Origin of the sequence: Roseivirga sp. E12 (assembly GCF_017592825.1) — a bacterium.
Lineage (GTDB): Bacteria > Bacteroidota > Bacteroidia > Cytophagales > Cyclobacteriaceae > Roseivirga.
In genome coordinates this window covers 230,687-288,357 of record NZ_JAGFMD010000004.1, presented here as the reverse complement: position 1 = coordinate 288,357, position 57,671 = coordinate 230,687, and the positions used below count along the sequence as shown (strand labels likewise).

Below are 57,671 nucleotides of genomic sequence, written 5' to 3'. Positions count from 1 at the left end.
TGATGATATAGAAGGAACAACAATGGTTTACTCAATCACTTTGGGATCTATTGCACTTCTCTGGTTATTAAACATTATCGTCACTATTAAAGCGTTCCCCAAAAAGCAATATGCCATTAGAGAACGAGATATCATTTACACAAAGGGGCTTCTTTGGTGGGAAAGAACCAGCATTCCTTTTAATAGAATCCAGCATGCGGAACTTAAGCAAGGTCCTGTAGATCGTATGTTCAAACTACATAGCCTAAAAATCTTTACCGCTGGTGGTCAAAGTAGCGACCTTGTAATTCCAGGGCTCAATGAAGAGACGGCTTCTCGTCTGAAAGAATTCGTTCTCGGTAAAACAGCGATGGATGGAAGTGACAATTGACCAGTATACAAGCCCCCAAAGGCAGTCACGAGTCGCAATAGGCATCATTCTGATTAAGTTTCTCAGAATGACGATCCGATCATTCTGGCCAATTCTTTTGAGTTTTTTCATTGGCGGAAGAAACAATGATAGTTTCGGCACCATCATCGGTTATATCGCATTGGGATTTGCCGCATTCAACCTTATAGGCTCAGTACTTACTTATTTCAGGTTCTATTTTCATATAGAAGATGGCGCATTTATTATAGACAAAGGCATTCTCAAGCGAACAAAAACCAATATCCCTTTCGAGCGAATTCAAACAATAAACTTCAAGCAGAACATTCTTCATCAAATATTCGGAGTTGTTAGTCTTGAAATCGACACAGCGGGGGCAAAAAAATCAGAGCTTACCATTGATGCACTGAAAAAAGAAGATGCAGAAGCGCTCAGAAGTTTTATTCTAAAAGAAAAGGCGCAAATCGAAAGTCCCGAGACCAGTTCAGAATCAGTGGATATTGAGGAAAATGAGGAGGTAATCCTTCATTTAAGTGTTCCTGATCTGTTCAAAGTAGGCATCAGTCAGAATCACCTCAAGTCTATGGGTATCCTCTTTGCCTTTGTTTTCTCAACCCTCAATGAGGTTACAGAAGATGTGCCTGAGTTGATCGCAGAGGAACTATCCGGCTACGATCAAATTATGAACACCGGGTGGGTCATGTTTCTAGCCTCTGTCATCATAGTTGGTATTATCTCATTTATGTATTCCTTGACCACTACGGTTTTGGGCAACTATGATTTGAAACTATCGATTAAGCAAGGTGGTTTAAAGTTGGTCAAGGGACTTCTGAACCGTGAAGAAATCTCTGTTAACAAGAAGAAAGTTCAAGTAGTATCATGGTCGGATAACCCCATTCGCATGATGTTCAAGATGTTTACACTTCAAATTGAACAAGCTAGCAGTGCCGAGGCGGATCAGTTAAAGTCGAAAATAAAAGTCCCTGGTAGTTATCAGACTCAAGTGGATAGTGTTGTAAAAGCAGTTTTTCCAGAAGAATTTTATCGACCAGAAACAAAGCATAGAGTAAGCAAGCTGTTAAAGTATAGACTCTTTTTCTTTATAGGACTGATACCCACAGTGATTGGTGGTGGTATCAGTTATTACTATATCGAGTGGCAGGCCCTGTACTTTCTTATTTGGGGGCTGTTTATATGGTTGTCAATAAGTGCATATTACAGAAAGCGTACTTATGAGGTAAACGATGAATTTTTAAAGAATAACAGAGGAACCTTCGGACATATTTATGAACTGACCCAGTTGTACAAAGTACAGTCAGTCCAAATAAAACAGAGCTGGTATCAAAGAAGGAAAAGAATTGCCACAATGGTTCTTTCAAATGCAGCTGGCTCGGTAAAAGTCCCTTTCATATCTATTGAAGAGGCAGAGGCTTTAGAAAGCTTTATCCTCTATCGTGTCGAAAACGATCGTAGAGAGTGGATGTAATAATTTTCTTAGAGATTTTCTAAGCAAGGTTGTTCAGTTCAGGAATTATTCAGATATTTGCAGTCCGTTTAGAAAAAGCGGTAAATTCAGACGTTATGGCAAGAGTTTGTGATATCACAGGAAAGAAAGTACAGGTAGGAAACAACGTTTCTCACGCTAATAATAGAACAAGAAGAAAATTCTATCCGAATCTTCAGAAGAAGAGATTCTATATTCCTGAAGAGGATGCATGGATCACTTTGAAGGTTTCTACATCAGCTTTGAGAACCATCAATAAAAATGGCATCTCCGCTGTTCTAAAAAAAGCAAGACAAAGCGGTAACATTTTAGTATAATAGCGTCCTCGTACGTTACTATACTACAATGAAACAACCCATAAAAACATTTTCAATCCTGATAGCATTTTTGTTATCAGGATTTTTTGTTGCCCAAGGTCAAGAGGCACCTACAGATTTTCTCTCATCAGCATTTCACAAAAACAGACGTGAGGCACTTAGAGCAAAAATGCCAGACAATAGCGTGGCTGTATTCTTTGCCAACCCGGTAAGAAACCGCGCCAATGATGTAGACTTTATCTACCATCAAGATCCTGATCTATATTACTTGACTGGCTATCGCGAGCCACATGCCGTTTTGCTCATTTTCAAGCAACAGCAGACGAATCAAAGTGGCGAAGCCTATGATGAAATATTCTTTGTTCAAGAACGCAATCCACTGCAAGAGATGTGGAATGGTCGCAGATTGGGAAATGAAGGTGTTAAGGACAAACTCCAGATCAGTGCTTACAACGGTAAAGAGTTTGCCAAATTCGATATAGACTTCTCCACCTTCGACAAAGTCATGTTCTATGACTTCCAAAATGACGTAAGAGATAACCCTAATGACCCGGCTGACCTATTCAGTCTAATCACTCAGTTCAAGACAAAAGCCGGCTACCATACTAACACGGCTAATTTGGGTACCGAACCTCAGAAAAATAACCTTGACGTTAGAACACTGAACACACTGATGAGTGAATTGAGAGGTATTAAGACACCCGAGGAACTTGACCTGATCAGAAAAGCCGTCTTTATCTCAACGGTGGGACAAGTAGAAGTCATGAAAGCTATGAGGCCGGGTCTTTCGGAAACCGAAATTCAAGGAATTCATGAGTTTGTCTTCAAGAAGTACGGATCAGAATACGAAGGCTATCCGTCAATAGTCGGTGCAGGCAACAATGGTTGTATTCTACATTACATAGAAAACCATAAGCCGGAAGTTGAAAGTAAAGAGATGATCCTTATGGATTTGGGCGCTGAATATCATGGTTATACTGCTGATGTCACCAGAACTATCCCTATCGATGGAGAATTTTCTCCAGAGGAAAAGGCTATCTATGACTTAGTCTATAAGGCTCAGGAAGAAGCTATTCAAATGTCAAAGCCTGGTGTAACCTTTGGGCAACTGAGTGCTACTGCTAGAAGCATTATCAACAAAGGCCTGGCAGAGCTAGGGATTATAGCAAGCGAAAGCGAGCAACACCTGTACTATCCGCATGGACTGTCACATCATATCGGCTTAGACGTTCACGATAAAGGCACCTATGGCCCACTAGAAGAAAACATGGTAATCACTGTAGAACCAGGCATCTATATTCCTGAGGGTTCTAAGTGCGACAAAAAATGGTGGGGCATTGCCGTAAGAATTGAGGATGACATTCTGATTACAAAAGATGGTTTTGAATTACTGTCCTCATTTGCTCCTCGTACAACAGAAGAGATTGAGAAATTAATGAAAGAACCTAGTCCTCTAGATCAGTTTACATTACCTGAGCTAAAGGGGAACAAGTAGGAATTCATACAGATATTGAATGAAAAGGGGTGACCTATGGTTCACCCCTTTTTTATTATCCATTCGTACCAAATAGGCCTCAACTCATCCCAAAGCGGCTTTTGATTTAATTACCGTTAGGACACAAAGTTATCTTCGGTTGACCAACTGAAGTAATTATGAAACGACTTAGTACTTTCTCCTATCTATTCGCAGCTATTCTTTTATCATTTAACCTTGTTCTAGTCAACTGCTCAGGAACAGATGACCCGGATGGTCCTACAGAAGACTTTGATATTGCCGGTACCTACTGCCTGAATTTTTCCTTGGTAGGAAGTGAGATAGTAATATCAGCCACAAATACCCTAGGGACTTTTGACATTGCAATCAATGATTATGATGGTGGCCTATGGTCCGGTAGCGGTAGTGGCACGCTAAACAATAACACACTGAACGTATCAGGCACCATGGCTACCGAAGCTGGCACGGCCAACTTCGAACTCGATCTTACTGTCAACGAGTCACAAGAATCGGTTGAAGGAATTTTCCATGTACTGGGTCCACAGGGAAGCGAATTGTTCAATTCCAGTCTCAAGGGTGCCAAAGGCGCTTGTGCATTCGAACTAAGCCCGGATGACATTAGTGATATCATTGGCCAACCGTATTTAACCGCGCTTCATGTAGAATTAGACAAGATTGAAAAGATATCGAGGTATAGATCCGCTGCAGGTCACAACTTTGTTGACTACAGTGGTGAAAGTTGTGTAAACCTTAAACACTACTTTCATACATACGATGAGGGAGAACCTCCAGCGCAGTCGGAGCTACCATCAACCCTCACCTATTTTGTGCCCGCCAACGGCACTATCGTAACCATTGGACAAGCAAGGCCTTCGGATGATCCTGACGACTACGAAATTGACATTCAACTAGACGCCAATCCGAACGTTATTGTTCGTGTGTTTCACTTAACTCCGAGTACAGGTATAGAAGTAGGAGCATCAGTTTCAGCAGGAGATGTCCTAGGCGCCTCCCCTAGTGCTCAATTAGATTCTGGAGACTTTGCTGTCTATGTTAAAACGAATCAAGGCTATCGACTTCTCTCCATGTTTGAGATTATGAGTAATGAAGTATTGGACCAATATATCGCAAGGGGCGTGAGCCAAAACTGGAGACAAGATTTATACTACGATGAAGCTGATGACTACCCCGCTCAAATCACATGCGAGAACGGTACTTGGGGTAATTTGCGGCATCCTGAGTCCAGATTTGAACTAGACTTCTTTGTACTTGATAATTAGTCAATTAATTTTAATCAGTAGGTTTCAAATTCTCAACTAGCTTCGTATATTTGCAGTCCGAAATTTAGAAGCACAGAAAAATGGCTAAGAGTAAAGGGAATAGAGTTCAGGTTATAATGGAGTGCACCGAGCACAAAGAGAGTGGTATGCCTGGAACTTCTCGTTATATCACCACCAAGAATAGAAAGAATACGACTGAAAGGTTGGAATTGAAGAAATACAACCCGATTCTTAAGAAATATACAGTTCACAAAGAAATTAAATAATCATGGCTAAGAAGGTAGTTGCAACCCTAAAGAAAGAAGGCGGAGTAAAGTACGCTAAAGTGATTAAGGCGGTTAGGTCTCCAAAAACTGGAGCTTACACTTTCAAAGAAGAGATGGTTACGGAAGATATGGTTAAATCTGTATTAGCCGATAAGTAAGAATTAGCTTTTATATCATAAATTAAAGTCCCCATTTGTGGGACTTTTTTGTTACATCATATTTATTTCATCCCCATGGCACTATTTGGTCTATTCTCTAAAGAAAAGAAAGAATCTCTAGATAAAGGTCTGGAAAAGACCAAGGAAAACATCTTCTCTAAAATAGGAAGAGCCGTTGCTGGTAAATCCAAGGTAGACGATGAAGTGCTTGATGAATTGGAAGAGATTCTGATTACTTCTGACGTTGGAGTGGATACTACCGTCAAAGTGATAGAACGTATTGAAGAAAGAGTGGCCAAAGACAAGTTCATGAACACTTCTGAACTGGATCAGATCCTCAGAGATGAAATAGCCGCTCTCCTATCTGAGAATAACACAGAAGACCTTGCCGATTTCGAACTACCTGCTGGACATAAACCACATGTGATTCTAGTAGTTGGCGTCAATGGTGTGGGCAAAACCACCACTATCGGAAAACTTGCTGCTCAATTCAAATCTAAAGGGAAGTCCGTAGTACTTGGAGCAGCTGATACATTTAGAGCAGCGGCAGTCGACCAATTGAAACTTTGGGGAGAACGCGTAGGTGTCCCGGTTGTAGCGCATGGTATGAACACTGACCCTAGTGCCGTGGCATTTGATACAGTTAAGCAAGGGGTAGAAACGGGTGCTGATCTAGTAATTGTTGATACAGCAGGAAGACTACATACAAAAGTCAATCTGATGAACGAGCTTTCTAAGATCAAGCGCGTAATGCAAAAATTCATTCCTGATGCGCCTCATGAGATCATGCTAGTCCTTGATGGTTCAACAGGCCAAAATGCCTTTATTCAAGCCCAAGAGTTTACCAAAGCGACAGAAGTATCAGCCTTAGCGATCACGAAGCTGGATGGAACTGCAAAAGGCGGTGTGGTGATTGGTATCTCGGACCAATTCAAAATCCCAGTTAAATACATTGGTGTAGGTGAGCAGGTAAACGACTTACAAGTATTCAATAAGGCTGAATTTGTAGACTCGTTATTTAAGAAATAGAGCCAGCAAAAGCTTATACTATCATTTTTTACAAGCGGTATACTTTCTCTAAACCCTGAACGTTTGCGTACATTCTACTGCACTTATACGGTCATTCGTAAGCCCTAACCGTTTTTTACTGCCTGTATATCAGCTATTTACAAGCTTGGCATTTATATTGTTATGTACTTACATGGATAGAAAACATTTGTACATTAACGAACAGGCTTATGAGCGCTATAGCAATCCAAATTCCACAAGTCAGTGGTGAGCAAGAAATAGAAGTAGAAGTTAAAGTAAACGGCAAAAAAATGTCGTACAACTATCGAGTAGAAGTATTCTACTGGGCAGATTGTGAAAACCCAAGTGAGGATCGTGTAGATTGTATCAGACAGATATTAGACAAGTACGACTCTAATTGGGAGCTTTATACCATAGGAATGCCAACTGAGGAATTGGTGCCTATCACCTTCCGTAGGAAGAGAGTATAGTATGCTCATCAAGTAGTTCACCTCCTTTTATTTATTAAATTTGCCCTTCGTGAAATATCAGGCATGAAGGCGAAGGGACTAAAGAAAGATAAAGTCAATATTGTTACACTAGGTTGCTCAAAGAACCTAGTGGACTCGGAAGTGATGTTGACCCAGTTAAAGGGGAATGGCATCAATACAACACATGAAGCGGTAAATGACGATGCTAATATTGTCGTTATCAACACTTGTGGCTTTATCGATAATGCCAAACAAGAATCAGTCGATACCATACTTCGCTATGTCGATGCCAAAGAAGAAGGCCTTGTCGACAAGGTTTATGTGACTGGCTGCCTTTCGCACCGTTACAAGGAAGATCTTGAAAAAGAAATCCCGCAGGTTGATGCCTTTTTCGGTACAATGGAGCTTCCAGCCTTGCTCAAAAAATTCAAAGCTGATTACAAACATGAGCTTGTTGGTGAGAGGATAACGACCACATCCAATCACTACGCTTACCTCAAAATTGCTGAGGGTTGTGATAGACCCTGTTCATTCTGTGCCATTCCACTTATGAGGGGCGGACATAGATCGCGTCCAATGGAAGAATTGGTATTGGAGGCAAAGAATCTTGCCAGAAACGGCACCAAAGAATTGCTTTTGATTGCCCAAGATTCTACCTATTACGGACTGGACTTATACAAGAAAAGAAACCTTGCTGATCTATTAAGAAACCTTTCTGATGTTGAGGGTATCGACTGGATCAGACTGCATTACGCCTTCCCAACAGGTTTTCCAATGGATGTTCTGGATGTAATGGCCGAAAGAGATAACATTTGCAATTACTTGGACATTCCATTACAGCACGGATCGACCAACATGCTTAAGTTAATGCGCAGGGGTACTACTCGTGAAAAGACAGAAGCGCTTCTAGATCAGATGAGACAACGCGTTCCTGATATTGGTATCCGAACCACTCTAATAGCAGGTCATCCGGGTGAAACAGAAAAAGACTTTGAAGACATGGTCGATTTCGTTGAAAAGTCTCGTTTCGATCGTTTGGGTATTTTCACTTATTCGCATGAAGAGAACACACATTCTTTCTCTTATAATGACGATGTTCCAGAAGAAATAAAACATGAGCGTGCGAATCACGTAATGCAAATACAAGAAGATATTTCTCGTGAGATCAACGAGCAAAAAATTGGCAAAACCTTCAAAGTTCTGATTGATAAAAAAGAAAGTGGAAACTTTGTTGGAAGAACCGAACATGATTCTCCAGAAGTAGACAATGAAGTATTGATAGATGCAAAGAAGCACTATTTGCGCATTGGTGATTTCGCTAACATTAAAATCACAGATGCCACTGAATTTGATCTTTATGGGGAACCAGTTGGCTAATCAAGTTGTCAACTAGAGGTAAATCCTCTTAAGCCTTTAATTAGTTTATGGAGACATTGGAAAAAACAGACTGTTTACTCACCAAAATTGAATTTGAAAAGACGAACAGCTTCTCAAAATTTTTCCTAGACTATATCAGTGGACACAACAACCTTCTTCAATTTCACAACGGCCTGCCCACACCTGAAAACCTAATTGGACAGATTGACAAACGGAATTTCCCCTCAAAAAGCAGGGAGGTCCTGTATGCTTCACTGAAAAGCCAATACGAAGGAACAGAGATCTCTGAAGGCACATTAAAAAACCTTGAAAACCTTCAGAGCGATAATACTTATACGATAACAACTGGCCATCAGCTCAATGTTTTCACTGGACCACTTTATGTGATTTACAAAATTGTTTCTGTGATCAGAGCATGTGAGGAACTAAAAAAGCTTAGACCTGACTGCAATTTCGTCCCGGTTTATTGGATGGCTAGTGAAGATCACGACTTTGATGAGATTAATCACTTCCGATTCAATGGTCAAAAGTTCTCATGGGACACTGATCAAGTTGGCGCTGTTGGAAAGTTTGAGACAAAATCCATCAGTCCAATTTTCGATAAAATTATAGGGATGCCTGATTTTTTCAGACAGGCCTATCTAAAAGAAGAGAACCTTGCCAGTGCAGTTAGGTTTTATATGAACCACCTATTTGGAGATCAAGGGCTTATTATCATAGACGCTGATGATAGGGCGCTGAAAACCTTGTTCACACCCGTCATTACATCAGACATTTTTGATCATACTCCAGAGAAATTAGCTAGCAAGACTACTAGTGAAATTGAATCGAAGGGTTATAAGACGCAGGTTTTCCCTCGAGAAATCAATTTCTTTTACCTGAAGGAGAACCTTCGATCTAGAATAGTGAGGACTTCCGAAGGCTATGAAGTACTGGATTCGGATATTTCCTTTTCTGAAGAAAGTATACGACAAGAAATCGACAACCACCCTGAAAGGTTCAGTCCAAATGTGGTGCTCAGACCACTTTATCAGGAGTTTCTCTTGCCAAACTTGGCCTATGTCGGAGGTCCTTCAGAACTCGTATACTGGTTACAACTTAAGGGAATATTTGATCACTTCGAAGTCAGTTTCCCTCTGCTTATGCCGAGAAACTTTGCAGGGATAATGACTCATGGACAAGTATCAAAGCTCACCAAGTCAGGTTTAACCATTGAAGATCTCTTCAAAGAAGAAAATGCTCTGGTTAAAGAGAAAGTGGTAGAAAACACAGCTTTCAAGATGGATCTTGATGAGCAAAGGGAGCGCATAAGAAACCTATTCCTTGAAGCTAAAGAACAAGCTACGGCTGTAGATGCTACACTTGAGAAATTGGTCTTAGCAGAACTCAGAAAGTCTGAAAAGAGTCTTGAAAAAATTGAACACAAGATTTTGAAAGCAGAGAGAAGCAATCAGGAGGTATTAGTCAACAGAATCTACGCGCTGAAAGAAGCTTTATTCCCTGGGGGTAGTCCACAAGAAAGAAAAGACAACTTCCTGAATTTTTACATGAACAATCCAAATTTCATAGATTCATGTATGGAAGCGTTCGACCCATTCGATTACCGCTTCCATATGATTCAAGTGAATGAATAAAGAAGTTCTCAGATCGCTGTTTCTAGAAAAACGTCAAACGCTGACCAATCAAGAGTTTAAGCGTAGAAACGACCTTCTACTTGTCAACAATTTAAACTTCTTAGAGTCGCATCAGAGGGCTGTTCATTGCCACATATTCCTGCCTATATTAAAATTCAAAGAGCCTAATACCTGGCCACTATTTGAACATCTTCAAAAGAGCTCGAATCATGAGGCATATGTATCAAAGACTCTCTTTAAGCAGAAACAGCTTGAGCATTTCCATGTGACCAAGAACACTGAACTAAAAGAATCAAAGTACGGAATACCAGAGCCACTCAATGGAGAGGCAATTCATCCAGAAAAATTAGACATCGTTTTTGTACCCTTAATCTGCTGTGACAAACAAGGGAATAGAGTTGGTTATGGTGCTGGTCTCTATGACCGCTTTCTCCAAGAAGTCAGGCAAGATTGCTTAAAAATCGGACTGGGAATCACTAGTAAACTAGACAACATTGATTATACCACAGAACTGGATATACCACTAGACTATTACATATCCCATTTGGGGATAGACGACTTTCGCTAAGTATTCCGAATATACTATTGACCCTTTTTAAGCAGCTTAATCGAAGCACTCCTCAAGCCATTGGAAGCGTTCAGAATATAAAGTCCGTCTGGGTGTTTTGATAAATCAAGACGAACTTGCTCCTCATTAACATAGGACTCAATCTGTTCTGCATGAATCGCATTTCCAGCTAGATCGATCACCTTTATTTCAAAGCTGCCTTGGAAGTAGGTTGGAAAAGCTAGATTAAAGATGCCTGTTGAAGGATTAGCATCAACAATAATTCTTTGTTGGTCACCCAGTAATTCATCATCAATTGAAGTGACAAGGTTTTGAATTGTATAGGTTTCTCTTGCGATGGCATTTCCTCCAAAACGGTTTCCAATAATATCTTGAATATCCTGCGACCGGGCAAAGTCGATACCCAAAGTACCGTCAGAAACAATATCGTTAATGGTCACCTCAAATACACCAACCCCCAAAGAAGACAGAGACTCTATAATGGCATCAGGTGACCCATCTGCCAATACAAGGTCAGTCAGGTCGACATTTTGTACGGCCTCTGAGAAAATGATTTGGAATACCACACGGTTCTGATCAGTGAATTGATCCGAAGGATTTCTTCTGGTAATCACTGCTGTTGGTGCTGTCACATCATCGCCAGAAGCAATGATATAGGTCTGATTGGAAGCAATATTACCGTCAAATCGGTTGCCAGCATCATCTTCAATATCTTGCGATGACCTAAAGTCAATCCCTAGTACACCGTTACTCTGAATGTTTGAAACCACTAATTCATAACGCCCAAGGGCTACTTCAGACACAGAACTCAAAGATGCCGTTGGCGAACCTTCAAGGAAAGTAAAGTCTGACAAGTCAACATTCTTGACTGACTCAGAGAACAATACCTGAAAGGTGACTTGGTTCTTGTTTGTGATTTCACTGGATGGATTAACCCTAGTGACAAAGGCAATTGGACCAGAAACATCGCCACTCTCCGCAACGATATTATATGTTTCATTGGAAGTAATATTTCCATCGAAACTATTATTTGCATTGTCCTCGATATTCTGCCCAGATGTGAAGTCAATCCCTAAGGTACCCTCTCCATTTATACTGGATATGGATAATTCGTACTTACCTACCCCAGTTTCTGTGACATTCGATATTGTAGCAGAAGGAGAACCTGCTCGTAAAACAAAGTCTGTTACATCTACATTACGAACTGCCTCAGAAAACAGTACCTCAAAAGTAACTTGTGTCAAATTGGTGGTTTGAACTGTCGGATCATGTCTAGTAACGACCACTGTTGGAGGGGTCATATCAGACTGAATAGTGTAAGATTCTTTGGCTGTTGCATTACCATCAAATGCATTCCCACCGTTGTCTACAATATCTTGCGCACCACTGAAGTCAATACCCAATGTACCATTTGCGCTAATTCCTGTAACTAACAACTCATATTGACCTCGATCTAATTCAGTAACCCTGTTCAAAGTAGCTGTGGGAGAACCTGATGTAAAGACAAAATCGGTCAGGTCCACATTCTGAACTGCCTCAGAAAACAAGATTTGGAATGTTACCTGATCTCTATCGGTATTTTCTGTCAGTGGATCAAGGCGAGAAATAACAGCAGTTGGTGCTGTAGTATCATTTTCAATAGTGTAAGTTTCCTTAGCAAGGGCAGTTCCTCCGAACTCATTGCCTGCATTGTCTTCGATGTTCTGACTACTCGCAAAATCTATCCCTAACATTCCACTTCCACTGATGTTAGAGACAACTAACTCATACCCTCCCGTACTCACTTCCTCTAAGCTGCTTAAGGTAGCTGATAGAGAGCCCTCTGTAAGTACAAAGTCATTCAAACTCACATTTTTCACGGTTTCTGAAAAGAGTATAAAGAAGGTTACTTCATTTTGATCAGTGACTTGATCACTTGGGTTTAGCCTAGCGATCACCGCAGTTGGTGCAGTAACATCGGCTTCGATAGAATATGTTTCGTTAGCCGCAATACTACCATCAAAATCATTTCCAGCCCTATCTTCAATGTCTTGATTGCTTATGAATTGAACTCCCAAAGTACCATTACTCAAGATATTGTCAACCGTTAACTCGAAACTCATTCCATCAGTATCAATCAATTCAGAAAGCACAGCAACTGGAGAATTTGCTAACAATTCAAAATCGGTGATATCAACATTATCAACTTCCTCAGAAAACAATACTTTGAAGGTTACCTGATCTCTATCGGTGACCTGACCCTCCGGGTCTAATCTGGAAATAGTCACTGTTGGACCAGTCACATCGGTTTCTAAGGTATATGACTCGGTACTGGTCGCATTGCCATCAAATGCATTACCCTTGTTGTCTTGAATATTTTGTGAATCACTAAAATCAATACCTAGTGTGCCATTTGGACCAATTCCGGTCACTAAAAGTTCATAACGACCTCGATCAACCTCGGTAACACTACTCAATGTAGCTGTTAAAGACCCAGGAGTCTTTACGAAATCATTTAGGTCTACATGCTGCACAGCTTCAGAAAAAAGTATGAGAAAAGTGACCTGCTGACGATCTGTCGTTGCACTTAGCGGATCAAGCCTTGAAATCGTAGCAGTTGGAGCAACTATGTCCGCCTCAATAATATAAGTTTCACTGGCAGAGGCACTACCACCAAAAGCATTTCCTCCGTTATCGACAATATCCTGGGAACTACTAAACTCAATTCCTAAGGTTCCATTAGCATCGATATCTGTAATGAGTAATTCATAGCGCCCACGTTCTATTTCTGTTATAGTATTAAGTGTAGCTGAAGGTGAACCGCTTATAAAACCAAAGTCATCGAGCCCAACATTCTGAACATCTTCCGAAAACAGAACCTGGAAGGTTACCTGATCCTGATCAGTAGTCTCAGATAGCGGGTCAAGTCGCGTGATAACTGCTGTTGGAGCTACAACATCTGTTTCAATGATGTAAGACTCTACAGCGATAGGATTTCCATCAAAAAAGTTACCCGCATTGTCTTCAATGTCCTGAGTATTATTAAAGTCAATACTCAGTGTGCCATTACCTGAGATATTCGTTAATGATAATTGATAACTACCTATGCCTACTTCTTCTACTCCACTAAAAGTTGCTGAAACGGAGCCTTGCAGAAGCGTGAAATCACCCAAGCTGACATTTTTAACTGCTTCTGAAAAGAGTATCAAAAAGGTCACTTGACTTTGATCAGTAACCTGAGTCAAAGGATCGAATCTTGAAATAACTGCTGTAGGTGCTTCAATATCATTATTAATGATATAAGACTCTGAGGCCAATGCAGTACCTCCAAAATCGTTGCCTGCTATGTCCTGAATGTCTTGAGCACTAGAAAAAGCCAGTCCTAAGGTGCCATTGCTAAGAATATTGGAAACCACCAGCTCATATCCCCCTGTGCTCACTTCTGTCAACCTACTCAAAGTCCCGGCTGGTGAACCATTAGTAAGTTGAAAATCAGCCAGGTCTATATTCTGAACGCTCTCTGAGAAGAGTACTAAGAATGTCACCTCTGTACTATTGGCAATTTGAGAAGTAGGGTTTCGCTTTGTTATTGTCGCGGTTGGAGCCGTATCATCTATAATGTTGTAAGATTCAACAGAACCAGCACTACCTGTCAGTCCATTGCCTTGGATATCAGTAATATTAGTACTCGAATTGACAGTTAGGTTAAGTGCACCTTTACCACTTATGTTTGATACCGTAATATCATAAAACAGCCCATCTCCATTAGCTACAACGCTAGTGATCTCTCCAGTGACATCACCTGACACTGTAAAATCATCAGCACTCACATTGACCACTTTTTCTGAGAATGTTACTCTGAATTGAACACTACTCGCACTGGTATTTAGGTCGGCCGGGTTCAATCGGGCTATCGAAGACACCTCAGGCGGTACTACGTCAAAATTGAATGAAATCACATTGGATTCCCCCACTCCATTAACTCCCTGAACCGCCATCCGCAGTTTATAATCTCCATTCTGTGTAACGGTGAATTCACTCACACTAGCACCAACAATGGGTACTCCATTTCTAATCCACTGATAAGCCAATCCTCTACCTTGGACGAAAGATACATTTCCCCTCAATACAGCTGTACCAGGTTGGGTACCCTTGGAAAAATTGATGTTAGGATTGATCCCAACTTGATAGAACCCTTTAAATACTCCATTGCCATGTGTAGCGGCAACTACAGCGCCATCGATGGGTCGAACTTCAACAGAGGCAACGACTACATTGCCAACCTGATCGATTGCTTGCTGTTCCCATACTGTGTTATCTCCATCAAGGGTCTGAGTCATAAACAAGCCCACGGAAGTAGCAGCGAAGTAATAGTTTCCCCCGAAACCATCAGGTAGAGTTGCCAAATCCCTGATTGAAGGGCCAGCTCCTGAGCCATCAGAGTTTTCTTCTAGATTTCCTGAAACGGAACTCCAGGAGTCACCACCATTTTCAGAATACCAAATGCTCTTGACACCATAGTTTGAATAGGAGATTAATAATTTAGATCCATCCTGAGGATCCACGGAAATACTTGAAACAAAGCCACTTGGGAGCACAGAACGATTTAGTACGCTCAAATCAGCCAAGACAGAAACATCACGTGTGTCAGAGATTTTATAAAGTCTGCCAGACGTTGTTCCAAAATACAATATGCCTTCTGGTTCTATGGACATTGCCATGGCTGATACAAAACCGTTAATATCAGTACTTGTACTGCCTTCAATTGTCAACCAATCTCCTTCTCCCGGATTGGTTCTTGCGTCATTTGTGGCGTATAGCTTTCCATTGGCTCCAACAAACAACTGGTCTTGATTCACCGGATTGACAATATAAGGATTGACCTGAAGGAACTCGTCTGAGTCTGTAGATGGAGAAATGCGAGTGAAATTCTGATAGCTACCATCAACAACTTCGGCTCTTAACATAAAGGCATCTTGGGCAGAAGCATACAAGGCGTTATATGAAATTGCTGCCATGGCACCATCTCCTCCAACAAGTTCAAGCCAATCAGATTCGCCATCATTGCTAAAAACAATCCACGTTCCGTTGTCTTGCATACCACCCACTATCTGATTATCTCCAAGAAAGTATTCCTGTATTGCAGCATGAGAAAACTGTGATGTTAGGTAACCATTGTTTAATGACTCCCATGTAACAGGTGAATTGTCATTGGAAGTAGCCCTATTATCTCTTGTCAGGTGAATCCCACCATCACTCCCCGTTAGCATTTTATTTGGGTCAGACCCGAAGAAGGATATCTCGTGAAGGTCAGGGTGATGATTTGGATAAGATGGAAAGCTTTGGTCATTGCCACCGTCCGATAAATAACCTCCTATGTGGCTTGTTGAATTCGCAGTTGTAAATGCATCGTCAGATCGGAGTAAATTAGTTCCACCAATGAAAACAAGGTTATTGTTTCCTGGGTGAACAGAAGCGATCATATTATATCCATCCTGTGAATCGTAACCTTCCCCAGGGTCTGCTGAAACCCCTAGGTTACTGGATCGATTTACCCATGTGTTGTTTGCTACATCCAATACAAATAATTGATCATCAGTCACAGCATAGACAATATTCTCGTCCGAAGGATCTATCGCCAACTCTATTCTAGTATAAGTTGCATCCAGACCATCAGGATCAATATTGGTCCAAGTGATACCATCGTCTGATTTGAAAATACCATGCTGCGAAATTCCACTGGCCGAATTACCTATAGTTGCAAATGCCACCCCTGTAGATGATACGGTAACATCACAGGTAGCAAAACCGGTATTGTTTTGTCCCAATACAATATCATATGTACTAAACCCGTCTGCGCTTCTAATAATTTTGCCATTTCCGGCAGCGTATATTTCGGTACCTTGTGCATTGGAATTGTCAATAACCAATTCGTCAATAGTCGTGAAAGTACCATTCGTTAATACCACTTCGGTACCCACTTTGCCTGCAACTGCCGTGGACAATAAAAGGTCCCAACTGTCACCGTTATCGGTAGATTTATAAATACCATTTCCATAGTAAAATGCGCCAACGGCATCTGCGGAGTTTCCGACATTCTCGCCTGTTGAATAATACCATTCATCGGTTTTCCCTGATCTTCGGTCTTGAATAATAGCAGATACAGCCGGATGTTCTTGAAGACCTGTAGTTCTAACCCAAGAAGCGCCTTGGTTAGAGGTCTTCCACACTCCACCCGAGATACCAGCTGCCAAAATTACATTTTCGTTGGCCACATCGATTCCTAAAGCCCGAGTACGCCCACCTATATTATATGGGCCTTTGTTTTCAAAAGGAATTACAATATTACTTTGAGACTGACTTCCGCTCACTGCACTTGGAACAGCTTCAATCTTTTCGCTATTTCCTAAGGACTCTCTTGCGAACTCAATTTCTTTCTCTCTAATGATTGTGGGTATTCTTCCTGTGGAAGGATCCGCCAATTGCATGCGTTCGAACTCCAATCGGTCTTGAGGATTTTCCTTTTCTTTTTCCTGACGATCTACGATCACTGGGGCGTCTAGGTTCAGGCTATAAGTCTGCGTTTTCTCAAAGAGGAAAGTCCACTTTTGATCATAACGAACCAAAGAGAGCACTGCTAAAACAAGTAAAACAGTACAAATTGTTAGAAATCTCTTCTTCATAAGTGACAACTATTCTGAAACTTTAAAAATCATCAACTTACCTACTTGACGTTCTCTTGGTGTGGTTGCATCCACAGTGATTACAGTTCCGGATGCCGATCTCAGCTTCTTTGAGGTGTTCAGTATGACCTCCTCATTTACTTGAGGTTCAATACTGGCAAAAGTTGCTCCGTACTTGAGTGTTTTAATTACTTGGAATTGATATTGATGCCATCCATTCTCTTTGCCTATTGCGGACATAAGAGTCCCCTGCAAACGAATAGCGTCTTTGGCCATTGTAGTTGGCGCTACATTGATTACCTCTTGAGCTTCTTTTACTTTAGAATTTGGAGATTGGACAGCATATGTGTTCCGGGAAACGGAACAAGCCGATACGACCATTAAGAATAGCGTGCCTGAAGTCAGTATGACACGTACCCTAGAGTACTGATCCATTACAGAATGTTGTGTAGGTGAAAGTTAAAGACGATAATAACACAAAAATCTGAATCTTCATGTCCTTTTATCCAAAACTTGACTAAACACCTAGTTAACACTCGATAAAGTCCTGTTTAAACACGCTTAAATACCTTTCGAACCCTTTTGAGTCGCTTAAACTTGACATTTACATGCAGGTTAGAAGGTGCTTATCCACTCCCTTTTAGAGAACGAGGGTATAAAAAAAGGGAGTAAAACACTCCCTCCAGTTTATCTTGAACTACTCGATTTCAGCAGCTTGATTGATGCAGAAGTTCGGCCATTTCTAGCCTGAAGAACATACAATCCATCCGGAGAACTCGTCAGATTCAGTTCTACTTGATCACCACTCGCATAGCCTTTTACTTCTTGAATAGCAGCTACCCTACCTTGAGCATCAACCACTCTCATTTCAAAATCACCAATAAAAGTGTTGGGGAAAGCTAAGTTGAACATTCCAGTAGATGGATTGGCATCTACTATGATCTTTTGAACATTTGCCAATAGAGGATCATCAATAGATGTGATCACATTCTGGATAGTATACGTTTCATCAGTTGTAACGGTACCATCAAAAACGTTACCTGCATTATCTTGAATATCTTGTCCTGTGACAAAGTCAAGCCCCAAAGTGCCGTCTTCAACAATGTCGATAACCTCCACCGCATAAACACCCGTACCAAATTCCGTAACTGTACTCAAGGTGGCAGTAGGCGATCCCGTAGACAGTGCGAAATCACTAACGTCTACGTTTTGAACACCTTCGGTAAATTCAACCATAAAAGTCACAGCATTCTTATCTGTGATCTCAGTCATAGGGTTTACTCGAGTTATGGCGGCAGTAGGTGCTGTGCCATCTTGTATTGTATAATTTTCTTCTGAAATGACGGTTCCGCTGAAGGCATTGCCAACAGCGTCTGTGATATCAGTGGATACAGACACATCTAAACTGAGGGCTCCGTTGCCGCCAATATTATTCACCGTTACATTAAATACAGTTCCTTCAGTAACAACTGTTACATCGCCAATCGTACCAGAAGCATCGCCTGAAGTTTCAAAGTCGGTTGCATCAACATTTAACACTGACTCTGAGAATGTAACTTGAAATTGAACTGTTGTTCCGGTAGTGTTTTCATCGGTTGGGTTCAATCTTGTGATTGAACTCACATCCGGTCCAGTGCCGTCAAAGTTGAAGGAAATCGTATTTGATAGTGCTCTACCTTCAACACCTTCTATTGCTAGACTCAACTGGTAATCACCTCCATCGGTAACCAAAAGAGTACTACTAGTTTCTCCTTCTATTGTCTGGCCATCCTTCACCCACTGATAGTTCATTCCTTTACCAGTGACAAATGACACATTACCTCTTAAAACAGCTGTATTAGGCTCATCACCCAAAGAGTAGTTAATATTCGGTGTCACACCAACTTGATATGCTCCCTTGAAAACGCCATTGCCATGGGTAGAAGTCACTACTACTCCTTCAATAGGCCTAACCTTCACAGAAGAGACGACAACGTTTCCAATTTCATTGACTCCTTGCTGTGTCCAAACAGTATTATCACCATCTAGTGACTGAGTCATAAAGAGACCTACTGAAGTTCCTGCAAAATAATAGTTACCTCCATTACCATCAGGCATTATTTCTACTGACCTAACAGATGGACCGGCACCTGAACCTGAAGGGTTTTCTTCCAGATTTCCAGAAATTGAGGACCAGGATTCCCCACCATTTTCTGAGTACCAAACACTAATCACCTCGTAATTTGAAAATGTAATAATTACTTTGTCACCATCGCTTGGGTCTACAGCTATACCAGAAATATTACCTATTGGTAATCCTTCTCTACTCAATTCTAATACCTCAGTATCAGTGGTCAAATCACGAGTGTTCTCTATCTTATAAATTCTAGATGTAGCACCAAAGTATAAGATGCCCTCCGGTTGAGTAGACATTGCTAAGGCAGAGACAGAACCATTGAAGGTATTTGGTCCGTCCAATTCAATCCATTGACCATTCCTTGGGTTTTGCCTTATATCATTAGTTCCAAAAACTCTTCCTCTAGCGCCTACAAATAACTGATCCTGATGGACGGGATTATAAGTATAAGGGTTAATAAATGTGTAATCATTATCATCTGATGTTGGAGATATATTACCCTGATTACGGTACACATCAGAGTCATCAAGCGTCAATCTTGCCACGTTTCCTCTTTGTGATGACACATATATTGAGTTATAGGTTATTGCTGAAAATGCTCCATCACCACTAAATATGTCAGTCCAATCGCCAGTAGGATCGCCATCAAAAGTGACCCAAGTACTGTTATCTTGCATACCTCCAACAATTTGGTTATCACCTAGGTCATAGTTATGAATATCGATTTGGTAAAACTGAGTGGTCAGGTAACCATGGTTCAAAGACTCCCAAGTAATCGGGGTAATCGTGTTGGTCGTAGCTAAATTGTCCTCAGTTCTATACAGTCCACCATCATTAGCCGAAATCATTCTATTAGGATCTGACGGATAAAAAGCATAGTCATGCTGATCTGGGTGGTGTGTTGGATAAAGTCTTGCACCAGCATTTGGACGATAGCCTCCAACTTGACTTCTACCTGCATCCGTTGTAAAGCCATCAAGTGATCGCATTATGTTCGTTCCAGCAGCGAAAATAACATCCGAGTTTCCAGGGTGAATAGCCACATAAAGATCATACCCTCCTTGGCCATTAAAACCATTTGTAGTATCATCACTAACGTCAATCCTGCCTGTAAGGTCACTCCATGTATCTGTCGCGTCATTGTACACGAAAAGATTAGCATTACCTATAACGTATATCCTCTCCTGATCGGCAGGGTCAATACCTAGTTCTAACCGGGTAAACGTTGTTGGAAAACCTGTAGGGAACTCAATCTCTGTCCAATTAATACCATCTTCAGATTCAAAGAAGCCATCTTCGCCACTTGCACCATTGAAGCCTGAATTGGCGATGGTCGCAAATACTTTTCCTGAAGTAGTTATGGCTATATCTGTTGCGTTTCTTCCGGTATTAGCCTCTCCCAAGACAATATCGAAAGTTGCAAATCCATCTGTGGATCTAATAATCTCACTAGTTCCAGCAGCGTATATCTCTGTTTCCTCAGTATTCGAAAGATCAATAGCTAATTCATCAACAATGGCAAATGGGGTTCGCGAGTTAACCAACACATCAGTTCCGCTTGTTCCTTCTACTGCCGTAGCAGTTATCAAGTCCCAACTGGCACCGTTATCAATGGACTTATAAATTCCATTACCAACATATATATCTCCATTCAGGGTGGCCGAATTTCCTCTTCTTTCTCCTGTTGAGTAATACCATTCATTGGTCTTTCCAGTCCTTGTGTCCTGTACCAATGAACTCACTGCAGGATGTTGTTCAAGAGCTGTAGTCCTTGCCCAAGTGGCACCTGCGTCTACTGAACGCCACATACCTCCAGAAACTCCTCCTGCAAGAATAACATCCTCATTAGCCACATCAATACCCATTCCGCGTGTACGACCTCCTACGTTAAAAGGACCAACGTTGATGAAATTGGATGTTTGTGTGGAGGTGCTCGCTGCACTGCTAGGCACACTGCCATCAAATCCTCTTGGAGTTTCTTTAATTAAGTTGAGGTTCTGCTTTGCGTAGCGTAGTTCTCTTTGTCTTATAAAGCTTGGTATCTCTCCAGTAACAGGATTCTTTAATTCAGATAACTCGAACTCCAATCTTTCAATTGGGTTTTCAGTCTCTTCCGCCTCATGTCCTTGAAGGTCAAAAATATGTGAATTGTCTACCTGTATATTCTGGTGACTCACTGTAAAATCACTTTGCTGGTTAACATTGAGGTAACCAGCTATAATTAACGCTACTACCAGCGCAGAAAGGGTTAATAATCTCTTCTTCATACTTAGTCTTATTCTACTATCATGTTCAGCGTTAGACGCTCTTCAGATCTCCTTGGGCTTGTAAATGCATCAAACACCACCTCGGTACCTTTTTTAAAGACAACCCCAGGTGTATAGAGAAGCACCACTTGGTCAACTGTCGGCTCTGCGGTTGAAAATGCCGACCCACGTCTAATGATCTCGGTTACCTTAAATTCATATTGATATCTGTCTGCAACCTTTTTTCTCTTAGTCATTATTTGACCTTTCAATCTGATTGCATCCTTATTCATATTCTCTACTTGGGCTTGCACAACACCATCAGTATTTACACTGTAGGTACTTTTAGTTTGTGTTGCAGAGCATCCAAAAATCATAAGGACTAGACACGTCAATGCCGGCAGAGTTAGTGTTTTATTAAGGTATTTATTCATTCTAGATTTATTGGGGACGAAATATACAATTTATCTCAAAGGAAAGAATGAAATCACTGCGACATTTGGGTTGATAAAAAGTTAAGAATGGGTATTAACTTATGTCAATGAGTGATGGGATACATAAATGGTCACCTAACATGCAATTAAGTGACCATTTATGTCAAAGAAAAAACCTTTGTAATTGTTAATTCGTGCGCTTCAAAAGTTTAATTGAAGCATTAGATTGTTGGTTAGCAACATTCAGGATATAAAGACCATCTGGAAGGTTACTTAAGTCCACAGGAACTTGCTCTCCTTCAGCATAGCCTTTTATAGAACTAGCCACTTTCTGCTGGCCATCAGCGCCAACAACAGCCAATTCGAAATCTCCTACGTAGTCGGCAGGAAAAGCCAAGTTAAACACACCATTCGAAGGATTAGCATCCACGACTATTTGTTCAACTTTTCTCAGGAGGTTATCATCAATAGAGGTGATGTCGTCTCCTTCGTACTCTATAGTATTTGATTCTCCAGTGGTACCATCCTGAAGTATAACTCTCACTCTGTACGACCCAGTCAAATTGGTTGTAAAAGTATCACCATTAGCATTTGGAACTATTTCATCATCCTTAATCCACTGATATGCAAAAAGTGTAGAGGCATCAAAAGTCAAATTAGCCCGCAATTCTATTTGTTCTGTTTGTGGGTCAATGGAATAATTAAGATGAGGGAAAAGTCCTACGTCATATCGTGCCTTGAACACACCATTTCCATGCGTTGCTACTAAAGCGGTACCATCTATTGGTCTTGTTTCTATCCAACTAATGACTGCTTGACCAATAACATCCGTTGACTGCTGTACCCAAACCGTATTGTCACCATCTAAGGCCTGTGTCATAAACAAACCCACGGAAGTACCCACAAAATAGTAGTTTCCACCAGCATCGTCAGGCATTATTGCCACTACTCGAACAGCCGGGCCGTTTCCGGTACCATCAGGGTTTTCCTCAAGGTTTCCAGATATTGACGCCCAAGTCACCCCGCCATCAAGTGTCTGCCAAACGCTACGAACATTATAATTGGAGATAGTAACTATAACATTGTCTGCATCTCTAGGGTCTACCGCAATAGCGGCAACATTCCCGGCTGGTAAATCGCTTGTATCTAAAATTTCTGGAGAGTCACCATCTTCCAAAGTTCTGACATCGTTGATCTTAAAGATGGAACCATTTCTAGTACCAAAATAAAGCACTCCTTCGGGTTGATGTGACAAACCAAAAGAAGAAACTCTTACGTTCCCTGGGAGGCTTCCACCTCTGATTTCATCCCACTCTCCTTCACCAGGGGTCTCTCTCACATCATTTGTGAAATATACTTTCCCTCTTGAGGCTACAAAATATTGATCTTGAGCCACAGGATTATAAGCCCAAGGGTTGGCAAAGAGAAAGTCTGCACTATTTGTTGATGGGGTAATATCAACCGGATTTTCATATTGATTTCCAACTAATTCAAACCGTCCAAGCGTGCCAGACAATTGTGTGGAACCCACAAGTGAATTATAAGTGATGCCTGTGAAAGCCCCATCTCCACCAATAATAAAGGTCCACTCCTCATCAGTGTCCTCTGTAAACTTTACATATGTACTATTGTCTTGTAAACCTCCCACAATCTGATTGTCTAGCCTATCATACCTTTGCATGGCTGCATGGTAGAACTGAGTAGTGATGTAGCCATTATTCAAAGCTTGCCACTTCACCGGTTCAACAGTATTAGTAGAAGGTGGTGCCAAGTTATCAGTAGTGAGATGAACACCACCATCCGTACCAACCAACATTTTATTACCATCAGAAGGGAAAAAAGCGATACTGTGCTGATCAGGGTGTTGGTTCTCATAAAATGGAAGTTGATTGAGGGTGTTATATCCTCCAATCCTAGTCCTGTTGTCATTGGTAGTAAAACCATCCGTTGACCTAAATAGATTAACCCCTCCTATGAAAATGGTTTGATCATCCTCAGGGTGTACCGCAATGAACAAATCGTAACCAGACTGTGTATAATGACTATTAAAAAAATCCGTCCCAAGCCCCATGTTATCCGTCAGATCCGTCCAAGTATCTGTCGCATCGTCATACATCATAAGATTTCCTTCATTAACTCCACCCTCTAGATCTTCCTGAGTAACACTCACAATATATAGTCGATTCTCATTTTGAGGATCGATTGCCATTTCAATTCGTTCATAAGTGGTTGGGAAAGTGGCAGGAAAGTCAACCTTTGTCCAATTAATACCATCTTCAGACTCAAAGAGCCCTTGATCAGTACTAGTTCCTGACGGTAATAAATTAGAGATAACAGCGAACACTTTACCAGTGGATGTAATCGCCAAATCCGTCCAGTTCTCATTGTCATTGGAACCTAAGACAATATTATATGTTTCAAACCCATCTTCACTCCGAATGATCATTCCCATTGCCGCAGCATAGATCTCCGTTCCATTAGGGTTGGAGTAGTCAATATTCAATTGATCTACTAAGGTAAAATCACTCTCAGTGGCTACCCCTTGAGTATTATCAAAGCCATCTAACGCGGTTGATGTGATTTGAGACCAAGTGACTCCATTGTCTTCTGACTTGTATATTCCATTGCCATAGTAAGTATCACTATTTAAGGCGGCACTATTTTCAAATTCTCCTGTGGAGTAATACCAAATATTTGTTTTACCTGTTCTGCGATCTTGAACGAAATCTGTAACCGATGGATTAAGATCCAGTGAATTTGTCCGAGTCCAACTTGCACCCTGGTCAGTAGACCGCCACACACCTCCACTGACGCTTCCAGCAAGGATTATATCTTCATTTGCAATATCAATATCTAAAGCTCTGGTCCTACCACCCAGATGAACTGGCCCAAAGCTTACAAAAGTAGCCTCATTTGTGGCCTGGCTGCCACTTGCCTGCGCTCTTTGAAATCTTGGGGAGGCATTTATAGTCTCTGGCATCAAGTTTTCTCTAGCAAATGCCAATTCTTTCTGTCTTATTCCTGAAGGAATAACACCGGTCTTAGGATCCTTAAGTTGGTTAAACTCAAATTCACGTCTCGCTTGAGGGTTGTTAGTTTTATCCTCTTTTCCCTCATTCTTCTGAAGGCCATTTACAACACCTTTGATCTCAACTTGACGTGTCGAAACGATATACCCCTTCTTTGTTTTTGGAAGTAATGCGACTATAGTAGCCACAATGAAGAGAGAAATGATTATTGGTAAGCGTTTTTTCATTGTGCAACTTTTCTAAGCAGGTTAAACATTGGATAATCGCTATCTTGATTTCTGGAGGTCGAAACTTCAACAATAAGGTTATCTCCTTTTTCTACCTCAGTATTAATGGGGGCAATGATGCTGATTGTTTCACCAGGAGCAGGCTCTTTTCCTTTGAAATTAGGTCCCATTACTCCTACTTCTGACACTTTAAGGTTGAATACTTTTCGATCCTTGTCCACAGCCACTTCGGTAATCACCTCCCCCTTTAACCGAATAGCCCTTCGTTGAATACCAATGGGACTCATCATAGACTCATCTGTGAGCACCCCACTGACCGATTTCTGGTTAGAATTAACACTTTTGCAACCTACCCCTACTGCTAACAAGGAGAGTGTAAGCATGATGAATACTGGTAGTTTTGTTCTATTGAAGGTCATCAGATTGTTCTTTACCACGGAAGATACAATTTATCAACTATTTTTTTCCTAACACAAAAGACCTTTCGATTAGCCAGAGTAGTCTTTAAGTCGATGACTTTACTGCCCGCACCATTTCTTTTTTGCCAGGAGGTCCCGGGAGTGTTTCAACCATTAAACCCAGACTATTCAAATCTCTTTTCAGTTGACCCCGAGCGCAATAAGTAACAAATACTCCACCGTCACTTAACAACGCACAAACTTTGGAAAGCAACGCTTTCTCCCACATTTCTGCCTGCTTGCTAGGTGCAAAGGCGTCATAAAAGACTAGGTTCACTTTTTCGTTCGTATCGAACTCTTCTAAAGTGCTATTGTACTTGGTAAATATGAAGTTTTCCAAAACTTGATGTTCGACTCGCCAACTACAATTATGAAGTTTTTCGAAGTCACTTTGCACTACACCGTCTATCAAGGTTTCATAGCGCAATTCAGAAATCAACTTTGATGATAATGGAAAGGGCTCCAAAGTTGTAAAGCTGATATCCAGATCGGTATGCTCATGCGCATATTTCTGAACCAAAAGCGCATTTAAGCCAGTCCCAAATCCAACTTCAAAGATGCTAATCTTCTTGTCGCCCCTCTCCACCAACAAGTCAAGCCCTTGCTTAATAAACACATATTGGGATTCAGTCAACGCACCATGGGTTGAATGATAGGTCTCGTTGAGAGACTCATTATATAAGGATTGTGAACCATCCTCTGTTTGAATGATCCTAATCGAGCTGGTCATGATTTGGTGATTAGTACCGTAGCATAAGCTGCAACACCTTCTTCCTTGCCTACAAAGCCTAGCTTTTCTGTAGTAGTAGCTTTTATAGATAAATCGTCAAGTTCAATCTCCATAACCTGGCAGAGACATTCCTTCATGGCAGGTATATGTGGATTAACCTTAGGCTGTTGTAAACAAATAGTAGAGTCTATATTACCTATTTCAAAGCCCGTGCCTCTAAGCAACTCCATCACTTCCTTTAGCAAAATTTTGCTATCAATACCCTTGAATTTTGGATCCTGATCAGAAAAATGATAGCCGATATCTCTCATATTAGCTGCACCTAGAAGGGCATCGCAAATCACATGGATAAGAACATCTGCATCTGAATGCCCCACCGCACCGTGAGTATGAGGTACTTTGATGCCGCCAAGCCAAAAGTCTTTGCCTGCTTCGAGTTTATGAACATCATAGCCGAATCCCGTTCTTATTTTCATAACCTATCGTTTTGCCTTATATCTGAGTACAGATGCATTGGAACGTAAAAGTATTCGATTAGCAGCTTCAGCAACTGAATCTACTGTAACTGCTCTAACTTTCTCTACTTCCTGGTTTACCAAATTCAAATCTCCGAGCATTTCCGCATAGGCTAGGTTCATAGCCCTATTAAGAAGCTCCATATCTGAGAAAACCATTGTCGACTCCGCCTTGTTTTTAACTTTCTCTAATTCCTGCTCATTAATATGGTTAGACTTGAAATCTTCTATCAAATCCCAGACTGCACGCTCAGCAGATTCGAGATCATAGCCTGCATTTACTTTTCCTTGAATGACCAAAAGCCCAGGGTCCAGTGAACCCATTACATATGCACTCAATGAATTAAAGATTTGCTTTTCCTCAACCAGCGATTGATAGAGACGACTCGACTTTCCACGACCAAGAATGTCACTCAGCAAGTCTTCAGCATGGTAAGTTTTTTCGTTTCTACCAGCCATATGGAAGGTCATGTACAAAGCATCTATAGGAACATTCTCTTCAACTTCGAGTAGCTGATACTCCTTCTGGTTAGGTTCAATTGCAATATTTCTCTCGATCTCCTTACCCCTAGGAATTGGAGCAAACCATTTTTCTGAGAGTGACTTAACTTGGTCTATTGTCACATCACCCCCCACTACCAACACGGCATTATTGGGTATGTAATATTTATTGAAGAAGGCTTTTACATCTTCCATAGTTGCCTCCTCAATGTGCTCAATCTTTTCTCCGATGGTTGGCCATTTATACGGATGCTGTTTGTAAGCTAGCGGCCGTAATTTCAACCAAACATCTCCATATGGTTGGTTTAGATAACGCTGCTTGAACTCCTCGATCACAACCGAACGCTGTACTTCTAAAACCTTTGGATCAAAAGACAAGCTCAGCATTCTGTCAGATTCCAACCAAAATGCCGTTTCTAAATTTACCGAAGGCAAAGTGATGTAATAGTTGGTAATGTCATTTGAGGTAAATGCATTATTGTCACCCCCTACAAACTGGAGCGGCTCATCAAATGAGGTCACATGCTTAGAGCCTCCGAACATTAAGTGCTCAAAGAGATGTGCAAAACCTGTTTTTTCTGGCTGCTCATCACGAGCCCCAACTTTATAAAGCAGATTAACTACTGCCATTGGCGAAGAATGATCCTCATGAACCACCACTTTCAAACCATTATTTAAAACAAAACTTTCGAATGCTATCATTGCTGGAAGGTGAGCGAAATTAAAAATATGATCTTTAATTTTAGCAATAGCGCCATTACTTTAATTTTGCCCTCTATACTCTAACCTATGAGATTTAAAAAAGCCGGTTATTCTAACCAGGAACTCCTCCACCTTTACGAGCAGATTTTAAGACCCCGAATGATCGAGGAAAAGATGCTCATCCTCCTTCGTCAGGGAAAAATCAGTAAATGGTTTTCTGGCATTGGACAAGAGGCCGTGTCAGTCGGAGCCGTTAATGCCATTGCACAGGATGAATTTATTCTACCGATGCACCGAAACCTTGGTGTTTTCACAGGCCGAGATGTTCCCTACAACAGGCTCTTTTCTCAGTTTCAAGGCAAGATGAGTGGGTTTACAAAAGGTAGAGATCGATCCTTTCACTTTGGCACAAAGGAACACCACATTGTCGGAATGATATCTCATCTCGGTCCGCAAATGGCCTTAGCCGATGGTATTGCTTTGGCGGACAAACTAAAAGAAGAAAGCAAAGCAACACTCGTATTCACAGGTGATGGGGCAAGTTCGGAAGGAGATTTTCATGAGGCCCTCAATGTTGCTGCCGTCTGGGACTTGCCGGTAATCTTTGTTATCGAAAATAACGGCTATGGCTTATCAACACCAAGCGAAGAACAATATCGATTTAAATACTTTGTAGACAAAGGCCCTGCTTATGGCATAAAAGCGGTTCAAGTCGATGGAAATAATATTCTGGAGGTACATAGAACTATAAAAGAACTTGCCGAAGAAATAAGGCAAAACCCTAAGCCGATCATTTTAGAGGCGATGACTTTCAGAATGCGGGGTCATGAAGAAGCCAGTGGCACTAAGTATGTTCCCAAGGAGCTAATGGAACATTGGGCAAAGAAAGACCCAGTCGAAAACTATGAGCAATACCTAATTAAGCAGGGGATTCTTGATGAATCTTCTATTCCCGAAATCAGAAAAAAGATCAAAGCGGACATCGAACAAGGTTTGGAAGCAGCCTATGCCGAGCCCCTACCAACGGTAGACCAAGAACAGGAATTTGCAGACTTGTTCGAACCATTCGAACAGCAAGTGATATCTCCAAAAACGGAGGCTAAATCTGAAAGAAGACTTGTGGATGCTATCTCCGATAGCTTAAGACAAAGCATGGAGAAGTATTCCAACCTAGTCATCATGGGGCAAGACATTGGTGACTATGGAGGTGTATTCAAAATTACCGAAGGCTTTGTCGATCAGTTCGGTAAAGATCGTGTGAGAAATACTCCCCTCTGCGAATCGGCTATCATTGGTACTGGCTTGGGCCTTTGTATCAATGGTTACAAGGCAGTGGTCGAAATGCAGTTCGCTGATTTTGTGACCTGTGGCTTTAATCAGATTGTAAATAACCTTGCAAAGGTTCACTATCGCTGGGGACAAAATGCGGATGTAGTAGTACGAATGCCTACAGGAGCTGGCGTGGGTGCTGGCCCTTTTCACTCTCAGTCTAATGAGGCTTGGTTTTTCCATACCCCGGGATTAAAAATCGTTTACCCATCGAATGCTCACGATGCCAAGGGTATGCTAAACGCAGCCATCGAAGACCCTAATCCATATTTATTCTTCGAGCATAAAGCACTTTACAGATCACACAGCCAAGAGATCCCTGTTGACTATTACACTACGCCAATTGGCCAGGCTGTTTTAACAGATTCAGGAGAAGATTTGACTATTGTGACTTATGGCATGGGTGTTCATTGGGCTAAAGAGGCTATTAATTCTTTGGAAGGCATATCAGCTGACATTTTAGATCTCAGAACACTATTACCTTGGGACAAGGAATCAGTTGAGTTGTCAGTAAAAAAGACAAACAAGGTTTTGGTATTACATGAAGACACCATGATTGGTGGAATTGGTGCTGAAATATCAGCTTGGATCAGTGAAAACTGCTTCGAATATCTGGATGCTCCAGTAATGCGCGAGGCCAGTCTCGACACTCCTGTTCCTTTCAGTAAGCCGCTAGAAGAAAACTTTTTACCTCAAAAAAGGCTTATAGAGAAACTGAAAAACTTAGCTGAATATTAATCGCATGTTCTGGAAAAAAAGCCAACCCGTAGAAGGAGTCAACTGGAATACACTGACTAGTGAAGACCAAATTCAAGAATTGATCGAAGAGAGTAAGGAAAAACCAGTGCTCATCTATAAGCACAGTACCCGATGTGGAATATCGAGCATGGTTTTAGATAGACTGGAAAGAACATGGACGAGTGAAGACAACCCCATCAAACCTTATATATTAGATCTTATTTCTTTCAGAAATGTATCGAATGCTGTGGCTCAAAGCTTTGAGGTCTATCATGAATCTCCACAAGTGATTTTGATAAAAGATGGCAAAGCGGTCTATGACGCTTCGCATATGCAGGTATCCTTTGATGCGTTGAAGCATCAAGCACGATAAAAAAGCTCCCCGATTTCTCAAGGAGCTTCAATTCTAATATACGACCGTCCAACAACCGTCAACCCAAATTCTGGTACCGTTGAACCTTTGATATCTGCCTGGAACCCAACGATGATTAGCTCTTCGAACAGTCCATCGACCATCTATCCAAACGTCTCTTCTATATCGAGGACTGTATCTCCAGTGACCCCCAACCCAAATATGTCTATTGCTAGGTCTATAATCTCTATTGACTACTATTCTTCTTCCTCTACGAAAATCATAGTCATAGAATCTGACGTTATTTCGTCCTACAGTTCGGGATGAACCATAATTTCTCCAGCCACGATCCCTTACAACCCTTCTATCAACTACCCTTGAGGTTCGCTCTGCCCTGTAACCTCTATCGTTTCTTTTAGACTTTTTACCTTCCCTTCTATTATTCAAGGTTTCTTCCTTACGAGGCTTTCTGTTATCTTGTCTGGTACGCTGTGCCAGCATATCAGTGGACAAACCAGTGAATAATAGTATCGCTATTGTTAGTAAAGCTCTTTTCATAACCTTGACATTTATGTTAAACATTCATTTCAAAGTCCGGACCATTTTAATAATGCATTGATTGTCTTTATTCCATTACCGTGCCAAAAATTAATGAACACTTGGCTTAGCAATATTCAGCCCCACTCAATTGTCAGGAATTTATTAACTTCAGGAATCGACCAAAACTTTACTATTGTGACTTTGTACCAAAAGAATCGGGGCTTATTCTTGACCCTTTTGCTTTGTTTCCTATCCTATACCACTTTTTCTCAGTCCAGATATAACGATTACTCCAGAGCCGAAAAGACGGCTACCTACAACGAGGATTTTGACGCACCTTCATCTTCTTGGGAAGGTTATGAGACGGGGCGTAGATCAGGAAAGATTGAGAATGGGCGATTTTTATTCAGTTCGTTAAATGATAAAACCCAAGTGAAGTACAGGGTAATCAGTCTGGATTGGACAGGCGATTGGGAAATAGAAATTGCGATAAACTGGATCAGCGGTAAAGAAACCAGTGCCATAGATTTAATATGGGACAAAGAATCAGGCAATAGCAACAAATACCATTTCGGCTTTACCGCAGGCCGAAAATATGTGCTTGCTGAATATAAGGATGATAAATACAATCATATTCTAAAATTCATTCCATCAGACCTGGTCAATAGGTCAAGCAGAAACATATTGACAGTAAGAAAAGTAAGGCAGACCTATTACTTCTTTGTTAATAAAACACTCATTAAAACACTCGCCTATAAGAAAGTGAAAGGTGACTTGGTAGGCTTCACCGTTCCACCCAATACGAGTATTTCGGTCGACTATTTTTATGCTTATCAGCTCAACAAGGAGCAGATTTCAAATACCATCACTAGTAGTGCTGTTTCTGCCAAAACTTACAATAGCTACAATGCAGGCGACATGACCAAGGTCTATCGAGAAGACTTCAGCCAGCCTAATACTAAATGGGAAGTCTACAGAAGTGGATCAAGAATGGGCAAAATTCATGACGGTGTCCTTGACTGGATATCAATGAATAACAGTGCACAAATGATTTGGCACACACTTGATGACATGAATTGGTCACGTGACTGGCAAATTGAAGCAAGGGTAAAATTTGTGACTGGCAAAGAAAATTCATCGAATGATCTTATATGGAATATTGCCGAGGATGGTAAAAACAAATATCATTTTGGGTTTACAGGGCAGGGTAAATACGTTTTCTCGAAAAAGGTAGGGTCAGAGTATCAAAGCATTGTCCCTTTTACTGCTTCCGACTTGGTTAATACTTCTCAGTTCAACAAAATTACCATCAGAAAACAAGGGACTAATTACTACTACTTTTTTAATGAGCGACTCTTGACTACCAAAAGCTACCACACGGTAACAAGTGACAAAGTGGGCTTTATGGTAGCACCTAACACTACCATACAAATCGATTACCTGGATGTTTCTTACCTGAAACCAAAAAGTTCTGTTACCACATCAACCAGTATCCCTTCTGGAAAGAACTATGTGGGCGTTATGACGAAGTACTCAGGTCTATCAACGCAGCGTTGGAAGACCCGAGACATTTTCCCTAAAGATGAAATCAAGAGTGATTGGGATGCCGGATATCATGTATCCGATTTGAGTTATGATAATGATAAATGGACCCTTATTATGTCAAAGGGCACTGGCTTTTCTACCCAAACATGGATAACTCGTAAAGAATGGCCAAAGGCCGATATCAAAGAAAAATGGGATGAAGGTTACCGCATCACCGAGACTAACTATGGCAATGGAGTTTGGGCCATTGTATTTTCCAAAGGAAGTTCTTTCGGTAGGCAACGCTGGGCTACCAAAGGCAGTGCTTTTCCAAGCGATAAGATCAAAGAATTCGGAGATGATGGCCTATGGATCACTGATCTTGCTTACGGAGTTGATAGATGGGTCTTAGTAAGCTCACAGGATTCCAATATCAGAGGTCAAAAGTGGTTTAAAAAGGCCCAATTTCCAGAATCAGAGATTAAGGAATACCAAGATATGGGCTATTCCATCACCCAACTTTCTCGTGAAAACAATTGGTGGGTATTGATAATGACTAAGTATGCAAGTAGTCGTCCGCAAGAGCTAATAAGCTCAAGTACATTTCCAAAAGAAGAAATTCGTGAGTACTGGGATAAGGGCTATTATTTGACGGATATTACTTATGCAGAAACCACCACAACTTCGACTTCAACTAGATCTACCACCGTTGAAAGCAAAGCCAATGCGAACATTTCAGAGCTAATTGTTGGTAAGTGGTATGGAGGAGTTCCGGATGAAAACGATAACGGATATTTCACCTTTGATTCCGACAAATTTGTGACCATGGTTAGCGGTGATGAAACAATTGGTGGCAGGAATTACGAAGTCGATGGCGTCACTCTAGATCTGAAATATGAAATAGACAATTCGAAAACACCTGCTAACATCGATCTCGTCTTCTACTCAGGTAGTACCGCATTTGGGCGATTAAAAGGATTAATCAAAATGCTGGATGATGACAGCTTCGAGATAGTCATGTCATCCGAACTAACGGACCCTAGACCATCTAGCTTGACTGAGGTTGGATCACAAAAAGTGGCGGTCTTTAAAAGAGTAAACTAGTAATTACTGTTTCGTCCAAATCTCCCTGATTGGATTGCCCGTGGAGCTAAGTCCGCTATGGTCCCATTTGTTACCATCTACTTTATAATCAAAGGATAGATCTGCTCCTACCCGGTCTGGGTTTCTTGAAAAGAACTCAATGTGCTCGTTATACTTTCCGTTTTCAAGGATGACCGTTCCTCCACCAGTACCAGAAAACTGCTTTGTCTCTGGATTGAAAGCAGCCCATTGAAATCGAGTACCAGTAATCATCTTGATTGTCTTCCTGGCCCCTAGACGCATCGCCTGCATTTCTCCATTCCTCATTCTATCGGTAATTCGCCATGCACCAGCTAAATCACCACTGCCATTGTCAGTGCGATTTAACTTCATTTCAAACGACTGTCCATCTGCTTCAAAATTCAAAGTGACCTGACTACCTCTTAAGCTGGCTGTAATTTCATAATTCACTCCAATATGATCAGGATTCCATGTGTCAAACTCCACATTTAAGGAGACTTTGTTGCCCGTTATTTCGATCATTCCGCCTTGGCTCCCAACGAAAGTCTTCTTTTCTACATCGAATTCGGTATAAAAAGCATAGGGCGCCTGAATGAGCATCGCTCCTCGATGTGCTAACTTTTCGCCATTTACAGATTCTATTTCCCAAGCCCCTTCAAGTGCATTGGCCAAAGTAGATTTACCTTCATTTAAGCCCATTAAGAGGCTTATTGATACGATAAGTAGAGTAGATAAAGTCTTCATAGTCTATGATTTATAAATCAAAATAGCTAAAACGAACGACAAACAGAATTGATTTTTGACCAAGGGCAAATCGGAGCGGTCAGGGTTAGACTAAATAATATCTGAAATTTAGTTCTATGTTTTTGCAATTATTTGAAATAGACCTATCTTTGCATCCCAATTTAGAAAGCGTAGAGTAAATGGCAAATCATAAGTCAGCATTAAAAAGAATCAGATCAAACGAAGCAAAGCGTTTGAGAAACAGATATCAGAACAAGACCACTCGTACTTTTATCAAAAGATTGAGAGGTACTTCTGACAAGAGCGAAGCTCAAGAGCTGTTGAAAAAAGTGATTAGCATGTTGGATAGACTTGCTAAGAAAAATATCATTCATAAAAACAAAGCGGCTAACAACAAGTCTAAATTGACTAAGTTGGTGAATAGCCTATAAGCTAATAGAAATTGAAAGGAACCGGATCACTATGTGATTCGGTTTTTTTATGTCTGTACTTTATTATTTTGCTTAATACTTTATATTTATTCATGCTAATTTTAAGTTATGAGTGAAAGACTAGGTATTCTGAGTTGGGCCGAAGAAGATCGACCTAGGGAAAAACTGCAACTAAAAGGAAAAGCTGTCCTTTCAGAAGCCGAGCTAATCGCCATTCTAATTGGTTCTGGCTCTAGAACCCACAGTGCGGTAGAGCTTGCAAAACAGATCCTATCATCTGTGAACAATGACCTCAACCAGCTTGCGAAACTAAGCCTACAAGACCTTACAAAATTTAGTGGTATTGGAGATGCGAAGGCCATTTCAATTGTCAGCGCCCTCGAATTGGGCAGAAGACGAAAAGATGCTACAATTCAAACAAGACCGCAAATCAGAAGCTCATTAGACGCCTATCGCTTAATGAAACCCGAACTAATGGATCAACCCACCGAGCAGTTCTGGATCATTATGGTAAGTCGAAGCAATAGAGTAATTCAGAAAAAACCGATCAGCCTGGGAGGTATTTCTGGCACTTTGGTAGACCCCAAAGTTATCTTTAAGATGGCCTTGGAGAGTTTGGCCAGTGGAATCATCCTCATTCATAATCACCCTAGTGGTAACAAAAAGCCAAGTACGGCAGATATTCGACTGACAGAAAAGGTAAAAAAGGCGGGCCAATTGCTTGAAATTCCAGTACTGGATCATATTATTTTCACTGATGATGGTTTCCTAAGTTTTGCTGATGAAAACATGATGTAGATCTTATATGATTCAGAATTGAGATACAAACATTAATATTTCATTTTCAGGCTGTTCAAGTATAAATTCGCAATGCATTTGTAAACGCGTTGAACCAAGCCAGATGAAGCGAAACACGATTTTCAGTTTACTGGTAGTGGCAATAGTTGCCGTTACTATCCTCAATTTTCTGACTGTCGGAGAATCTTCAGAAGACTATAGAGAGAGACTTGAAACTGAGCGAAAAGATAAGAACAGCTTTATGCTTTCTTCAACCTCTCCTCTAACCGATGAAGATAAAGGTGACTTCACAGGCCTCAATTACTATCCCATCAATGAAGACTTCAAAGTAACGGCCAAGCTCACCATGATTGACAAAAAACAGCCCATTTTCATCGAATCTACCACCGGAGAGCAGCTTAAATATATTCCGTTTGCCTATGCAGACTTTCAACTCAATGATGTACAGCAGCGGGTAATCCTTTACCAAGACTGGGAAGAAAAAGACCCAAATAAGCTTTCATTAATGTTCGCGGATGACACTAGCGCACGAGAAACCTATGGCGGTGGGCGCTATGTCGAAGTCCAATATCGCAATACCAATGCCGTGACCATTGACTTTAATAATGCCTACAACCCCTACTGCCATTTCAATGCAGAATTCAGCTGCCCAATCCCTCCCAGAGAAAACATGCTGGCCGTAGCGATCGAAGCAGGTGAAAAGCTTTATAAAGTTGACTAAAGGATCAAATCGAAAGGCTAAATCCTTAATTTTGCCTTTCTTTTAATACGAGCAATTCAATATTCATGAAGATTTCTCTCAATTGGCTAAAGCAATACATTGACCTTCCCGAATCACCTCAGGAAATTAGTGACCAACTGACCCATTCAGGCCTAGAAGTAGAAGGTCTGGAAGAAGTAGAAAGCATTAAAGGTGGACTCAAAGGTTTAGTGATTGGTGAAGTATTGACTTGTACAAAACATCCCAATGCAGATAAACTAAGCGTTACTACCGTGGATATTGGGACAGACACACCTTCACCGATTGTGTGTGGAGCTCCAAATGTTACCGCAGGTCAAAAAGTGGTCGTAGCGACAGTCAATAGCATGCTATACCCCTCTTCTGGCGAACCGTTCAAGATTAAGAAAGCAAAAATTAGAGGTGAAGTATCTGAGGGCATGATTTGTGCCGAAGATGAAATAGGCCTGGGAGCCAGTCATGACGGCATCATGGTGCTAGATACTAACTTGCCAAATGGAACTTCAGCCGCTGACTACTTCAACCTTGAATCTGACTACGTATACGAAATTGGCCTTACGCCAAACCGTGCTGATGCCGCTTCTCACCTGGGTACCGCCAGAGACCTTAAGGCCTTATTTAACCGTGAGATTACCATGCCTTCGGTTGAAGATTTCAAGGTTGACAATACCTCAAAACCTATAGATGTCATTGTCGAAAATGCTGAGGCGTGCCCGAGATATTCCGCACTAACCATTTCTGGTGTTAAAGTTCAAGAATCTCCTGAATGGCTCAAGACGAAATTGAATGCTATTGGCATCAACCCGACTAACAATGTAGTCGATATCACCAATTATGTATTGCATAGTCTGGGTCAGCCTATGCATGCCTTTGATGCGGCAGCAATCGGCAGCAATCAGGTGGTAGTAAAAACACTCCCGGCAGGCACCAAATTCACCAGCCTAGACGAAAAAGAAAGAACACTTTCAGAAAAAGACCTGATGATCTGTAATGAAAACGAAGGCATGTGTATCGCTGGAGTTTTTGGAGGAATCAAATCTGGCGTTACCGAAAAGACCACCGATGTATTTTTGGAAAGCGCCTATTTCTCTCCGGATTACATCAGAAAGACTGCCCAAACGCATCAGCTGAAAACGGATGCAAGTTTTAGATATGAAAGAGGAACAGATCCGAATATTACAGTATATGCTTTAAAGTATGCTGCACTTCTAATAAAGGAAATTGCCGGTGGTCAAATAAGTTCAGAGATCATTGACATCTATCCTGAGCCTATCAATGACTTTGAAGTGCCTGTCTCTTTCAAAGGCATCAATCGGCTTATTGGTAAGACGCTTACCAACGAAGAAATCAAGAATATCTTAGCCAGCCTAGACATCAGCATTTCTGCAGAAACCACCGATGGTTTCACGGCCATCGTACCTCCTTATAGGGTAGATGTTCAAAGGGAAGCAGATATTGTAGAAGAAGTTTTAAGGATTTATGGCTATAACAACATTGAACTAAAAGATACATTAAGCAGCACCTTCCTTTCTGAGTTTCCACAAAGAGATGCTGATGCCATTCAATTAGAAATATCTAGATTAATGGCAGGTGCCGGATACAATGAAATTGTCACCAATTCTTTGACCAAGCACACTTATACAGAAGCGACAGAAAGCCTTGATGACGAACAAAATGTCCACATTCTCAACTTTTTAAGTGAGGATCTGAACGTAATGCGTCAAAGTCTTTTGTTTAATGGACTGGAAGTAATCGAAAGAAACATAAAACGAAGACAGACCAACCTTCAACTTTTTGAATTCGGAAGAACCTACCACAAGGTCAATGAGAAGTATAAGGAAAAGGAACGATTGACTTTGTTTGTTACGGGTGAAAACCTTGATGAGAACTGGCTTGAAAAGAAGAGATCGGTTCATTACTTCGACCTCAAAAAGACCATTAGTCAACTATTGAACAAGTTTGGTATTGACAACTACGAAACGGCAGAAACCGACAGCGATCTGTTTGCTTACGGCCTTACAGTTTCTACCCGCAAGAAACCATTGTTATCTATGGGCAAGGTCAATACTAAGCTGACCAAGCAGTGTGATGTTAAGCAAGAAGTATTCATGGCTGACATTGATTGGGACTTCCTTAAGTCATTGTATCCGCTGGGAGTCGACTTCAAGCCTATCTCGAAGTTCCCAGAAGTTAAAAGAGACTTATCATTAGTTGTTGACAAAGCGATAAATTTTGACCAGATTAGGAAACTTGCCTTAAAACTCGAAAGACAACTCATTACAAGAACGAGTGTTTTTGACGTTTATGAAGGCGATAAAATTGGTGAGAATCAAAAAGCTTATGCAATAAGCTTCTTTTTACAAGACCAAGAAAAGACCTTGAATGACAAAGTCATTGATAAAACGATGAGCCGCCTCATGCAAGGATTTGAAAGAGAACTAGGTGCAATAATTAGAAAATAATGGCCACTGAATCAATTGACCAAAAGCTTAATCAGCTTGAGAACAATCTCAAGTCACTGATTAATTCACAACAAAAAGAGAGAGAAGCTAAGGATCAATTGCAACAGAAAAATAGTCAGCTTCAAGCCGAAGTTGAGCATTTGAAGGCACAGTTATCTGATTTTCAAAATCAGGATAAAATCGCTAAAATTGTATCAAGCACTACAGTAGAGAAGGAAGAATCTGCTGAGTTGAAACTGAAGTTAAACGAGTACATTAAAGAGATAGACAGATGCATTTCGCATCTGAGCTAAGCCACATAAATAGATGGATCTTCTATCAGTAAGATTAAAAATAGGAGACCGTGAGTACCCCATGAAGGTGAAACCGGACGAAGAAGAACGGGTACGTACTGCTGGTAAATACATCAATGATCAATTAAAATCTTACCGAGAAAAGTTCGGTATTGACGATAAAGAGGATTTGTTAGCCATGGTCGCATTTGACTGTATGGTTGCCAAATTGAAAACTGAAGAGTCCTCGGGTGCAATCGATAGCACCGCAGAAGACAAGATTCAATCGCTAAATCAAATGATCAAAGACGCCATCTCTTAGGCTCAATTTCAACTCTACATTTCTTCTCCTGTATAGACTATAAATACCTATGGGAGATACACTTACAATAGTACTAATAGCCATTGGAGCATTGGCTATCGGGCTTTTTCTGGGACGTGTTGCTTTGCAAAAAGCCAACAAGAAGGCCGTTTCAGAAATAGAGGAGAAAAGTAAATTATTGATCAAAGAGGCTCAGATAACGGCTGAAAGCATCAAAAAAGACAAAATACTCGAAGCGCGCGAAAAGTACCTTAAGATAAAGGCCGACTTCGAAGAAGAAGCCAATCGCAAGAAAAATCAAATCATCACTAACGAGAATAAGTTAAAGCAGCGAGAGTCCAAAATATCAAGCCTGCAAGAAAACATCAGCCGAAAAGAGGCTGAACTCGATAGCATGAAAGAGAATGTCGAGGCTCAGTTAGAAATTGTCAAGAAGCGCAAGGAAGAGTTAGAAAGTAAAGTAGAGGCTAAAGTAAAAGCCTTAGAAAAGGTGGCTAACCTTTCTGCTGATGATGCACGAGAACAATTGATCGAGACGCTGAAAGACGAGGCTGAATCAAAGGCTTCCGCACTCGTTAAAGATATAATTGATGAAGCGAAACTCTCTGGTGCAAAAGAGGCTAAGAAGATCGTTATCGAGTCTATTCAAAGAACAGCTACTGAGCATGCCATTGAAAACTGTGTTTCTATTTTCAATATTGAAAGTGATGATATCAAAGGTAAAATCATTGGCCGAGAAGGAAGAAACATTCGAGCTCTGGAAGCAGCAACTGGTGTAGAGATCATTGTTGATGATACTCCAGAAGCGATCATCATCTCTGGCTTTGACCCAGTAAGACGTGAAATTGCAAGACTATCCTTACATAGGCTAGTAACTGATGGCAGAATACACCCTGCACGTATTGAGGAGGTTGTGGCTAAGACCACAAAAAACATTGAAGAAGAGATCTCAGAAATTGGTGAGAGAACTGTCATAGACCTTGGCATTCATGGCCTCCACCCAGAATTGATTAAAATGGTCGGTCGCATGCGATTTAGATCATCGTATGGGCAAAACCTTTTACAGCACTCTAGAGAGGTAGCCAACCTCTGCGCTACAATGGCCTCAGAATTAGGATTGAATACTAAGCGCGCCAAGCGTGCTGGACTATTACATGACATTGGCAAAGTATGGCCAGAAGAACCTGAATTGCCACACGCAATTTTAGGAATGGAGCTAGCCAAAAAGTACAAAGAGCATCCCGAAGTGTGTAATGCCATTGGCGCCCACCATGATGAGGTAGAAATGACATCGATGATTTCTCCTTTGGTACAAGCCTGTGATGCAATCTCTGGTGCTAGACCTGGGGCCAGAAGAGAGGTAATGGAGTCATACATCAAACGCCTTAAAGACTTGGAAGCACTTGCTCTCGGTTTTGACGGTGTTAATAAATGCTATGCTATTCAAGCAGGTCGAGAATTGAGGGTAATGGTAGATGCGGAATCAGTGACCGATACATTGGCTGGCCAGTTGTCATTTGATATCTCTCAGAAGATCGAAAAAGAGATGCAGTACCCAGGTCAAATTAAAGTAACTGTAATACGCGAGATGCGTGCAGTTAACTACGCGAAATAGACGTTTCTAAAACTTAGGAGACTAAAAGTCGAATAGAGTGATCGCTCTATTCGACTTTTTTTATGCGGCCATTCAAGGGTCAAATTAAAAATACCCAAAACTAGGTATTGTCCTGCCTCATTGAAAACATCAACTTTGATATAGTCAGTAAAGATTCAATAGTAGTCTGATTTAGTTGAGTCTCTTGGATTCGGGGTCACGGAAGGTGACCCCTCCTCTTACACAATGGCCAATCGAACACACACGCACTTGTTTAATTGAATAATCAACCAAAACCATGTAATCATGAACATTTTAGCCAAGGCTGTTCAACAGGTATCTAAGCAATTCGAATTATTGCTCTTGTTGGTGGTCATAAGTTTGATCTTATTATTCTAAGTGCATAAAAAAAAGCCTTCCGACTAATCGGAAGGCTTTTTCATAAATTCTTTTTCTATTAACCTTTCAAGACTTTTGCCATTGTTTCACCAATATCAGCAGGTGATTTGGCAACGTGAATGCCACAAGCTTCCATAATTCTCATTTTAGCTTCTGCAGTATCTTCTGCTCCACCGATAATCGCACCGGCATGTCCCATTCTTCTACCTGGAGGTGCTGTCTGACCAGCGATGAATCCAACCACTGGTTTCTTGTTACCCGTGCTCTGAATGTACTCAGCTGCTAGAGCTTCATAATTACCACCAATCTCACCTATCATCACTATTGCATCAGTCTCTGGATCTTCCATCAACATTTCAACCGCATTCTTAGTAGGTGTTCCAATGATTGGGTCACCACCAATACCAATAGCAGTAGAAATACCCAATCCAGCTTTAGCCAATTGATCAGCTGCTTCGTAAGTCAAGGTACCTGACTTAGAAACCAAGCCTACTCTTCCTTTCTTGAAAACAAAACCTGGCATAATACCCACTTTCGCTTCGCCAGGGGTGATAACTCCAGGGCAGTTAGGTCCAACAAGCGTAACGTCTTTTCCTTGGATGTATTCCTTGGCGTAAACCATATCCTTTACAGGAATACCTTCTGTAATAGCGATGATAACTTTAATGCCAGCATCCGCAGCTTCCATAATAGCATCTGCAGCAAAAGCAGGAGGCACAAAGATTATCGATACATTGGCACCTGTGTCAGTTACAGCGTCTTCAACAGTGTTGAAAACAGGCTTTTCTAAGTGAGTTTGACCACCTTTTCCTGGAGTCACTCCACCAACTACATTGGTACCATATTCAATCATTTGACCTGCGTGAAATGTACCTTCAGAACCTGTAAATCCTTGTACAATCACTTTCGAATCATTATTCACTAAAACGCTCATCGCAGTGGGTTTAATTTTGACGCAAAAATAGAATATAATATGGCTTGACCAAAGAGAATATCTCTCAAGAAACTCCCTTTAATCTGGAAGATGCACCCATAAAATGGGTCGTATTCCGTTTAACGCTTTTTAACTAAAAAAAGGAGCAACTTATTGAAACTATTTGAAGCAAGCCAGCGTCTATATTGCAGAAGTTAATTCTAAAATTGATAGGTAAGTGAAGCGAGATCAGAATTAAATTCTATGAGAGAGCGATTTAAACATAGTTAGTTAGTTTTTAGTATTTTAAGGTTGAAGATGAGAGGGCCCCGATATATCGGGGCTCTTTCTATTTATTTCCAACTCAGATTCTTCAAGTATTTGTTAACTATTATTGAGCCTAGTCATTTCTCCTCCGACTTAAGCGCTGCCATTGGGACAAGTGGTCATATGATAATTCTATTCATTCCTTTATCTTTTGTCACAAATTAGAAGTTCCAGTAATCGAGATCGTCACCTTCTTCCATTACTGAGCTATTGCAAAACCTATAATATTGAGACAGCCTGAATTTCACGGTGCTAAAATCTTCGGTTTAATAGCCGGCCCAGCACTTTTTGCAATAATCATTCTCTGGAGCCCATCTTCTTCACTGAGTCCTGATGCCTGGAAGGTTATCGCAGTTGCAGCATGGATGGTCGTTTGGTGGATTACCGAGGCAGCGCCCATTGCCGTCACCGCCCTTCTACCGATCGTCTTGTTCCCCTTGACTGGAATTTTTACGGTCGATGAAGCCACAGCACCCTATGCCAACAAGATCATCTTCCTTTTTATGGGCGGATTTATGCTAGGGCTCGCCATGGAACGTCACAATCTGCATAAACGAATAGCACTGAACCTAATCAAGCTTACAGGCACAAACCCCAACGGTATAATACTGGGCTTCATGCTAACCACGGCATTTATCTCCATGTGGATCAGCAATACTGCCACTACAGTGATGATGCTACCCATTGGCCTATCCATCATCAACTTATTGGGGATTGATCAGGCCTCAGAGAAAGGTAAGAAGCGCTTTGCGTTGTCTTTGATGCTTGGCATTGCATATGCTGCCAACATAGGCGGTACAGCGACCATCATAGGCACCCCTCCAAATGTGGCCTGGGTTGGGTTTATGAGCGATATGCTTAATACTGAAGTCACCTTTGCTAAGTACTTGAGTGTAGGCTTGCCCATTTGCCTCATCATGCTTACGGTTACTTATTTACTGATTACCAGAATCCTTTACCCAAGTGGTATTGCCAAGCTCTCTGAATCAGCACAAGTGATTGACGATCAGCTGTCGGAACTTGGCAAGATTAGTAAGGCAGAAAAGAGAGTAGCTGTCATCTTTGTAGCGACTGCCCTTACCTGGATCTTACGTGGAAGCATTAACAACTGGTTTGATACCAACCTTCTCAATGATTCGATCATAGCCATTGCGGGAGGTATACTTATGTTTATCACTCCCCTTGAAATCAAGAAAACCAAATTCCTTTTAGAATGGGAATATACATCAAGACTACCTTGGGGTATACTGTTACTTTTTGGAGGGGGGCTGACCCTTGCCAAGGCAATGGAGAAGTCAAATATCGTTCAGGTGGTAGGCGAAACTATTGCTGGCAATGGGGATATCTCTCCAATATTATTGATTGCAGGACTCACAGCATTTATGCTCTTTATGACCGAACTAATGAGCAATGTAGCCCTAACCGTCATCTTTGTACCAGTGGTCATTGGCATTTCGGTCAGTCTGAATATCAACCCTATGTATTTAACTATGCCTGTTACACTGGCAGCCAGTTATGCCTTTATGATGCCCATCTCAACCCCGCCAAACGCCATTGTCTTCTCTAGTGGAATGATACGGATTAAAGACATGATGCGCGCAGGTATTTTCTTAAACGTCATTGCTATCATCTTGCTTGTGATCCTATCACAAACGCTCATCCCAGCTATTTACTAATATGAAAGAATCAGCAGTAATTTTCGATCAACTAGTAAATGAAAGACGATCTGTTAGGATTTATGATGCCGATGCTGAATTCGATGAAGGTGCCGTAAAACGCAGTATCGATCGGGCCATTCTAGCACCTAATAGCAGCAACATGCAGTTATGGGAGTTCTATAGAATAAAATCTCCTGAGGCCTTGAAAAAAGTAGCATGGATGTGCATGAACCAAAAAGCTGCCAAAACCGCCAGAGAACTAGTCGTCATCGTAACCAGAAGAGACTTATGGCGTCAAAGGCAACGAGCCCTGTTGAAAGAAATTGAGGGTGTTTATGAAGGAAAGGATGATAAAGGGGCCAAACGAGCAATAGGCTACTATAAAAACTTAATCCCAAAATACTATTACAGCGATCCTCTGGACATCTGGGGCATCATTAAAAAACTCATTTACTTCTTTGTAGGACTGTCTAGGCCGATGGTCAGACACGGCAATCGTGCCGACATCAGAATCTCTGTCCATAAGAGTGCTGCGCTTGCTGCACAAAACTTTATGATGAGTATGAAAGCCGAAGGCTACGACACTTGCCCAATGGAAGGCATGGACTCCAAGCGCATTAAGAAGTTACTTGGTTTGCCTCGAAAAGCAGAAATCAATATGGTAATTGGTTGTGGACCGGGCTCCGAAAAAGGCATCTATTCGAAACGCTTCAGGGTTCCAAATGAAGAAGTGATTTTTGAAGTTTAATTTTTATATTGATTAACAACCAACACTTAGCTATGAAAAAGTTCATCACTATTCTCTTAATCCTTTTTGTTTCCCTCAGTACAAGCTCCTGCATGAACTTTCTTGAAAGGGTTTTCTTCAATGCCAATGGCAGCGGTGAATACAGCTTTTCCGTTGACATGAGCCAATTAAGATCTCTTGCCGAATTGAGTGGAGAAGAGTTCTCATCAGAGAAAATGATGAGTGAAATGAATATGGATGAAAACAAAATGATCCAGAAGCTAGAAGCCATCGAGGGTGTCAATAATGTAAGAACAGAGTTTGACGATGAGAACTTCACCGTGACCATGGCTTTCGATTTTACTAGTATCGAAGCACTCAATACTGGCATGAGTACCTATATGGCCGATTCCACAAAGTCTGAAATCGAGATGTTCGAGTTCTTTAGTATGAAGAAAAAGACCATTTCAAGAACTGGACTTAATCGTATCCTGGAGTCTTTTGAGGAAGGGTTAAACGAAGGATCTGAAGACCAAGAACTCGATATGGGTATGATGAAGATGATGTTTGGCGACTTACATTTTGCCACTGAAATAGTAACCGCCAAAAAGATCAAATCCTTCTCAAATCAAGAGTATACCCGCAAAGATGATAACACCATTAGCTGGATATTATATCCATTCAAAGACGGCAATGACAAAAAAGATATGTCAGTGGTGATCAAAATTAAATAACCTCAAACCAACCTTAAAAATCTCAATATTGGAAAATCAAGAAACACCTGAAGAGAAATCAGTCAGTACTGAACCTTCAGAACCTCAGAACCAAAGACTCACACTCAGTGAGAGTCAACTATCGGAAATACAAGACGGATTAAAAGATGAACAGAACTTTCATCTAGCGATAGGAGTTGGGGCTTTAGTTACCATTCTATGTGCAATTCTTTGGGCAGTTATTACGACAACCACCGGTTATCAGATAGGCTATATGGCCCTGGGTGTTGGATTTGCTGTAGGCTACACTGTAAGATATGCAGGTAAAGGAATAGATCAGAAGTTCGGAATACTTGGTGCCGTCTATGCACTTGTAGGGTGTCTTTTAGGCAATCTGTTTAGCCAAGTAGGATTTGCCGCAGATTATTACGAAGTCGGAATTTTCGAAGTGTTCTCAGTACTCAGTTTTGGTGATGTCATTGACATTATGATAGAAACTTTTGATATAATGGACGTGCTTTTCTATGGGATTGCTGTCTACGAAGGATATAAGTTTGCCTTCCGCCAAATCACTCAAGAGGATTTAAACTGATCCTCTAAAATAAGTATTCAGGTTATTCATTGACTGAGTAAGCTGAATACTTACCTCTTCCTCAAACTCATGTCAGCATCACGCTTGGCCTTAAACTCCGAGCCTTCATTCCACTGCGGGAAGTAAGTCTCATTCGCAATACGATAACCAACATTGAATAGCAGCTTGGCATCCTGAACAATACCTTTTAAGTCCCACTCTTCAGGAATGTAGTTGTCCTGTGGTTGGTGATATCGAATGGCTAGGTATTCTTGTGTTTTCTTGTCCGTAAACTCAACGCCTTTTTCCATTGATTCGAATGAACCGGATGCATACAAAGCAGGTATTCCAACCTTGGCAAAGTTGAAATGATCTGATCTAAAGAAATATCCTTTTCCCGGGTCAGGATCAGGAATCACGTACCTCCCCTGTTTCTTGGCTTCCGCAGCAGCGTACTTATCTAGCTCGGACTGACCATAGCCTGTAATCGTTAGGTCCTTCATCTCACCATAGGCAGGTAAGCCATCCATATTGATGTTAGCGACAGTTTGGTTAGGTGGGAAAATTGGGTTTTGACCATAGTAAGCCGAACCTAGTAAACCCTGCTCCTCCGCAGTTACAAATAGGAAAACCACCGATCGCTCCGGTTTAGTCTCTAGTTTGGCGAAGGCTTCAGCAATACCCAACATTCCGGTTATACCCGTAGCATTATCATGTGCTCCGTTATAAATAGAATCTCCATCTATAGGTGCTCCAACACCTAAATGGTCCCAATGGGCTGAATAGATGATATACTCATCAGGCCTTTCGGTTCCTTCGACCATACCGATCACGTTTCTCGACATGTCCTTTTTGATTGCATTTTTAACACCCACACTAGCTGTCAAACCCATGGAGACAGGCTTAAAATCTTTACTTTTTGCCAGATCTGAGTAGTCTTTAATACCCGCTTCTCTAAAAAGAGCCACGGCAGTATTTCTGGTAATCCAACCTTGAATAGCGCATTTATAAGGCGGGTTTGCATCGTCTAGATTCAGTTTGGCTCCAGTCCAAGAACTCTCTACTACCAACCATGGATATCCGGCCGGAACAGTCTCATGAACAATCAGCACACCTGCGGCACCTTGTCTGGCAGCTTCCTCATACTTGTATGTCCATCTGCCATAATAGGTCATTTGGTCACCTTTGAATAGTGTACTATCGCCTGATCCAAATCCTGGATCATTAACCAAAACCACAACGGTCTTCCCTTTTACATCCAGCCCTTCATAATCATTCCATCCATATTCTGGAGCCACAATTCCAAAGCCAGCATACACTAATTCTGAATCTTTGATAGAGACATCCTCTTCAACACGTTCGGTGTAAACAACAACAGAATTCCCGGTCTCAAATTCTAATGTATTTCCACTCCCTTTTACCGTCATTACATCCGACTGGGTACCCGTAATTTCGACCAGAGGCACCTCTTGAAAATAGCTATCTCCATTGCCAGGTTTAACCCCCATGGTTTTAAGCTCAGACTCTAGATAGTAGATGGTCTTTTCTTCACCTTCAGTGAAAGGCTTTCTACCCATAAAATCATCCGAAGCCAAGATTGACAAATGCCTGTCCATGGTAAGTGTGTCAATGTTCACTTCTGGAATTTCAGTAGTCTCTTGCGATTGACAACCGACCAAAACCAAGATGGCAAATAAACCGAGTGTGATATTCTTCATAATGCTATTCATTAAGGGAGTCGAAGATAAATAATTTTGGTGGCTAATTTAGGTTAGTTGAACTAGGTGATTAGTTTTATGCTATGAAGTGCTTCAATTTTGTATTGAGTTTCGTTTTGGTCCTGTCATTAGGCTCCGTTTCCGCTCAGAGTTATTCCGACATTGCTAACCAAAAAACTGGCAATAATAGCCTGGAACCTTCCCCTATGGTAGGTCTCTGGGAGGTGACCGAAGTTACCGTTGGTGACGAGACCTTGACACCTACTGCCAAGTGGTTTAAGTTCTTACCAGACGGAACACTCTCATCGGGAAATGGCTGGCTTCAAAACTTTTCCGGAAGCTATAACTACGATCAAGATACCAAAGAACTACTTCAAGCGAATCAGGGTAAGGCTGATGAGTATGGAGCTTTCAAAGTTAGCCTCAACAACAATGGTATGACCTGGCAACGGGTTGAAGATGGTCAGGCGGTACAAGTCACCTTAAAGAGAGCCACTAAAAAGCCTTTGGCACCATGGGACAAGATAGTTGGCAGATGGAGTATAGAGAAAGCCGAAGGCTTAGACCCTGAAACCGGGGTAGTCAAGTCAGAGTATTCTATGAGACCCGGAGCCTATTTCTTCCGATGGGATAGAGAATATCGAAAATTCGATGAGAACAATCAGAGAACAGAGATGGGCATTTGGCATATTCATTCCCATTCGCCTACACTTAGCATTATGGCTGAGGGCGGAAAGCAAGATGTTAAATGGGAAATCTCATTCAAAGATGACCAAATGATCTGGACTCAAAAGGGTGACCCTGAAACAATGAAAGTTTACTTAAAAAAACAGCACTGAGATAATCTCAATACGCACTACTCAATGCGCTTAATATCCATACTTCCCCTTCCACATAGCTTTTAGGCGTTTGCGCATTTCTTCTTCACGTGCATTCTTCCCCGGATCATAGAGCTTAGTACCCTTAATCTCATCAGGAAGAAATTCCTGCTCTACAAAATTGCCTGGAAAATCATGAGAGTACTTGTAGCCTTTACCATAGCCCTCTTCCTTCATTAATTTAGTCGGTGCATTTCTGATGGGCATTGGCACGGATAGGTCTCCCGTTTTTCTGACAATACTCTGTGCCTGATTGATCGCCATATATGCAGCATTACTCTTGGGTGAAGAGGCTAAATAGGTCACCGCTTGCGAAAGGATTATTCGGCCTTCTGGATAACCAATCAGATTCACCGCCTGAAAAGCATTTGTTGCTATAACAAGAGCGGTTGGGTTGGCATTACCAATATCTTCTGAAGCTAGAATGACGAGCCTTCTAGCAATGAACTTGATGTCTTCACCACCTTCAATCATTCTAGCCAGATAGTAAACGGCAGCATTAGGGTCGCTGCCTCTAATGGACTTTATGAAAGCCGATATAATATCGTAGTGCTGATCGCCAGACTTATCATAAATGGCCACCCTTTGCTGCGCAATTTCCAACACTATGTCATCCGTGATACTGATCTTTTCCCCTCCTAGATTTTCAACCACTAGGTCTAATAGGTTCAGAAGCTTTCGTGCATCACCTCCTGAAATGCTGAACAAGGCTTGTGTTTCTTTTAACTCTACCTTCTTCTTACTGAGTATCTCATCTTTCTCTAGTGCCAATTGAACCAGACGCTCTAAATCTTCTTTCGAAAGCGCCTTCAGTGTATATACTTGAGAGCGTGAGAGTAATGCAGAATTTACCTCGAATGATGGGTTCTCTGTCGTGGCTCCAATGAGGGTGATATCTCCTTTCTCGACAGCTCCTAAGAGGGCATCTTGTTGCGACTTAGTAAAACGGTGAATCTCATCAATAAACAGAATGGTATTCGTCTGGAACTTTGCCCTTTGGATCACCTCTCTCACCTCTTTAACACCTGAACTAATGGCACTCAGTGTAAAGAATGGTGCTTTAACAGCATTCGCAATAATATTGGCAATGGTTGTTTTACCCACACCTGGTGGGCCCCATAAGATCATGGAAGGGATACTTCCCGACTCGATCGCTCTTCTCAGCACGCCATTCTTTCCTACCAAATGTTCTTGGCCGATAAGATCATCCAAGGTCTGGGGTCTTATTCTTTCGGCAAGCGGTTTGGAAGCGTAGTTCATTCCATGAAATTAGGAATGTTGATTGGTAAATGCTGAATGATAAACAACAATTCATCATTCAACATTAAAAACTTTACTCTCTCTGCAACAGGTTAATTGGATTCACTCTAGAAGCTACTACTGTCTTAAAGCTCACACTCGTTAGACTCACCATAAGAATCACCAAACCTGGTACTACAAAAAACATTAGCCCGAGTCCGATTCTGTATGGAAAAGAATCTAACCAACCCTCAACTGCCCACAACGACAGTGGTGTTGCCACAAATGCTGCCAATAGGATGAGAATGAGGAAGTCTTTGTTTAAGTGATTGACAATACTAGATGATCTTGCACCAAGCACTTTTCTAATGCCTATCTCCTTACTTCTAGAAATGGTTATGAAAGATGATAGGCTGTAAAGACCAATACTGGCGATCAAAATTGCGATTAAGGCAAAAAAGCCAAATGATCTACCAAATTGCTGCTCTTCCGCATAATTCTGTTCAAAATGCTCGTCTAGAAAGTAATAGTCAAAAGGGTTTCCAGGAAAGACAGTATTAAAAGCTTCTTCCACTTCGGCTAAGCTCTTCTCAATTGATCCCCCATCGATTTTTATCAAATGATAGTCTAAGCCCCAGCTTCGCGTGCCGATAATCATTGGGACAACCTGATTCTTTAAACTGGTATGATGGTAATCGGAAATAACTCCAATAATATTTACCCATTCATCTCCTTCATACAGTCTTTGATCTACTACTTCTTGCGGATCACTAAAACCCAATGCCTTGACCGCGGATTCATTAAGAACTACGGACTTTTCATCCACGACAGTATTCCTAAAATCTCTGCCAGCAACAAACGGAATATCCAAAAGCTTAAAGTAGTCGTACTCAACAAAAATGGCTCTCGATTTGACCTCATTGTCTTCGACTTCGGTCAGGTTAATGTCCTTCCCCTTCCTCAAAACGCTACCTGGTAGAGCATCTGTAACTGCGTAGTCCTTCACGAAAGATTTGGAGGACAAAAGCGACTTGAATAAGCTCTTGTGATCCCTGTCTTCATCGGTGATCTTATTAAGGTTACCAGGCTTAGCGATGACCAAGACTTGTTCTGGCTCCATACCCAAGTCATTATTCAACATGTAATCGACTTGCTTGACAATGGCCAACAGGCCTGTTATTAGAAAAATAGATATACCTGCCTGTAGTACCACTAGCACCTTCCTAACCAAGAGTCCATTGCCCGAATTCTTGAAAACTCCTTTCAAAACAGTCACAGGTTTGAATCCAGATAGAACGAAGGCTGGATAGATACCCGCGACCAAGCCACAAACGAATACGATTCCAAGGATTAAAAGAGTAGTGTGGAACTCATTGAAGAGGTACCACTTTTCTGTTACTGGCAGAAATTCATTGAAATAGTTAAAGCTCAAACTGAAAAAGAGGATGCCAACAGCAAAGGCAATGAAGCCTGTCAAAACAGATTCGAATAGAAACTGCCAAATCAGTTGCTTCCTTGTACCACCAAGCACCTTCCTCATGCCTGTTTCCTTTGCTCTCCCAAGAGCAGTGGCGGTGGTAAGGTTGATGAAATTGACCCAAGCCAAAACAAGTACGAAGACGCCCAGTATCAGAAGTGTATTCAGTTTTTGCACATCAGCGACAGTCTTTACTTCTTCCCGTACAGCTGCCGAAGTATGGATTGCCTTTACTGGCTTTAAATTCAACTGATAAGCATAACCAGGATAAGTGATTGGCGCATTCATATTTTCTTCAAGCACCGTGGCAATAGGTTCATGTGGAGTACCAGGAGATAACTTTAAGTAGGTCAAAAAATCATGTGCGCCCTCCCAGTCTTCATCGTAGCGATACTTAGCAGTTTCACCTCTCTTGGTCTCTCGAGTATAAAGTGTTTTAAACGAAACGAGCATATCAAAAGCCAGATGAGAATCACCAGGGAAATCTTCAAACACACCGCTGACAGTGAGTACTTCATGATTCTCATCGTCATCATCAAAAGTGATGGTTTTGCCAACTGCCGATGCTCCTTGGAAGTACTTCAGTTGAAGTGATTTAGAAATTATGACCTCAAAAGGCTCATCTAAAACAAATTCAGCATCGCCTTCAATCATTCTAAGTCCAAGCAGACTTGGGGCATGAGCTGTGGCGTGCATTATTCCAGATTCATTGAATGAGTTTCTTCCTTGCTCGTCAAGGCTGATAACGCAATTGTTCTCACTGCCCGAATTAAAAAGCTTAAAGTAATCCGCCACTTGTGGAAGAAGTTCATAGGCATTACGACCTATGGCCGGGACAGCCTCAGCTGTTTCAAAGACCAACAGCGAATCACGCTTTAGTGTGCTGTTGACACGAAACAGATTCTCATTATCAGGAATAAAAGCATCATAATTCTTCTCAAAAGAGACGTATTGAAAAATGGCGAGAAAGACCATAAACCCACAGGCTAAGCCGAAGAGATTTGTGACCGTTTGAGATTTGTTGCACATAAACGTACGCAGTGTGACCTTTAAAGAAATCATTGCTAAAAAATTAAGTTTGACCGTTGTTTTGTTTTCTATTTTGAGTAGCCTAATGGCTGAAAAAGCATCTAAAAAATATCGAAGGTTAGCGACCGTTTTACCCTTCTCTTCTATTCTCCAGCAGTAGACCTCATGTACATCGCCCAATACCTCTTCGGCATAGTCCTTACGACAGAACAGCTTTACTAACCATTCGGCAAACTTTGGAGGTGCTATGGGCTTATTGTTTTCCACTAAGACATTTTCGGTACCATATCCCAAATCTGAGTTTTGGTTTTTACCGCTTCTTCGGCACTATAGTAACCAAGTTCTGTGGCCTCATACATCACCTTTCTTCTACCTCCTCTTTGAGCAGATGGGTCTCCTGTATAAGATTTCAACATCTTCTTTTTCTCAAGCCTCTTCAAAACCATCACCACTGCCGGAAGCGTGATAGATTTGTTTGTATGCTCAGCATACAGTTTGACTAGCTCTGCACCATAAGACTCTCTTTCTCTTAGTACAAGCAAGAGAATCAATTCTTCTAGGGCTCCTAATGTCTGGTTCATACCTACGAATTATTATTTCCTAAACGCAAGTATACAAAACATTTGTTTAGGTAATAAAACTATTAAGTAAATATTTGTTTAGGTAATGATGTTGATATGCTTCCAAAACTGGGCTTTCGTGACAAAAAACTATCTATACAGCCGATAAAAGGAGTTTTAGACCAATTGCCACTCCCGAGGAATTTCTTCCGCTCCCTTAAAATCTGTGCATCCTACAGGTAGGTCAGCGTAAGTTTGAGTGAACAAAAAATCAAAATATCATGAAACAACGAATTCTAAAACTCAGCATTGTCACGCTTATTAGTGTGGCCCTAGCCATAGGTAATCATCTGTCATATGGCGCAGTTGCACCAGGTATTAAAACAAGAGTTATAGGGAAAGGTCAACCCGTGATTATGATTCCTGGCCTTACATGTGATGGCGCTGTGTGGGACGATACCATTGAAGCAATGGGGAATGGATATCAGTACCATGTAATGACGCTACCGGGCTTTGCGGGCAATGCGCCTCTGGAAGACTTAGAAGCTGGTTTTTTTAAGCAAGTGGAAGCCATGGTCTTGAACTACATCGATGAAAACAACATCGAAAAGCCAATAATCATCGGTCACAGTCTAGGTGGTTTTATGGCATTGAACATAGCGATCAAGAGACCTGATCTTCCTTCTAAACTTGTTATTGTTGATTCTTTGCCCTACCTCACCAAAATTCAAATGCCACAAGCTGAGACCCCTGAGCAGGTCAAACAAATGGCAGATCAAATGAAAAACATGATTCGGTCCAGTGTAAATCAACCCAGAGCAGACAAGGTGACCTTCCAGAAGCAGATGCTTCAGAGTATGATCATTGATAAGGACAAAATCGAGATTGCGGCTGGCTGGGGAGCTGATAGCGATACGCATACCATAGCGCAGTCAATGTATGAGATGTATACGACTGATATCCGTGATGACCTCGACAAAATTAAAGTCCCTACACTGGTACTGGGCGCCTGGGTGGCCTACCAAGCCTACGGCAGCACAAGAGAGAGCACTTTAGCACAGTATACAGGTCAATATGAGAAATTGGCGAATGTCACAGTAGATATGACGGATATCGGCAACCACTTTATTATGTGGGATGATCCAGCGTTCTTCTACGGCTGGTTGAAAAAATTCCTCTAATTAACAATTCATGAATGGTGGATGATAAATGTTAAATTATCCACCATTCTCTCTTGATATGAATAAGAATCTAGTTTACTGGCTTTGTCAAATCGGAGGGTGGCTTTTGTATATAGCCTTCTCCACTTCTATGATTGCAGTTTTTGGAGGCATTGCTGCCCTTACCCAATCTGCCCTTCTGCTTCAGCTTATCATTTTTGTCAACCTCGTGCTCTTCTCGCACCTGTTTCGTCTCTATATCCAAAAGCAGAAGTGGATCAATTTGAAGATCATTCAACTAACTCTTAGAGTGCTTTTGGGTGCCCTAGTTGTAGCCATTGCAGCTCAAGGGGCCATTCATATTATCATCTACCTTATACTTCAGATGAAGGACCTAGCCCCCTTCAGTTGGCTAGCCTTTGGAGGATATGTCGTCAGTGTTTATGTAGTACTCATACTCTGGTCAACCATTTACTTCTTTATCAAAAACACTGAGAAAAGTCGCAAGAGCGAAATGGAGAAGTTGGCCTTGAAAACAGACTTACAGGAGGCTGAGCTAATGATTCTAAAAAATCAGATCAACCCTCACTTTCTATTCAATGCCCTGAATAATATTCGATCTCTGATCCTTTCAGATCAGGAAAGGGCCCGTCAAATGGTCACCCATATTTCCGAACTCTTGCGCTATTCTATTCAGTTCAACGCATCGGAAAAAGTAACCCTTTCTCAAGAAATGGACATTGTTCAGGATTATCTACAACTGGAATCTATCCAGTTCAACGATCGTCTGGCTTATGTCCTGAAGATCGATGACGATACTCGAGACCTGAGCATTCCACCAATGGCCATACAGTTACTGGTAGAAAATGGCATCAAACATGGACTCTCTATTCAAAAAAATGGAGGTTTCATTAGAATAGAATCGACCAGAGAATCGGATTCCTTGGTAATTAAAGTCACCAACACAGGTCAATTAGGGCAGAAACAAGGGCGTGAGGGAATTGGCATCAAAAATCTGGTAGAGCGTATGAAGATACTTTTTGGTCCTTTTGCTCAATTCAACCTCGAAAACTCTTCCAAAGATACTGTCACGGCAACCCTTAATATCCCTATTCAATGAGATCCATTATTGTAGACGATTCCCACCTTGCTAGGCAAGAGTTAAAGCACCTACTTAAGGCATTTGACTACGTGCAAGTTGTGGGTGAGGCAGAAAATGCCGAACAGGCAAAAGAACTTATTGAAGAATTGAAGCCAGCACTGGTTTTCCTTGACATCCAAATGCCTGACAAAGATGGCTTCGAGCTTTTAGCACAACTGGAAGACGTCCCGGAAATTATCTTTATCACTGCCTTCGACCAATACGCCATGAAGGCCTTCGATCATAATGCACTTGACTACCTTCAAAAACCTGTCAAAGAAGATCGGTTGTCATTAGCACTCGAAAAAGCCAGAGAGACCATCAAGTTGCGCTCCGAGCAAGAGGTAAAAAACCAGCAGCTGGGACTGAATAATCAGGTCTTTGTAAAAGATGGTGAAGCCTGCTGGTTTGTGAGTCTGGCAGAGATTCGAGTGCTCGAAATTCTGGGGAGTTATACGCGCATTTACTTCAAAGATCAAAAGCCAATGATCCCCAGGTCGCTCAACTATATGGAAGGTCGGCTCGATCCGGAAGTGTTCTTTAGGGCGAACAGGCAACAAATCATTAACCTTAAATACATCGAAAGAATTGAGCCATGGTTTAGCGGTACGCTAAAAGTGTACCTAAAGGATGGTGAGGAAATTGAAGTTTCACGAAGACAAAGTATTAAATTTAGAGAGCTAATGAGCTTCTAATAAATGAGAACTTTTTCACTTTTTGGTCTACTAATAATCTGCTCATTGAGCTGTCAACAGAAGCCTGCAGTCCTGGGTTCTGAGAAAGATCTTATGACCACGCTTGAATATTTCAACACCGCATTTGCCGAAGGAGACTTAGACTATCTCGATAAACATACCACTGATGACTATCGGCATACCAACAGTTCTAGCAAAGCTTTCGGTAAAGAGGCATGGTTCAATTATCTAAAAACTCGAAAGAAGGATTTAACCAATGGGGTGCTTATGGTCGAAAACTATGAGATGACCGAAATAGAAGTCCAACTCCATTCCAATTCCGCTTTTGTCACAGGAGTCGTCCATACCAAAGGCAATCACTATAGCGAGGCATTCGATCGTAAACTGAGGGTTTCACACTATTGGGTTTTTGAAGAAGGGGTGTGGAAAAGGGCAGGTTTTCACGACACCCTGATCGAATAATTAGGTCCGACATTCCACTTCGACAAATCCGGTCATATTAATCCATTTAATTCCTTGGGAAGCTTTTCCTTAAACTTTAATTTTCGGCTATGAACAGGGCGGAAATCATAGGGAAGTTAGAAGAGGTGTATGGTCGATTGACTGATTTTCTTCTAGACCTTTCACAAGACGAGTACGAATATGCACCCGAAGGTAAGTGGAATGCCGGACAGCAGGCAGAACACCTGAGCAAAAGCGTTAGGGCAGTCACCACGGGGCTGACAGTACCAAAAATGATGATTGGCTACAAGTTTGGTAAGGCAAACAGACCCAGCTTGGAGTATCGAGAACTTGTCGAGAAGTATCAGAACAAGCTGTCAGATTTTAATGGTCCAGCGCCATCGGCCTATAGCCCTGGCAAAGTGAAATTTGTCAACGCCAAAAAGAATGTGAACAACCTAAAAGATGCCATTCAGACAATGATCAAACGGCTCGATGGTTGGTCAGGGTCCGACATGGATAAATATGTCTTTCCGCATCCACTCATGGGTAAGTTGACGGTGAGAGAAATGATGTACTTTACTATTTACCATGCCGAGCACCATCATGGTTTAATTCGCAGATATCTAAAAGGCGTATAGACCGATCATGAAGAAACTGCTCTCCCTCCTTCTCACACTACTTTCTTTTGGACAAATGCAAGGTCAGGAAAAGCAACAACCACTTCAAGTGGCCGTCATTGGCTTAACTCACACACATGTGCATTGGATACTGGGTCGTGAGGACAGGGGCGATATTGAAATCGTTGGGATTATTGAGACGAACAAAGACTTAGCACAGCGCTATACCAAACAGCATGGTTACTCGATGGACATTGTCTATGACTCCATGGAGGACCTAATGAAAAACCAGTCTCCGGAGGCTGTAACCGCTTTTGGTACAATCTACGATCACCTTTCGGTGGTTGAATTCTTTGCCCCAAAGGGAATTC

Annotated in this window: 49 protein-coding genes (2 of these 49 running past the window's edge); 33 read left to right on the top strand and 16 right to left on the bottom strand. The window is 41.4% G+C overall.

From position 1 onward, the window contains the following. The 12 genes from J4E76_RS12240 to J4E76_RS12185 all read left to right on the top strand — a co-directional run. Nucleotides 1-370, top strand: the 3' portion of a protein-coding gene (locus J4E76_RS12240; protein ID WP_208504557.1) for a PH domain-containing protein. The gene continues 167 nt to the left of window position 1, outside the view; 370 of the gene's 537 nt are visible here — the last part of the coding sequence; the start codon falls outside the window, past its left edge; the stop codon is at nt 368-370. Continuing rightward, nucleotides 354-1,853 carry a PH domain-containing protein gene (locus J4E76_RS12235; RefSeq protein ID WP_208504556.1) on the top strand — a complete coding sequence of 500 codons (1,500 nt, stop codon included), beginning with the start codon at nt 354-356 and terminating at the stop codon, nt 1,851-1,853. The genes J4E76_RS12240 and J4E76_RS12235 overlap by 17 nt, the downstream gene beginning before the upstream one ends. A gap of 95 nt (nt 1,854-1,948) precedes the next feature. Beyond that, nucleotides 1,949-2,188 carry a 50S ribosomal protein L28 gene (gene rpmB / locus J4E76_RS12230; RefSeq protein ID WP_208504555.1) on the top strand — a complete coding sequence of 80 codons (240 nt, stop codon included), beginning with the start codon at nt 1,949-1,951 and terminating at the stop codon, nt 2,186-2,188. 28 nt (nt 2,189-2,216) lie between these two features. Continuing rightward, entirely contained in the window at nt 2,217-3,683 is a 1,467-nt protein-coding gene (locus J4E76_RS12225; RefSeq protein WP_208504554.1) for an aminopeptidase P N-terminal domain-containing protein, read from the top strand. Between the two features lie 158 nt (nt 3,684-3,841). Beyond that, a complete protein-coding gene (locus J4E76_RS12220; protein ID WP_208504552.1) occupies nt 3,842-4,963 on the top strand; it encodes a hypothetical protein in 1,122 nt (373 codons plus the stop codon). Nucleotides 4,964-5,043: 80 nt separating this feature from the next. Continuing rightward, nucleotides 5,044-5,229 carry a 50S ribosomal protein L33 gene (gene rpmG, locus J4E76_RS12215; RefSeq protein WP_069833707.1) on the top strand — a complete coding sequence of 62 codons (186 nt, stop codon included), beginning with the start codon at nt 5,044-5,046 and terminating at the stop codon, nt 5,227-5,229. Between the two features lie 2 nt (nt 5,230-5,231). After that, complete coding sequence (locus J4E76_RS12210) at nt 5,232-5,387, top strand: DUF4295 domain-containing protein (RefSeq protein WP_083262519.1); 156 nt, start codon at nt 5,232-5,234, stop codon at nt 5,385-5,387. A gap of 75 nt (nt 5,388-5,462) precedes the next feature. After that, entirely contained in the window at nt 5,463-6,416 is a 954-nt protein-coding gene (ftsY, locus tag J4E76_RS12205) for a signal recognition particle-docking protein FtsY (protein WP_208504550.1), read from the top strand. Between the two features lie 209 nt (nt 6,417-6,625). After that, on the top strand, nt 6,626-6,886 hold the full coding sequence (locus tag J4E76_RS12200) for a hypothetical protein (RefSeq protein WP_208504548.1): 261 nt from the start codon (nt 6,626-6,628) through the stop codon (nt 6,884-6,886). A gap of 63 nt (nt 6,887-6,949) precedes the next feature. Beyond that, nucleotides 6,950-8,263 (top strand): 30S ribosomal protein S12 methylthiotransferase RimO, encoded by a 1,314-nt coding sequence (gene rimO, locus J4E76_RS12195; protein WP_208504546.1) that lies wholly within the window; start codon nt 6,950-6,952, stop codon nt 8,261-8,263. Between the two features lie 47 nt (nt 8,264-8,310). Beyond that, on the top strand, nt 8,311-9,897 hold the full coding sequence (bshC, locus tag J4E76_RS12190) for a bacillithiol biosynthesis cysteine-adding enzyme BshC (RefSeq protein WP_208504545.1): 1,587 nt from the start codon (nt 8,311-8,313) through the stop codon (nt 9,895-9,897). After that, the gene (locus J4E76_RS12185) at nt 9,890-10,465 is read left to right on the top strand and encodes a 5-formyltetrahydrofolate cyclo-ligase (protein ID WP_208504544.1); all 576 of its coding nucleotides are present in this window, start codon (nt 9,890-9,892) and stop codon (nt 10,463-10,465) included. Before bshC ends, J4E76_RS12185 begins: the two co-directional genes overlap by 8 nt. 14 nt (nt 10,466-10,479) lie before the next feature. On the opposite strand, the gene J4E76_RS12180 is transcribed toward J4E76_RS12185, so the two are convergent. The 9 genes from J4E76_RS12180 to J4E76_RS12140 all read right to left on the bottom strand — a co-directional run bounded on the left by J4E76_RS12180 (nt 10,480) and on the right by J4E76_RS12140 (nt 28,085). Then, nucleotides 10,480-17,127, bottom strand: coding sequence for a T9SS type A sorting domain-containing protein (locus tag J4E76_RS12180; protein WP_208504543.1), 6,648 nt, complete (start codon nt 17,125-17,127; stop codon nt 10,480-10,482). Between the two features lie 9 nt (nt 17,128-17,136). Next, nucleotides 17,137-17,562 carry a hypothetical protein gene (locus tag J4E76_RS12175; protein WP_208504542.1) on the bottom strand — a complete coding sequence of 142 codons (426 nt, stop codon included), beginning with the start codon at nt 17,560-17,562 and terminating at the stop codon, nt 17,137-17,139. Nucleotides 17,563-17,814: 252 nt separating this feature from the next. Beyond that, entirely contained in the window at nt 17,815-21,510 is a 3,696-nt protein-coding gene (locus J4E76_RS12170) for a glycoside hydrolase (protein WP_208504541.1), read from the bottom strand. Between the two features lie 8 nt (nt 21,511-21,518). Beyond that, entirely contained in the window at nt 21,519-21,923 is a 405-nt protein-coding gene (locus J4E76_RS12165; protein ID WP_208504540.1) for a hypothetical protein, read from the bottom strand. A gap of 187 nt (nt 21,924-22,110) precedes the next feature. Beyond that, nucleotides 22,111-25,179 carry a hypothetical protein gene (locus J4E76_RS12160; protein WP_208504538.1) on the bottom strand — a complete coding sequence of 1,023 codons (3,069 nt, stop codon included), beginning with the start codon at nt 25,177-25,179 and terminating at the stop codon, nt 22,111-22,113. Continuing rightward, nucleotides 25,176-25,598, bottom strand: coding sequence for a hypothetical protein (locus J4E76_RS12155; protein WP_208504536.1), 423 nt, complete (start codon nt 25,596-25,598; stop codon nt 25,176-25,178). Before J4E76_RS12155 ends, J4E76_RS12160 begins: the two co-directional genes overlap by 4 nt. Nucleotides 25,599-25,683: 85 nt before the next feature. Beyond that, on the bottom strand, nt 25,684-26,367 hold the full coding sequence (mnmD, locus tag J4E76_RS12150; RefSeq protein WP_208504534.1) for a tRNA (5-methylaminomethyl-2-thiouridine)(34)-methyltransferase MnmD: 684 nt from the start codon (nt 26,365-26,367) through the stop codon (nt 25,684-25,686). After that, nucleotides 26,364-26,843, bottom strand: a complete 480-nt coding sequence (ispF, locus tag J4E76_RS12145; RefSeq protein ID WP_208504532.1) for a 2-C-methyl-D-erythritol 2,4-cyclodiphosphate synthase — start codon at nt 26,841-26,843, stop codon at nt 26,364-26,366. Before ispF ends, mnmD begins: the two co-directional genes overlap by 4 nt. Before the next feature lie 3 nt (nt 26,844-26,846). Then, nucleotides 26,847-28,085, bottom strand: a complete 1,239-nt coding sequence (locus tag J4E76_RS12140; protein WP_208504530.1) for a pitrilysin family protein — start codon at nt 28,083-28,085, stop codon at nt 26,847-26,849. Nucleotides 28,086-28,172: 87 nt separating this feature from the next. Between J4E76_RS12140 and J4E76_RS12135 the strand changes: the two genes are divergently transcribed. After that, a complete protein-coding gene (locus J4E76_RS12135; RefSeq protein WP_208504528.1) occupies nt 28,173-30,152 on the top strand; it encodes a thiamine pyrophosphate-dependent enzyme in 1,980 nt (659 codons plus the stop codon). A 4-nt stretch (nt 30,153-30,156) separates the two neighbouring features. After that, a complete protein-coding gene (gene ytxJ, locus J4E76_RS12130; RefSeq protein WP_208504526.1) occupies nt 30,157-30,525 on the top strand; it encodes a bacillithiol system redox-active protein YtxJ in 369 nt (122 codons plus the stop codon). 33 nt (nt 30,526-30,558) lie between these two features. Here the strand turns inward: ytxJ and J4E76_RS12125 are convergent, their stop codons facing one another. Continuing rightward, nucleotides 30,559-31,062, bottom strand: a complete 504-nt coding sequence (locus J4E76_RS12125) for a hypothetical protein (protein WP_208504524.1) — start codon at nt 31,060-31,062, stop codon at nt 30,559-30,561. A 177-nt stretch (nt 31,063-31,239) separates the two neighbouring features. On the opposite strand from J4E76_RS12125, the gene J4E76_RS12120 reads away from it, so the two are divergent. Further along, the gene (locus J4E76_RS12120) at nt 31,240-33,672 is read left to right on the top strand and encodes a hypothetical protein (protein ID WP_208504523.1); all 2,433 of its coding nucleotides are present in this window, start codon (nt 31,240-31,242) and stop codon (nt 33,670-33,672) included. 3 nt (nt 33,673-33,675) lie between these two features. On the opposite strand, the gene J4E76_RS12115 is transcribed toward J4E76_RS12120, so the two are convergent. Beyond that, nucleotides 33,676-34,416: a membrane or secreted protein gene (locus tag J4E76_RS12115; protein ID WP_208504521.1), complete on the bottom strand. Its 741-nt coding sequence runs from the start codon at nt 34,414-34,416 to the stop codon at nt 33,676-33,678. 179 nt (nt 34,417-34,595) lie between these two features. Here J4E76_RS12115 and rpsT point away from each other — a divergent pair, with 179 nt between their 5' ends. The 7 genes from rpsT to rny all read left to right on the top strand — a co-directional run bounded on the left by rpsT (nt 34,596) and on the right by rny (nt 41,055). Further along, nucleotides 34,596-34,847 carry a 30S ribosomal protein S20 gene (rpsT, locus tag J4E76_RS12110; RefSeq protein WP_208504519.1) on the top strand — a complete coding sequence of 84 codons (252 nt, stop codon included), beginning with the start codon at nt 34,596-34,598 and terminating at the stop codon, nt 34,845-34,847. A gap of 108 nt (nt 34,848-34,955) precedes the next feature. Beyond that, complete coding sequence (gene radC / locus J4E76_RS12105) at nt 34,956-35,645, top strand: DNA repair protein RadC (RefSeq protein ID WP_208504517.1); 690 nt, start codon at nt 34,956-34,958, stop codon at nt 35,643-35,645. 103 nt (nt 35,646-35,748) lie between these two features. Continuing rightward, the gene (locus tag J4E76_RS12100) at nt 35,749-36,366 is read left to right on the top strand and encodes a DUF1684 domain-containing protein (protein ID WP_208504515.1); all 618 of its coding nucleotides are present in this window, start codon (nt 35,749-35,751) and stop codon (nt 36,364-36,366) included. Nucleotides 36,367-36,431: 65 nt separating this feature from the next. After that, the gene (gene pheT / locus J4E76_RS12095) at nt 36,432-38,846 is read left to right on the top strand and encodes a phenylalanine--tRNA ligase subunit beta (protein ID WP_208504512.1); all 2,415 of its coding nucleotides are present in this window, start codon (nt 36,432-36,434) and stop codon (nt 38,844-38,846) included. Next, on the top strand, nt 38,846-39,139 hold the full coding sequence (locus J4E76_RS12090) for a hypothetical protein (protein ID WP_208504510.1): 294 nt from the start codon (nt 38,846-38,848) through the stop codon (nt 39,137-39,139). Before pheT ends, J4E76_RS12090 begins: the two co-directional genes overlap by 1 nt. Before the next feature lie 13 nt (nt 39,140-39,152). Continuing rightward, a complete protein-coding gene (locus J4E76_RS12085; RefSeq protein WP_208504508.1) occupies nt 39,153-39,440 on the top strand; it encodes a cell division protein ZapA in 288 nt (95 codons plus the stop codon). Between the two features lie 49 nt (nt 39,441-39,489). Further along, nucleotides 39,490-41,055 (top strand): ribonuclease Y, encoded by a 1,566-nt coding sequence (gene rny, locus J4E76_RS12080; protein ID WP_208504506.1) that lies wholly within the window; start codon nt 39,490-39,492, stop codon nt 41,053-41,055. Nucleotides 41,056-41,491: 436 nt separating this feature from the next. Here the strand turns inward: rny and sucD are convergent, their stop codons facing one another. Then, nucleotides 41,492-42,367 (bottom strand): succinate--CoA ligase subunit alpha, encoded by an 876-nt coding sequence (sucD, locus tag J4E76_RS12075; RefSeq protein ID WP_208504504.1) that lies wholly within the window; start codon nt 42,365-42,367, stop codon nt 41,492-41,494. A 533-nt stretch (nt 42,368-42,900) separates the two neighbouring features. Between sucD and J4E76_RS12070 the strand changes: the two genes are divergently transcribed. From J4E76_RS12070 to J4E76_RS12055, 4 genes are read left to right on the top strand one after another with little or no spacing between them, the layout of a single operon-like run. Continuing rightward, the gene (locus tag J4E76_RS12070; RefSeq protein ID WP_208504503.1) at nt 42,901-44,349 is read left to right on the top strand and encodes a DASS family sodium-coupled anion symporter; all 1,449 of its coding nucleotides are present in this window, start codon (nt 42,901-42,903) and stop codon (nt 44,347-44,349) included. A 1-nt stretch (nt 44,350) separates the two neighbouring features. After that, nucleotides 44,351-45,079 (top strand): nitroreductase family protein, encoded by a 729-nt coding sequence (locus J4E76_RS12065; RefSeq protein WP_208504502.1) that lies wholly within the window; start codon nt 44,351-44,353, stop codon nt 45,077-45,079. A gap of 32 nt (nt 45,080-45,111) precedes the next feature. Next, entirely contained in the window at nt 45,112-45,792 is a 681-nt protein-coding gene (locus tag J4E76_RS12060) for a hypothetical protein (protein WP_208504501.1), read from the top strand. 28 nt (nt 45,793-45,820) lie between these two features. Continuing rightward, nucleotides 45,821-46,363: a hypothetical protein gene (locus J4E76_RS12055; protein WP_208504500.1), complete on the top strand. Its 543-nt coding sequence runs from the start codon at nt 45,821-45,823 to the stop codon at nt 46,361-46,363. 50 nt (nt 46,364-46,413) lie between these two features. Here J4E76_RS12055 and J4E76_RS12050 read toward each other — a convergent pair whose 3' ends face one another. Continuing rightward, complete coding sequence (locus J4E76_RS12050) at nt 46,414-48,060, bottom strand: M28 family metallopeptidase (RefSeq protein WP_208504499.1); 1,647 nt, start codon at nt 48,058-48,060, stop codon at nt 46,414-46,416. A gap of 83 nt (nt 48,061-48,143) precedes the next feature. Here J4E76_RS12050 and J4E76_RS12045 point away from each other — a divergent pair, with 83 nt between their 5' ends. Then, nucleotides 48,144-48,899, top strand: coding sequence for a hypothetical protein (locus J4E76_RS12045; RefSeq protein WP_208504498.1), 756 nt, complete (start codon nt 48,144-48,146; stop codon nt 48,897-48,899). 30 nt (nt 48,900-48,929) lie between these two features. On the opposite strand, the gene J4E76_RS12040 is transcribed toward J4E76_RS12045, so the two are convergent. The 3 genes from J4E76_RS12040 to J4E76_RS12030 form a co-directional block, all read right to left on the bottom strand. After that, nucleotides 48,930-50,198, bottom strand: a complete 1,269-nt coding sequence (locus J4E76_RS12040; protein ID WP_208504497.1) for a replication-associated recombination protein A — start codon at nt 50,196-50,198, stop codon at nt 48,930-48,932. Between the two features lie 73 nt (nt 50,199-50,271). Continuing rightward, nucleotides 50,272-52,950, bottom strand: a complete 2,679-nt coding sequence (locus J4E76_RS12035; RefSeq protein WP_208504496.1) for an ABC transporter permease — start codon at nt 52,948-52,950, stop codon at nt 50,272-50,274. After that, nucleotides 52,950-53,264: a helix-turn-helix transcriptional regulator gene (locus J4E76_RS12030; RefSeq protein ID WP_208504494.1), complete on the bottom strand. Its 315-nt coding sequence runs from the start codon at nt 53,262-53,264 to the stop codon at nt 52,950-52,952. Before J4E76_RS12030 ends, J4E76_RS12035 begins: the two co-directional genes overlap by 1 nt. Nucleotides 53,265-53,524: 260 nt before the next feature. Here J4E76_RS12030 and J4E76_RS12025 point away from each other — a divergent pair, with 260 nt between their 5' ends. The 6 genes from J4E76_RS12025 to J4E76_RS12000 all read left to right on the top strand — a co-directional run. Further along, nucleotides 53,525-54,424 (top strand): alpha/beta fold hydrolase, encoded by a 900-nt coding sequence (locus tag J4E76_RS12025; protein ID WP_208504493.1) that lies wholly within the window; start codon nt 53,525-53,527, stop codon nt 54,422-54,424. A gap of 58 nt (nt 54,425-54,482) precedes the next feature. Next, a complete protein-coding gene (locus tag J4E76_RS12020) occupies nt 54,483-55,523 on the top strand; it encodes a sensor histidine kinase (protein WP_208504491.1) in 1,041 nt (346 codons plus the stop codon). After that, complete coding sequence (locus J4E76_RS12015) at nt 55,520-56,239, top strand: LytTR family DNA-binding domain-containing protein (RefSeq protein WP_208504490.1); 720 nt, start codon at nt 55,520-55,522, stop codon at nt 56,237-56,239. The genes J4E76_RS12020 and J4E76_RS12015 overlap by 4 nt, the downstream gene beginning before the upstream one ends. 45 nt (nt 56,240-56,284) lie before the next feature. Then, complete coding sequence (locus tag J4E76_RS12010) at nt 56,285-56,701, top strand: nuclear transport factor 2 family protein (protein WP_208504489.1); 417 nt, start codon at nt 56,285-56,287, stop codon at nt 56,699-56,701. 89 nt (nt 56,702-56,790) lie between these two features. Continuing rightward, nucleotides 56,791-57,321 (top strand): DinB family protein, encoded by a 531-nt coding sequence (locus J4E76_RS12005; protein ID WP_208504487.1) that lies wholly within the window; start codon nt 56,791-56,793, stop codon nt 57,319-57,321. A 7-nt stretch (nt 57,322-57,328) separates the two neighbouring features. Further along, nucleotides 57,329-57,671: the 5' end (the start) of a Gfo/Idh/MocA family protein gene (locus J4E76_RS12000; protein ID WP_208504486.1), read on the top strand. The gene runs 755 nt beyond the window's last position; only the first 343 of its 1,098 coding nucleotides appear in the window; it begins with the start codon at nt 57,329-57,331; its stop codon lies off the right edge, out of view.

Bases quoted from the DNA above. Each gene is read 5' to 3' on its own strand.
- rpsT (WP_208504519.1), top strand. From the start codon at position 34,596: ATGGCAAATCATAAGTCAGCATTAAAAAGAATCAGATCAAACGAAGCA.
- J4E76_RS12005 (WP_208504487.1), top strand. From the start codon at position 56,791: ATGAACAGGGCGGAAATCATAGGGAAGTTAGAAGAGGTGTATGGTCGA.
- J4E76_RS12100 (WP_208504515.1), top strand. From the start codon at position 35,749: ATGAAGCGAAACACGATTTTCAGTTTACTGGTAGTGGCAATAGTTGCC.
- J4E76_RS12125 (WP_208504524.1), bottom strand. From the start codon at position 31,062: ATGAAAAGAGCTTTACTAACAATAGCGATACTATTATTCACTGGTTTG.
- J4E76_RS12200 (WP_208504548.1), top strand. From the start codon at position 6,626: ATGAGCGCTATAGCAATCCAAATTCCACAAGTCAGTGGTGAGCAAGAA.
- J4E76_RS12135 (WP_208504528.1), top strand. From the start codon at position 28,173: ATGAGATTTAAAAAAGCCGGTTATTCTAACCAGGAACTCCTCCACCTT.
- J4E76_RS12185 (WP_208504544.1), top strand. From the start codon at position 9,890: ATGAATAAAGAAGTTCTCAGATCGCTGTTTCTAGAAAAACGTCAAACG.
- J4E76_RS12020 (WP_208504491.1), top strand. From the start codon at position 54,483: ATGAATAAGAATCTAGTTTACTGGCTTTGTCAAATCGGAGGGTGGCTT.
- J4E76_RS12030 (WP_208504494.1), bottom strand. From the start codon at position 53,264: ATGAACCAGACATTAGGAGCCCTAGAAGAATTGATTCTCTTGCTTGTA.
- J4E76_RS12160 (WP_208504538.1), bottom strand. From the start codon at position 25,179: ATGAAAAAACGCTTACCAATAATCATTTCTCTCTTCATTGTGGCTACT.
- rny (WP_208504506.1), top strand. From the start codon at position 39,490: ATGGGAGATACACTTACAATAGTACTAATAGCCATTGGAGCATTGGCT.
- radC (WP_208504517.1), top strand. From the start codon at position 34,956: ATGAGTGAAAGACTAGGTATTCTGAGTTGGGCCGAAGAAGATCGACCT.
- ytxJ (WP_208504526.1), top strand. From the start codon at position 30,157: ATGTTCTGGAAAAAAAGCCAACCCGTAGAAGGAGTCAACTGGAATACA.
- J4E76_RS12060 (WP_208504501.1), top strand. From the start codon at position 45,112: ATGAAAAAGTTCATCACTATTCTCTTAATCCTTTTTGTTTCCCTCAGT.
- J4E76_RS12170 (WP_208504541.1), bottom strand. From the start codon at position 21,510: ATGAAGAAGAGATTATTAACCCTTTCTGCGCTGGTAGTAGCGTTAATT.
- sucD (WP_208504504.1), bottom strand. From the start codon at position 42,367: ATGAGCGTTTTAGTGAATAATGATTCGAAAGTGATTGTACAAGGATTT.
- J4E76_RS12040 (WP_208504497.1), bottom strand. From the start codon at position 50,198: ATGAACTACGCTTCCAAACCGCTTGCCGAAAGAATAAGACCCCAGACC.
- bshC (WP_208504545.1), top strand. From the start codon at position 8,311: ATGGAGACATTGGAAAAAACAGACTGTTTACTCACCAAAATTGAATTT.
- J4E76_RS12140 (WP_208504530.1), bottom strand. From the start codon at position 28,085: ATGATAGCATTCGAAAGTTTTGTTTTAAATAATGGTTTGAAAGTGGTG.
- J4E76_RS12210 (WP_083262519.1), top strand. From the start codon at position 5,232: ATGGCTAAGAAGGTAGTTGCAACCCTAAAGAAAGAAGGCGGAGTAAAG.
- J4E76_RS12225 (WP_208504554.1), top strand. From the start codon at position 2,217: ATGAAACAACCCATAAAAACATTTTCAATCCTGATAGCATTTTTGTTA.
- J4E76_RS12050 (WP_208504499.1), bottom strand. From the start codon at position 48,060: ATGAAGAATATCACACTCGGTTTATTTGCCATCTTGGTTTTGGTCGGT.
- ftsY (WP_208504550.1), top strand. From the start codon at position 5,463: ATGGCACTATTTGGTCTATTCTCTAAAGAAAAGAAAGAATCTCTAGAT.
- rimO (WP_208504546.1), top strand. From the start codon at position 6,950: ATGAAGGCGAAGGGACTAAAGAAAGATAAAGTCAATATTGTTACACTA.
- J4E76_RS12235 (WP_208504556.1), top strand. From the start codon at position 354: ATGGAAGTGACAATTGACCAGTATACAAGCCCCCAAAGGCAGTCACGA.
- ispF (WP_208504532.1), bottom strand. From the start codon at position 26,843: ATGAAAATAAGAACGGGATTCGGCTATGATGTTCATAAACTCGAAGCA.
- J4E76_RS12090 (WP_208504510.1), top strand. From the start codon at position 38,846: ATGGCCACTGAATCAATTGACCAAAAGCTTAATCAGCTTGAGAACAAT.
- J4E76_RS12165 (WP_208504540.1), bottom strand. From the start codon at position 21,923: ATGAATAAATACCTTAATAAAACACTAACTCTGCCGGCATTGACGTGT.
- J4E76_RS12085 (WP_208504508.1), top strand. From the start codon at position 39,153: ATGGATCTTCTATCAGTAAGATTAAAAATAGGAGACCGTGAGTACCCC.
- J4E76_RS12220 (WP_208504552.1), top strand. From the start codon at position 3,842: ATGAAACGACTTAGTACTTTCTCCTATCTATTCGCAGCTATTCTTTTA.
- mnmD (WP_208504534.1), bottom strand. From the start codon at position 26,367: ATGACCAGCTCGATTAGGATCATTCAAACAGAGGATGGTTCACAATCC.
- J4E76_RS12180 (WP_208504543.1), bottom strand. From the start codon at position 17,127: ATGAAGAAGAGATTTCTAACAATTTGTACTGTTTTACTTGTTTTAGCA.
- J4E76_RS12025 (WP_208504493.1), top strand. From the start codon at position 53,525: ATGAAACAACGAATTCTAAAACTCAGCATTGTCACGCTTATTAGTGTG.
- J4E76_RS12175 (WP_208504542.1), bottom strand. From the start codon at position 17,562: ATGGATCAGTACTCTAGGGTACGTGTCATACTGACTTCAGGCACGCTA.
- J4E76_RS12015 (WP_208504490.1), top strand. From the start codon at position 55,520: ATGAGATCCATTATTGTAGACGATTCCCACCTTGCTAGGCAAGAGTTA.
- J4E76_RS12065 (WP_208504502.1), top strand. From the start codon at position 44,351: ATGAAAGAATCAGCAGTAATTTTCGATCAACTAGTAAATGAAAGACGA.
- rpmB (WP_208504555.1), top strand. From the start codon at position 1,949: ATGGCAAGAGTTTGTGATATCACAGGAAAGAAAGTACAGGTAGGAAAC.
- rpmG (WP_069833707.1), top strand. From the start codon at position 5,044: ATGGCTAAGAGTAAAGGGAATAGAGTTCAGGTTATAATGGAGTGCACC.
- pheT (WP_208504512.1), top strand. From the start codon at position 36,432: ATGAAGATTTCTCTCAATTGGCTAAAGCAATACATTGACCTTCCCGAA.
- J4E76_RS12155 (WP_208504536.1), bottom strand. From the start codon at position 25,598: ATGACCTTCAATAGAACAAAACTACCAGTATTCATCATGCTTACACTC.
- J4E76_RS12115 (WP_208504521.1), bottom strand. From the start codon at position 34,416: ATGAAGACTTTATCTACTCTACTTATCGTATCAATAAGCCTCTTAATG.
- J4E76_RS12045 (WP_208504498.1), top strand. From the start codon at position 48,144: ATGAAGTGCTTCAATTTTGTATTGAGTTTCGTTTTGGTCCTGTCATTA.